This is a genomic window from Nocardioides taihuensis (assembly GCF_042657275.1).
Classification (GTDB): domain Bacteria; phylum Actinomycetota; class Actinomycetes; order Propionibacteriales; family Nocardioidaceae; genus Nocardioides; species Nocardioides taihuensis.
The window spans coordinates 445,890-501,811 of record NZ_JBHSKD010000004.1 but is presented as its reverse complement, the minus strand read 5'-3'; the positions used below and the strand labels follow the sequence as shown (position 1 = coordinate 501,811).

At 73.4% G+C, this 55,922-nt stretch carries 57 protein-coding genes (2 of these 57 cut by a window edge); 34 read left to right on the top strand and 23 right to left on the bottom strand.

Going from position 1 to position 55,922, the window contains the following annotated elements; translation table 11 throughout:
• The 3 genes from ACFPGP_RS05585 to ACFPGP_RS05575 all read right to left on the bottom strand — a co-directional run.
• A protein-coding gene (locus tag ACFPGP_RS05585) for an acyl-CoA dehydrogenase family protein (protein ID WP_378587989.1) crosses the window boundary here: on the bottom strand, positions 1 to 466 show its 5' portion. Its footprint begins 704 nt before the window's first position; 466 of the gene's 1,170 nt are visible here — the first part of the coding sequence; it begins with the start codon at positions 464 to 466; its stop codon lies beyond the left edge, outside the window.
• 60 nt (positions 467 to 526) lie between these two features.
• The gene (locus tag ACFPGP_RS05580; protein WP_378587986.1) at positions 527 to 1,360 is read right to left on the bottom strand and encodes an META domain-containing protein; all 834 of its coding nucleotides are present in this window, start codon (positions 1,358 to 1,360) and stop codon (positions 527 to 529) included.
• Positions 1,361 to 1,458: 98 nt separating this feature from the next.
• The gene (locus tag ACFPGP_RS05575) at positions 1,459 to 2,331 is read right to left on the bottom strand and encodes an Ig-like domain repeat protein (RefSeq protein ID WP_378587983.1); all 873 of its coding nucleotides are present in this window, start codon (positions 2,329 to 2,331) and stop codon (positions 1,459 to 1,461) included.
• A gap of 203 nt (positions 2,332 to 2,534) precedes the next feature.
• Here ACFPGP_RS05575 and arfB point away from each other — a divergent pair, with 203 nt between their 5' ends.
• Positions 2,535 to 2,993 carry an alternative ribosome rescue aminoacyl-tRNA hydrolase ArfB gene (arfB, locus tag ACFPGP_RS05570; protein ID WP_378587980.1) on the top strand — a complete coding sequence of 153 codons (459 nt, stop codon included), beginning with the start codon at positions 2,535 to 2,537 and terminating at the stop codon, positions 2,991 to 2,993.
• Here arfB and ACFPGP_RS05565 read toward each other — a convergent pair.
• From ACFPGP_RS05565 to ACFPGP_RS05535, 7 genes are all read right to left on the bottom strand, one after another.
• Positions 2,983 to 4,191, bottom strand: a complete 1,209-nt coding sequence (locus ACFPGP_RS05565) for a heparan-alpha-glucosaminide N-acetyltransferase domain-containing protein (RefSeq protein WP_378587977.1) — start codon at positions 4,189 to 4,191, stop codon at positions 2,983 to 2,985. The two genes, arfB and ACFPGP_RS05565, sit on opposite strands and share 11 nt — an antisense overlap.
• A gap of 11 nt (positions 4,192 to 4,202) precedes the next feature.
• The gene (gene purE, locus ACFPGP_RS05560) at positions 4,203 to 4,727 is read right to left on the bottom strand and encodes a 5-(carboxyamino)imidazole ribonucleotide mutase (protein ID WP_378587974.1); all 525 of its coding nucleotides are present in this window, start codon (positions 4,725 to 4,727) and stop codon (positions 4,203 to 4,205) included.
• A 5-nt stretch (positions 4,728 to 4,732) separates the two neighbouring features.
• Positions 4,733 to 5,905, bottom strand: a complete 1,173-nt coding sequence (locus ACFPGP_RS05555; RefSeq protein ID WP_378587971.1) for a 5-(carboxyamino)imidazole ribonucleotide synthase — start codon at positions 5,903 to 5,905, stop codon at positions 4,733 to 4,735.
• 10 nt (positions 5,906 to 5,915) lie between these two features.
• Positions 5,916 to 6,239, bottom strand: coding sequence for a winged helix-turn-helix domain-containing protein (locus tag ACFPGP_RS05550; RefSeq protein WP_378587969.1), 324 nt, complete (start codon positions 6,237 to 6,239; stop codon positions 5,916 to 5,918).
• Between the two features lie 117 nt (positions 6,240 to 6,356).
• Positions 6,357 to 7,367: an adenylate/guanylate cyclase domain-containing protein gene (locus ACFPGP_RS05545; protein ID WP_378587966.1), complete on the bottom strand. Its 1,011-nt coding sequence runs from the start codon at positions 7,365 to 7,367 to the stop codon at positions 6,357 to 6,359.
• Positions 7,357 to 7,866, bottom strand: coding sequence for a PH domain-containing protein (locus ACFPGP_RS05540; protein ID WP_378587963.1), 510 nt, complete (start codon positions 7,864 to 7,866; stop codon positions 7,357 to 7,359). The genes ACFPGP_RS05545 and ACFPGP_RS05540 overlap by 11 nt, the downstream gene beginning before the upstream one ends.
• A gap of 7 nt (positions 7,867 to 7,873) precedes the next feature.
• Positions 7,874 to 8,662: a biotin--[acetyl-CoA-carboxylase] ligase gene (locus ACFPGP_RS05535; RefSeq protein ID WP_378587960.1), complete on the bottom strand. Its 789-nt coding sequence runs from the start codon at positions 8,660 to 8,662 to the stop codon at positions 7,874 to 7,876.
• Between the two features lie 72 nt (positions 8,663 to 8,734).
• Here ACFPGP_RS05535 and ACFPGP_RS05530 point away from each other — a divergent pair, with 72 nt between their 5' ends.
• From ACFPGP_RS05530 to ACFPGP_RS05505, 6 genes are all read left to right on the top strand, one after another.
• A complete protein-coding gene (locus ACFPGP_RS05530; RefSeq protein WP_378588109.1) occupies positions 8,735 to 10,306 on the top strand; it encodes an acyl-CoA carboxylase subunit beta in 1,572 nt (523 codons plus the stop codon).
• Positions 10,303 to 10,521 (top strand): acyl-CoA carboxylase subunit epsilon, encoded by a 219-nt coding sequence (locus tag ACFPGP_RS05525; protein WP_378587957.1) that lies wholly within the window; start codon positions 10,303 to 10,305, stop codon positions 10,519 to 10,521. The genes ACFPGP_RS05530 and ACFPGP_RS05525 overlap by 4 nt, the downstream gene beginning before the upstream one ends.
• Entirely contained in the window at positions 10,494 to 11,534 is a 1,041-nt protein-coding gene (locus ACFPGP_RS05520) for a P1 family peptidase (RefSeq protein ID WP_378587954.1), read from the top strand. The genes ACFPGP_RS05525 and ACFPGP_RS05520 overlap by 28 nt, the downstream gene beginning before the upstream one ends.
• Positions 11,535 to 11,595: 61 nt before the next feature.
• Entirely contained in the window at positions 11,596 to 12,675 is a 1,080-nt protein-coding gene (add, locus tag ACFPGP_RS05515) for an adenosine deaminase (protein ID WP_378587951.1), read from the top strand.
• 165 nt (positions 12,676 to 12,840) lie between these two features.
• Positions 12,841 to 14,574 (top strand): alkaline phosphatase D family protein, encoded by a 1,734-nt coding sequence (locus ACFPGP_RS05510; RefSeq protein ID WP_378587948.1) that lies wholly within the window; start codon positions 12,841 to 12,843, stop codon positions 14,572 to 14,574.
• 5 nt (positions 14,575 to 14,579) lie between these two features.
• On the top strand, positions 14,580 to 15,179 hold the full coding sequence (locus ACFPGP_RS05505) for a Maf family protein (RefSeq protein WP_378587945.1): 600 nt from the start codon (positions 14,580 to 14,582) through the stop codon (positions 15,177 to 15,179).
• On the opposite strand, the gene ACFPGP_RS05500 is transcribed toward ACFPGP_RS05505, so the two are convergent.
• Together ACFPGP_RS05500 and ACFPGP_RS05495 are read right to left on the bottom strand one after the other, a co-directional pair.
• A complete protein-coding gene (locus ACFPGP_RS05500) occupies positions 15,121 to 15,648 on the bottom strand; it encodes a GtrA family protein (RefSeq protein ID WP_378587942.1) in 528 nt (175 codons plus the stop codon). The genes ACFPGP_RS05505 and ACFPGP_RS05500 overlap by 59 nt on opposite strands.
• Positions 15,649 to 15,707: 59 nt before the next feature.
• Positions 15,708 to 16,901: an acyl-CoA dehydrogenase family protein gene (locus tag ACFPGP_RS05495; protein ID WP_378587939.1), complete on the bottom strand. Its 1,194-nt coding sequence runs from the start codon at positions 16,899 to 16,901 to the stop codon at positions 15,708 to 15,710.
• Positions 16,902 to 17,074: 173 nt separating this feature from the next.
• Between ACFPGP_RS05495 and ACFPGP_RS05490 the strand changes: the two genes are divergently transcribed.
• The 9 genes from ACFPGP_RS05490 to ACFPGP_RS05450 all read left to right on the top strand — a co-directional run bounded on the left by ACFPGP_RS05490 (position 17,075) and on the right by ACFPGP_RS05450 (position 28,168).
• The gene (locus tag ACFPGP_RS05490; RefSeq protein ID WP_378587936.1) at positions 17,075 to 18,079 is read left to right on the top strand and encodes an iron ABC transporter substrate-binding protein; all 1,005 of its coding nucleotides are present in this window, start codon (positions 17,075 to 17,077) and stop codon (positions 18,077 to 18,079) included.
• A gap of 119 nt (positions 18,080 to 18,198) precedes the next feature.
• Complete coding sequence (locus tag ACFPGP_RS05485; protein ID WP_378587933.1) at positions 18,199 to 19,674, top strand: ABC transporter permease; 1,476 nt, start codon at positions 18,199 to 18,201, stop codon at positions 19,672 to 19,674.
• Positions 19,671 to 20,696 carry an ABC transporter ATP-binding protein gene (locus tag ACFPGP_RS05480; protein ID WP_378587930.1) on the top strand — a complete coding sequence of 342 codons (1,026 nt, stop codon included), beginning with the start codon at positions 19,671 to 19,673 and terminating at the stop codon, positions 20,694 to 20,696. Before ACFPGP_RS05485 ends, ACFPGP_RS05480 begins: the two co-directional genes overlap by 4 nt.
• 78 nt (positions 20,697 to 20,774) lie before the next feature.
• Positions 20,775 to 23,339 (top strand): AMP-binding protein, encoded by a 2,565-nt coding sequence (locus ACFPGP_RS05475; RefSeq protein WP_378587927.1) that lies wholly within the window; start codon positions 20,775 to 20,777, stop codon positions 23,337 to 23,339.
• Positions 23,340 to 23,399: 60 nt separating this feature from the next.
• Positions 23,400 to 23,897, top strand: coding sequence for a cupin domain-containing protein (locus tag ACFPGP_RS05470; protein ID WP_378587924.1), 498 nt, complete (start codon positions 23,400 to 23,402; stop codon positions 23,895 to 23,897).
• Positions 23,898 to 23,936: 39 nt separating this feature from the next.
• Positions 23,937 to 24,317, top strand: coding sequence for a hypothetical protein (locus tag ACFPGP_RS05465; RefSeq protein WP_378587921.1), 381 nt, complete (start codon positions 23,937 to 23,939; stop codon positions 24,315 to 24,317).
• A 43-nt stretch (positions 24,318 to 24,360) separates the two neighbouring features.
• Complete coding sequence (locus ACFPGP_RS05460; protein ID WP_378587918.1) at positions 24,361 to 26,151, top strand: acetyl/propionyl/methylcrotonyl-CoA carboxylase subunit alpha; 1,791 nt, start codon at positions 24,361 to 24,363, stop codon at positions 26,149 to 26,151.
• Between the two features lie 38 nt (positions 26,152 to 26,189).
• Positions 26,190 to 26,681 carry a PH domain-containing protein gene (locus tag ACFPGP_RS05455; protein ID WP_378587916.1) on the top strand — a complete coding sequence of 164 codons (492 nt, stop codon included), beginning with the start codon at positions 26,190 to 26,192 and terminating at the stop codon, positions 26,679 to 26,681.
• Complete coding sequence (locus ACFPGP_RS05450; RefSeq protein ID WP_378587913.1) at positions 26,678 to 28,168, top strand: PH domain-containing protein; 1,491 nt, start codon at positions 26,678 to 26,680, stop codon at positions 28,166 to 28,168. Before ACFPGP_RS05455 ends, ACFPGP_RS05450 begins: the two co-directional genes overlap by 4 nt.
• Positions 28,169 to 28,226: 58 nt before the next feature.
• Here ACFPGP_RS05450 and ACFPGP_RS05445 read toward each other — a convergent pair whose 3' ends face one another.
• Together ACFPGP_RS05445 and ACFPGP_RS05440 are read right to left on the bottom strand one after the other, a co-directional pair.
• Complete coding sequence (locus tag ACFPGP_RS05445; protein WP_378587910.1) at positions 28,227 to 29,849, bottom strand: PAS domain S-box protein; 1,623 nt, start codon at positions 29,847 to 29,849, stop codon at positions 28,227 to 28,229.
• 11 nt (positions 29,850 to 29,860) lie between these two features.
• Positions 29,861 to 30,367 carry a response regulator gene (locus ACFPGP_RS05440; RefSeq protein ID WP_378587908.1) on the bottom strand — a complete coding sequence of 169 codons (507 nt, stop codon included), beginning with the start codon at positions 30,365 to 30,367 and terminating at the stop codon, positions 29,861 to 29,863.
• A gap of 95 nt (positions 30,368 to 30,462) precedes the next feature.
• Here ACFPGP_RS05440 and ACFPGP_RS05435 point away from each other — a divergent pair, with 95 nt between their 5' ends.
• The 4 genes from ACFPGP_RS05435 (at position 30,463) to ACFPGP_RS05420 (ending at position 36,053) form a co-directional block, all read left to right on the top strand.
• The gene (locus ACFPGP_RS05435) at positions 30,463 to 31,140 is read left to right on the top strand and encodes a response regulator (protein WP_378587905.1); all 678 of its coding nucleotides are present in this window, start codon (positions 30,463 to 30,465) and stop codon (positions 31,138 to 31,140) included.
• 98 nt (positions 31,141 to 31,238) lie between these two features.
• A complete protein-coding gene (locus ACFPGP_RS05430; protein WP_378587902.1) occupies positions 31,239 to 34,625 on the top strand; it encodes a pyruvate carboxylase in 3,387 nt (1,128 codons plus the stop codon).
• 49 nt (positions 34,626 to 34,674) lie between these two features.
• Positions 34,675 to 35,433: an MBL fold metallo-hydrolase gene (locus tag ACFPGP_RS05425; RefSeq protein ID WP_378587900.1), complete on the top strand. Its 759-nt coding sequence runs from the start codon at positions 34,675 to 34,677 to the stop codon at positions 35,431 to 35,433.
• A gap of 92 nt (positions 35,434 to 35,525) precedes the next feature.
• On the top strand, positions 35,526 to 36,053 hold the full coding sequence (locus ACFPGP_RS05420; RefSeq protein ID WP_378587898.1) for a hypothetical protein: 528 nt from the start codon (positions 35,526 to 35,528) through the stop codon (positions 36,051 to 36,053).
• Between the two features lie 8 nt (positions 36,054 to 36,061).
• Here the strand turns inward: ACFPGP_RS05420 and ACFPGP_RS05415 are convergent, their stop codons facing one another.
• Both ACFPGP_RS05415 and ACFPGP_RS05410 read right to left on the bottom strand, forming a co-directional pair.
• Positions 36,062 to 37,297: a SpoIID/LytB domain-containing protein gene (locus ACFPGP_RS05415; protein ID WP_378587896.1), complete on the bottom strand. Its 1,236-nt coding sequence runs from the start codon at positions 37,295 to 37,297 to the stop codon at positions 36,062 to 36,064.
• Between the two features lie 122 nt (positions 37,298 to 37,419).
• Entirely contained in the window at positions 37,420 to 38,616 is a 1,197-nt protein-coding gene (locus ACFPGP_RS05410; RefSeq protein WP_378587894.1) for a SpoIID/LytB domain-containing protein, read from the bottom strand.
• A 54-nt stretch (positions 38,617 to 38,670) separates the two neighbouring features.
• Here ACFPGP_RS05410 and ACFPGP_RS05405 point away from each other — a divergent pair, with 54 nt between their 5' ends.
• Positions 38,671 to 39,324, top strand: coding sequence for a hypothetical protein (locus tag ACFPGP_RS05405; protein ID WP_378587892.1), 654 nt, complete (start codon positions 38,671 to 38,673; stop codon positions 39,322 to 39,324).
• Positions 39,325 to 39,328: 4 nt separating this feature from the next.
• On the opposite strand, the gene ACFPGP_RS05400 is transcribed toward ACFPGP_RS05405, so the two are convergent.
• Positions 39,329 to 40,744, bottom strand: a complete 1,416-nt coding sequence (locus ACFPGP_RS05400) for an NAD(P)H-quinone dehydrogenase (protein WP_378587889.1) — start codon at positions 40,742 to 40,744, stop codon at positions 39,329 to 39,331.
• Positions 40,744 to 42,132 carry a dihydrolipoyl dehydrogenase gene (lpdA, locus tag ACFPGP_RS05395; RefSeq protein WP_378587886.1) on the bottom strand — a complete coding sequence of 463 codons (1,389 nt, stop codon included), beginning with the start codon at positions 42,130 to 42,132 and terminating at the stop codon, positions 40,744 to 40,746. The genes ACFPGP_RS05400 and lpdA overlap by 1 nt, the downstream gene beginning before the upstream one ends.
• 60 nt (positions 42,133 to 42,192) lie before the next feature.
• On the opposite strand from lpdA, the gene ACFPGP_RS05390 reads away from it, so the two are divergent.
• From ACFPGP_RS05390 to ACFPGP_RS05375, 4 genes are all read left to right on the top strand, one after another.
• A complete protein-coding gene (locus ACFPGP_RS05390) occupies positions 42,193 to 42,645 on the top strand; it encodes a gamma-glutamylcyclotransferase family protein (RefSeq protein WP_378587883.1) in 453 nt (150 codons plus the stop codon).
• Between the two features lie 137 nt (positions 42,646 to 42,782).
• Positions 42,783 to 43,595 (top strand): purine-nucleoside phosphorylase, encoded by an 813-nt coding sequence (locus tag ACFPGP_RS05385; RefSeq protein WP_378587880.1) that lies wholly within the window; start codon positions 42,783 to 42,785, stop codon positions 43,593 to 43,595.
• Between the two features lie 2 nt (positions 43,596 to 43,597).
• Positions 43,598 to 44,395 carry an NAD-dependent epimerase/dehydratase family protein gene (locus tag ACFPGP_RS05380; RefSeq protein WP_378587877.1) on the top strand — a complete coding sequence of 266 codons (798 nt, stop codon included), beginning with the start codon at positions 43,598 to 43,600 and terminating at the stop codon, positions 44,393 to 44,395.
• Positions 44,396 to 44,426: 31 nt separating this feature from the next.
• Positions 44,427 to 45,434 (top strand): aldo/keto reductase, encoded by a 1,008-nt coding sequence (locus tag ACFPGP_RS05375; protein ID WP_378587874.1) that lies wholly within the window; start codon positions 44,427 to 44,429, stop codon positions 45,432 to 45,434.
• 7 nt (positions 45,435 to 45,441) lie between these two features.
• On the opposite strand, the gene ACFPGP_RS05370 is transcribed toward ACFPGP_RS05375, so the two are convergent.
• On the bottom strand, positions 45,442 to 46,008 hold the full coding sequence (locus ACFPGP_RS05370; RefSeq protein ID WP_378587871.1) for a HEAT repeat domain-containing protein: 567 nt from the start codon (positions 46,006 to 46,008) through the stop codon (positions 45,442 to 45,444).
• 44 nt (positions 46,009 to 46,052) lie between these two features.
• Here ACFPGP_RS05370 and ACFPGP_RS05365 point away from each other — a divergent pair, with 44 nt between their 5' ends.
• A complete protein-coding gene (locus ACFPGP_RS05365; protein WP_378587868.1) occupies positions 46,053 to 47,705 on the top strand; it encodes a phospho-sugar mutase in 1,653 nt (550 codons plus the stop codon).
• 16 nt (positions 47,706 to 47,721) lie between these two features.
• Here ACFPGP_RS05365 and ACFPGP_RS05360 read toward each other — a convergent pair whose 3' ends face one another.
• Both ACFPGP_RS05360 and ACFPGP_RS05355 read right to left on the bottom strand, forming a co-directional pair.
• Entirely contained in the window at positions 47,722 to 48,384 is a 663-nt protein-coding gene (locus ACFPGP_RS05360) for an AMIN-like domain-containing (lipo)protein (protein ID WP_378587865.1), read from the bottom strand.
• 42 nt (positions 48,385 to 48,426) lie between these two features.
• The gene (locus ACFPGP_RS05355) at positions 48,427 to 49,017 is read right to left on the bottom strand and encodes a hypothetical protein (RefSeq protein WP_378587863.1); all 591 of its coding nucleotides are present in this window, start codon (positions 49,015 to 49,017) and stop codon (positions 48,427 to 48,429) included.
• 74 nt (positions 49,018 to 49,091) lie between these two features.
• On the opposite strand from ACFPGP_RS05355, the gene deoC reads away from it, so the two are divergent.
• From deoC to ACFPGP_RS05330, 5 genes are read left to right on the top strand one after another with little or no spacing between them, the layout of a single operon-like run.
• Positions 49,092 to 50,090, top strand: coding sequence for a deoxyribose-phosphate aldolase (gene deoC, locus ACFPGP_RS05350; protein WP_465263248.1), 999 nt, complete (start codon positions 49,092 to 49,094; stop codon positions 50,088 to 50,090).
• Between the two features lie 5 nt (positions 50,091 to 50,095).
• Complete coding sequence (locus ACFPGP_RS05345) at positions 50,096 to 51,538, top strand: aldehyde dehydrogenase family protein (RefSeq protein ID WP_378587860.1); 1,443 nt, start codon at positions 50,096 to 50,098, stop codon at positions 51,536 to 51,538.
• The gene (locus tag ACFPGP_RS05340) at positions 51,535 to 52,404 is read left to right on the top strand and encodes an aldehyde dehydrogenase family protein (protein ID WP_378587857.1); all 870 of its coding nucleotides are present in this window, start codon (positions 51,535 to 51,537) and stop codon (positions 52,402 to 52,404) included. Before ACFPGP_RS05345 ends, ACFPGP_RS05340 begins: the two co-directional genes overlap by 4 nt.
• Positions 52,405 to 52,410: 6 nt before the next feature.
• Positions 52,411 to 53,025, top strand: coding sequence for a uridine kinase family protein (locus ACFPGP_RS05335; RefSeq protein ID WP_378587854.1), 615 nt, complete (start codon positions 52,411 to 52,413; stop codon positions 53,023 to 53,025).
• Positions 53,018 to 53,548 (top strand): hypothetical protein, encoded by a 531-nt coding sequence (locus ACFPGP_RS05330; RefSeq protein WP_378587851.1) that lies wholly within the window; start codon positions 53,018 to 53,020, stop codon positions 53,546 to 53,548. The genes ACFPGP_RS05335 and ACFPGP_RS05330 overlap by 8 nt, the downstream gene beginning before the upstream one ends.
• On the opposite strand, the gene ACFPGP_RS05325 is transcribed toward ACFPGP_RS05330, so the two are convergent.
• On the bottom strand, positions 53,511 to 54,590 hold the full coding sequence (locus ACFPGP_RS05325) for an adenosine deaminase (protein WP_378587849.1): 1,080 nt from the start codon (positions 54,588 to 54,590) through the stop codon (positions 53,511 to 53,513). The two genes, ACFPGP_RS05330 and ACFPGP_RS05325, sit on opposite strands and share 38 nt — an antisense overlap.
• Positions 54,591 to 54,609: 19 nt before the next feature.
• Between ACFPGP_RS05325 and ACFPGP_RS05320 the strand changes: the two genes are divergently transcribed.
• The 3 genes from ACFPGP_RS05320 (at position 54,610) to ACFPGP_RS05310 (ending at position 55,662) form a co-directional block, all read left to right on the top strand.
• Positions 54,610 to 55,062 (top strand): MaoC family dehydratase, encoded by a 453-nt coding sequence (locus ACFPGP_RS05320; protein ID WP_378587846.1) that lies wholly within the window; start codon positions 54,610 to 54,612, stop codon positions 55,060 to 55,062.
• Positions 55,063 to 55,182: 120 nt separating this feature from the next.
• Positions 55,183 to 55,338, top strand: coding sequence for a hypothetical protein (locus tag ACFPGP_RS05315; protein WP_378587843.1), 156 nt, complete (start codon positions 55,183 to 55,185; stop codon positions 55,336 to 55,338).
• Positions 55,339 to 55,380: 42 nt separating this feature from the next.
• Positions 55,381 to 55,662, top strand: a complete 282-nt coding sequence (locus tag ACFPGP_RS05310; RefSeq protein ID WP_378587840.1) for a putative metal-binding motif-containing protein — start codon at positions 55,381 to 55,383, stop codon at positions 55,660 to 55,662.
• 83 nt (positions 55,663 to 55,745) lie between these two features.
• On the opposite strand, the gene ACFPGP_RS05305 is transcribed toward ACFPGP_RS05310, so the two are convergent.
• Positions 55,746 to 55,922 carry the 3' end of a thymidine phosphorylase gene (locus ACFPGP_RS05305; RefSeq protein ID WP_378587837.1) on the bottom strand. It continues 1,113 nt past the right edge of the window, so 177 of the gene's 1,290 nt are visible here — the last part of the coding sequence; its start codon lies beyond the right edge, outside the window; it ends in the stop codon at positions 55,746 to 55,748.

Here is a 55,922-nt window from a genome sequence, read left to right as displayed (position 1 = left end):
CGCCGTCGAGCACCCAGTGGTCGCCGTCCCGGACCGCGCGGGTCTTCATCGACACCGCGTCCGAGCCGGCCTCCGGCTCGGAGAGGCAGTAGGAGAACCCGCCCTCGCCCCGGGCCAGCGCACCGAGGTACTTCTTCTTCAGCTCCTCGCTGCCGGCCAGCAGCAGCGGCATCGAGCCCAGCTTGTTCACCGCCGGGATCAGGCTCGAGGAGGCGCACGCACGGGCGACCTCCTCGATCACGATCACCGTCGCCAGCGCGTCGGCGCCGGCGCCGCCGTACTCCTCCGGCACGTGCGGTGCGTGGAAGTCCACCGACTGCAGCGCCTCCGCGGCCTCACGCGGGTAGCGGGCCTCCTCGTCGACCGCCGCGGCGTACGGCGCGACCTTGGCGTCGCACAGGTCCCGCACCGCCTCCCGCACCGCCTGGTGCTCCTCCGACAGGGCGAAGAGGGGGAAGTCGCTCATGGCCCCGATCGTACTTTCGGGTAACCGCCCAGCAGCGACGTGGTCGGCGTGAGGTCGGCCTCACCGGCGGTAGACCAGCTCGTGCTTCCCGTCTGCGGTGGTCAGCCGCAGCTCGTCGCCGGAGATCGCCCACGAGACGGGCTGGTCGTCCATCAGCACCTGCTGGACGTCCGACTCCACCTCGCCGCGCACGTCCTGGCAGGCCATCATCGTGCTCATCATGTGCGCGAAGCGGATCTGGTCGCCGCTGAGCCGGTAGGTGCCGCCGCCGCTGTTGCAGCCGTACTGCACCTGCACCTCGCCGCCGTCGGTGAGCACGAGGGTCGACGTCACGCTGTCGGGCACGACCATCATCCCGGTCGAGTCCCCGTCGACCTCCCCGATCTGCGTGAGGGCCCAGGTCGGGCCCACGAGGTCCTCGGCGTCGCCGGGCTCCGCCGACGGGTCCTGCACCTCGTCGGCCGGCACGAACCAGATCGCGTCGGCGCCCGACCCGACCCGGAGGTCGGTGCCGTCGAGCCTCAGCTCCGGGCCCGAGGAGAAGAACCGGACGAGCCATTCGTCCTGGGCGGCACGCTCCTCGTCGCAGCCGATCTCGGTGCCGCCGAGCTGGGAGGTGCGCAGCACACCGTCGTCCCAGGTCGCGGTGCCGGAGAAGTGGTTGCACGAGGCGGTGAAGGCGATCGTGCCGTCCCGCAGCGTGAGCCGGACGGGGCCGGAGCCCTCGGGGAACGGCGGGTCGGGCAGGTCGTCGGCGACGTAGTCGCCGCCGATGCCTCCGGAGGACCCGCCCGAGCCGGGGTCGGAGCCGGAGTCGCTGCCGCACGCCGTGGCGGTCAGGGCGGTGCCCACCGCGAGCGCGGCGAGCAGGGCGGAGGTCCGGGAGATGCTCATACCGGTGGGACGGGACGCCTCACCGTCGGGTTCCCCCGGACAGCGCGACGCCCGGCCCGCGGGGAGCGGGCCGGGCGTCGTGGGTGTGGCGTGACGGACTACTTCACGACCTTGAGCGTGACCTTGTCCGTGCTGGAGACGGCGTACCCGTCACCGACGTACTTGACGGTGAGCGTGTACTTGCCGGTCTTCTTGAACTTGTCGGTCTTGATGCTGACCTTGCCCTTGTTGTTCAGCGTGCCCTGACCGATCACGTTGCCCTTCTTGAGGACCTTGACCTTGCCGGCGGCGGTGCCGTAGTCGCGGGTCACCTTGGCGTTGACGACCGCGGGCTTGCCCTTCTGGATCTTGCCCTTCTCGAGCGACGCGGTGGTCTCCGAGCCCTGCTTCACCATCTCCACGGTGGTGAACAGCGCCGGGGTCTCCGTGACGCACGTGATCGGCGGGAGGTCGCCTCCAGCGTTCGAGGGGACCAGCGAGAAGTTCTTCGGGAACTTGACGTCGTAGGTGCCCGCCGCCGGGGTGGTGAAGGCGCCGTTGCTGCCCACGGCGTTGATGGTGGCCTCGCCCGGGGCGGGATCGTCGAAGACGATCCCGTCGACTTCGGCCAGCGCGAGGTCGGGAATCGGGATGGTGGTCTTGCCCATCTTCATGGACAGGTCGGGCGACGACATGCCCGTGACCTGGAAGTCGATGAGGGCCTGGGTCAGGCCCGCCGGAGTGACCGTCGACATCGTGACCGGGAGCAGGCCGGCCGGGGCCTGGAAGCCCGCCGGGGCCGGGCTCGGGATCGGGATGCCGGTGTCCATGGTGATCGGCAGGACGAAGTCGTTGCCGAGGATCGTGCAGGTGTAGTCCGCGGTGACCGGGGCGGCCGACGCGGAGGTCGTCGAGGTGGAGACGAGAGCGGCGGCGGCGAGTGCGGTGGCAACGCCACCCACAGCCCACCGGCGCGCGGTGTTGTGCAGCATGCTGGGTTTCCCTCCCTGGTGTGATGAACGCCGCGAGGTTACCTCACGGTAGGTCCGACCCGAGAACGCTTGGCGCGGTCCTCGGACCGTAACCGGAAAGCCCTCGAAATCGCGTCCCCCAGCGCGGATGACCCGGGCCCGCCGGCGGGGGCGGGCCCGGGATCCCGCCCACCTCGGACTCCTCGGTGGAGCAGACTGTCCACGTGCCTTCCTCCCACCCCGGCGGCGACCTGCCCGTGCCGCCCGGCCCCGGTGTCCCGGGCGGCCTCGTGCTGCCGGCGGCCGAGCTCGTCGAGCGGTTCTCGCGCTCGTCCGGGCCGGGCGGGCAGTCGGTGAACACCACCGACAGCCGGGTGGAGCTGGAGTGGGACGTCGCGTCGTCGGCGGCGCTGGACGAGCCGCAGCGCGCGCGGCTGCTGCGGCGCCTCCGCACCCGCCTCGTGGCCGGCCGGCTCGTCGTCGACGCCTCCGAGCACCGATCGCAGCACCGCAACCGGGTGGCCGCGCGAGAGCGGCTGGCCGCCGTCGTCCGCGAGGGGCTCGCCCCTCCCCCGCCGCCACGCCGACCGACCAGGCCGTCCCGCGGCTCGAAGGAGCGACGGCTCGAGGCCAAGCGTCAGCGCGGTGAGACCAAGGCCCTGCGCCGACGGGTCACGGACTAGCGACGCGCTCCGGCTCGTGCTCGGGCCGACCGCGGACGACGGCGGCGGTGCGGTCGGACGACGCCGCGACCACCCATTCCAGCGGGCCGCGCCGGCGGCCCGCGACGTAGAGCGCGCCGAGACCGAGCAGCGCCACGAGGTGGAACCCCAGCGCGCCGGGCTCCTCCTCGGGCAGCAGCAGCGGCGAGCGCATCACCACGTGGAGGGTGTAGAGCGAGAGCGTCATGGTGCCCGCCCCGAAGGCGATCGCCACCGCCCGCCGGTTGCTCGTGCGCAGGCCGTGCGTCGCCAGGAGGCACACACCGATCACGAGGAGCGAGGTCCCGATGGTGTGCGCGAGGTCGAACGGCGTGCCGCTGTGCGGCACCACCACGAGCAGCCACTCCCACGGCCCGCCGGTGGGCGTGGTGCCGGGCAGCCCGGTCGCGATCGTGTCGCGCAGACCGGTGGGCGTGAGGGCCAGCACCGGCGGCCCGGCGACCAGCGCGGCGACCACCTCGTCGCGGGAGGTCAGCGCCACCGACACGGCGTACGACGCGACGGCGAGCGCGCCGCCGGCCACGGCGAGCCGGGCGGCGACCGTCCGGCTGCCGAGGTCGAGCCGGCCGACGGCCAACCCGGTGAGCAGGTAGGCCAGCCAGGTGGCCACCGGGTAGTAGCCGGTGAGGGCGAGCTCGCTCGCGAGCTGCGCGGGGTGGGCGAGGTCGGAGAAGACCGGGCTGTCGAAGCCGCGCTGCGGCAGGTCGGGGCGCACCCAGTGCGACACCACCGGTGCCACCACCAGCCACACACCGGCGAGGGTGAAGAGGGCGGGCGCCCGCAGCCCGACGAACGGAAGGCCGAGCAGGAAGAGCAGGCCGTAGTAGGTGAGGATCACCGCCAGCCCGGACCCCAGGCCGCCGAGGTAGAGGCCCACCGCCGCCACCAGCAGCGCGCGGACGGCGGTGCCGGCCGAGCGGGCCAGGCGCTCGCGGCCGTGCACCGGCTCGCGGCGGCCCGTCATCAGCGCCAGCGATACCCCGGCGAGCACCGCGAAGAGTGCCGCCGACCGCCCGGCCGCGACCGCGTGGGCCACGGACACACCGCCGTCGCGGGCGCGCTCGTCGAGGACGTGGGTGACCACCATCCCGACCAGCGCCAGGCAGCGGGCGACGTCGAGCCCCACGAGCCGGTCGGGGGCGAGGTCGCGGGCGGCCACGGGCGGCGGCCTCAGAAGCCGAGCTTGCGGCCCGCCGCGGCGCTGCGCACGACGGCACCCTTCTCCTGCGCGGCGACCCGCAGCTGCTGCTGGAACTCGACCATCTGCTGGCGCAGGGCCGGGTCGCCCGCGGCGAGGATCCGGACGGCGAGCAGGCCTGCGTTGCGGGCGCCGCCGACCGCGACGGTGGCGACCGGCACGCCGGCCGGCATCTGCACGATCGAGAGCAGCGAGTCGAGCCCGTCGAGCGTCTTGAGCGGCACGGGCACGCCGATCACGGGCAGCGGCGTCACCGACGCGAGCATCCCGGGCAGGTGGGCGGCCCCGCCGGCGCCGGCGATCACGACCTGGAGCCCGCGGCCCGCGGCGTCGCGGCCGTAGGCCAGCATCTCCTCGGGCATCCGGTGCGCGGAGACGACGTCCGCCTCGTGGGCCACACCGAACTCCTCGAGGGCGCGGGCCGCCTCCTGCATCACGGGCCAGTCGGAGTCTGACCCCATCACGATCCCGACCCGCGGGCTGCGGGGCTCACTCATGGCGGTCACTCACTGTGGTCTCCCAGGTCTCCGCGGAACCAGGCGGCCGCGTGGCGCGCCCGCTCGAGGCAGTCGTCGAGGTCATCACCGTAGGCGTTCACGTGCCCGACCTTGCGTCCCGGCCGCAGGTCCTTGCCGTAGAGGTGCACCCGCAGGTGCGGGTCGCGGGCCAGCGCGTGGGGGTACCCGTCGTACAGCCGGCCGGTCTCGGCGGGGCCACCGAGGATGTTCACCATCACCGTCCACCGCGACCGCGGCGCCGGCGAGCCCAGCGGCAGGTCGAGCACGGCGCGCAGGTGGTTCTCGAACTGCGAGGTGACCGCACCGTCCTGGGTCCAGTGGCCGGTGTTGTGCGGCCGCATCGCCAGCTCGTTGACCAGCACCCGCCCGTCGGTGGTCTCGAACAGCTCGACCGCCAGCACACCGGTGACGTCGAGAGCGCCCGCGACCGTGAGCGCGATCTCCTGGGCCCGGCCGGCGAGGTCGGGGTCGAGGTCGGGCGCGGGCGCGACCACCTCCACGCAGATGCCGTCGACCTGGGTCGAGGCGACGACGGGGTACGCCGCGGCCTGGCCGCTCGGGGAGCGCGCCACCAGCGCCGAGAGCTCGCGGCGAAAGTCCACGACCTCCTCGGCGAGCAGCCGGACGCCGGTCTCCGCGGCCACCCGGAGCGGCTCGGCGCACTCCTCGGGGCCGGACACGAACCAGACGCCCTTGCCGTCGTACCCGCCGCGGGTGGTCTTGAGGACGCACGGGAATCCGAACGACGCGACGTCCTCGACCGACGTCACGAGCGCGTGGCGCGGCGACGGCAGCCCCAGCTCGTCGAGGCGGGCGCGCATCACCGCCTTGTCCTGGGCGTGCACGAGCGCACCCGGCCCGGGGCGCACGGCGATGCCGTCGTCCTCGAGCGCGTGCAGGTGATCGGTCGGCACGTGCTCGTGGTCGAAGGTGACGACCGAGCAGCCGGCGGTGACCGTGCGGAGCGTGTCGAGGTCGCGGTAGTCGCCGACGACGTGGTCGGGGATCACCTGCGCGGCGGAGACCCCCTCGGCCTCGGCGAGCAGGCGCAGCGGGAGGCCGAGCGCGATCGCGGGCTGGGCCATCATCCGGGCCAGCTGGCCGCCGCCGATCACGGCCAGCGTGGGCGCGTGGTGCGGGTCTGCTGCGGGTGCCACGCGCAGAAGGCTAGCCAGCAGCCTCGACGACCTCGCTGCCGGTCTCGAACCGGAGGCCCTTGCCGCGGATCGTGGTGATCAGCGTCGGGCGGCGGCTGTCGTCGCCGAGCTTGCGGCGCACCCAGCCGAGGTGGACGTCGATCGTCTTCGACGACGTCCAGAACGTCGTGTTCCAGACGTTCCGCATCAGCTCCTCGCGGGTGACGATCTGCCCCGCACGGGTGATCAGCGCGTGCACGAGGTCGAACTCCTTGCGGGACAGCACGACCTCCCGGTCACCGCGCCACGCCTGGCGGGTTACCGGGTCCAGCGTGACGTCCTGCACGGTGACCACGTACCCACGGTAGGAAGCCGCGGGGGTCGCCGTGACCGGAATGCGGAAACTGGGGTCTGGACCACCCAACCGGGTGTGGCCCGTCCGGGCTACGCGACCGACGGTCGGGCGCGCGCCCTAGTGACGTCGTACGGCGACCGGCTCGACCAGCCCGAAGCCGCGCACGGGCCGCGCCGGGAGCCGGCGCGACTCGAACTGGTCGGAGGGCAGCAGCTCCGCCGTGGCGGCGTCCACGATGATCCGGTTGCGACGCGCGACGCCGGTCAGGCGGGCGGCCATGTTGACCGGCGGGCCGAACACGTCGCCGAGCCGCATCACGACCGAGCCGCTCGCCAGGCCGACGCGCACGTCGGGCATCCGGGCGTCGCGGCCCACGACCGAGATGATCCCCTCGGCCGTGTCGTAGGCGCGGATCGGGTCGTCGTTCACGAAGAGCACGGAGTCGCCGATGCTCTTGATCACCCGGCCGCGGTGGGCGGCCACGACGTCGGCGCACCGCGACTCGAAGACCTCGACGAGGTCGCCGATCCGCACGTGGTCGATCCGGTTGGAGAGGGCGGTGAAGCTGACGATGTCGGCGAAGCCCACGGTGACCTCGCTGGTGTGGAGGTCCTCCTCGTTGGCGCCCATGGCCTCCAGCCGGCCGACGGCCGCCGCGAGGTGGCGGCGCCAGGCGTAGATGAGCAGCTCCTCGAAGGGCGGGTTGACGCTGTCGACGAGCCGCCGGGCCGAGCCGATCCGGCTGCCGGTGGCCTCGTCGCCCCTCTCGAGCTCCTCGACCCGGTGGACCAGGGTGGCCACCTCCCAGTCGGCGAGCCGGGCCATGGTCTGCCCGACCGCGCGGGTCATGGTCACCGAGAGGTCGATGTCGATCAGGCCGCTGTCGACGATCTCGCGCAGGCGGGCGACGGCCTCGGCGTCCGCCTGGGTGAAGGCGACCTCGAGCCCGTGCTCGGGGAAGCCGAGCGCCCGCCAGAGCCGGCGCAGCTCCTCGATGGTCACCCCGGTCGCCTCGGCGACCTCGAACGCGTTCAGCTCACGGTCGGAGCCGAGGATCGCTCGCTCGAGCTCCTCGCCCGCCGGGTCGCGCTCGGGTTCTGGCTGCCGGTCGGCCGCCTCAGGTGCCATCGTCGTTGCGGTGGTTGGACAGGCGGTGGAGCTCCTCGGCCACCTTGAGCTGCACCCCCTCGACGTCCGGGATGTCGTGCAGCGGCACGATGCCGGTCTCGCTCGCGTCGGAGACGACCAGCGTGCCGCAGCCGAAGATCCGGTCGATCACGCCGATCTCGAAGTCGACGCCGCTGATCCGGTTGAGCGGGATCGTGCGCCCCTCCTTGGACAGCAGGCCGGAGCGCTTGATGAACCGACGGTTGGTGAAGGTGAACGTCGTGGTGGCCCAGTTGATCACCGGGCGTACCACCCACCACACCACCACCAGCGCGACCAGCACCCACACCACGAGGTGCATCAGGTCGGCGGCGCTGCCCTCGCCGAGCCGTTGCACGTACGCGCCCACCGCGAGGAGCACGACGAGCACCAGCAGCGGGGAGAGCAGCGCCTTGGGGTGGGAGCGCGTGTGCACGACGACGTGCTCGCCGGAGTTCAACAGCTTCTCGGGAAAGGCCACGGGTCGATCATGGCACCGATCGGGTGTGGACGACGTCGCCTGCCGCAACTGGGACACCGTCCACGACCAGACGTCCGTGGTCGTCGACCCGCTCCGCCGTGCCGTCGAGCACCCGCCCTCCGGGCAGGTCGACCCGGACCTGCTGGCCGACGGTCGCGCAGCGCTGCTGGTACGCCGCCCGCAGCCTCGCCACGCCGTCGGCGCCCGCCCAGTCGTCGAGCCACCGCGCCAGCGCGTCGAGCAGGTCGAGGAGCAGGTCGGTGCGGTCGACGTCGTACCCCTCGACGGCCAGCGACGTCGCGGTCGGGACCGGCAGGTCCGTGGCGGCGGTTGCGACGTTGAGCCCGATGCCGAGCACGGCGGCCGGGCCGGTGGGGGTCTCCACGAGCTCGGTCAGGATGCCGCCGAGCTTGCGGCCTCCGACCAGCACGTCGTTGGGCCACTTGAGCCCGACGTCCGCGGCGGCGGCCGGCGAGGCCAGCGCCTCGTCGCACGCCACTCCCGCCAGGAGCGGCAGCCACGGCCAGCGGCCCAGCGGCACGTCCGGGCGCAGGAGCACCGAGAAGGTGAGCGCGACCCGGGCCGGCGTCTCCCACGTGCGGTCGAGGCGGCCGCGCCCCGCGGTCTGGTGCTCGGCCACCACGACCAGGCCGGGCCGCTCCCCGGCGCGGGCGCGGTCCCCGACGAGGCGGTTGGTGGAGCCGGCACGGTCGACCACCTCGACCCGCCAGCGCGGGGCGGTGGCGACGAGCCGGGAGCGGTCGAGCGGTGGGCGCGGGGTCGGCACGGCAGTCACGGGCACTAGATTGGCTGACGACCACCGAGGAGGCCAGAAGACGTGAGCACTGCCGCACAGCCCGGCGAGGGGATCCCCTTCGACATCCACACCACGGCCGGCAAGCTGGCCGAGAAGGAATTCAAGCTCGACGAGGCGGTGCGCGTCGCCGACGAGAAGGCCCGGGAGAAGCAGCACAAGAAGGGCCGCAAGTCCGCGCGCGAGCGGATCGAGGCGCTCTTCGACGAGGGCTCGTTCGTCGAGATGGACGAGCTGGCCCGGCACCGGTCGACCAACTTCGGCCTCGAGAAGAAGCGCCCCTACGGCGACGGTGTGATCACCGGCTTCGGGACCATCGACGGGCGCCAGGTCTGCGTGTTCTCGCAGGACTTCTCGATCTTCGGCGGCTCGCTCGGCCAGGTGTACGGCGAGAAGATCTGCAAGGTCATGGACCTCGCGATCAAGACCGGCTGCCCGATCATCGGCATCAACGAGGGCGCCGGCGCCCGCATCCAGGAGGGCGTGGTCTCGCTCGGTCTCTACGGCGAGATCTTCAAGCGCAACGTGCACGCCTCGGGCGTGATCCCGCAGATCTCGATGATCATGGGCAACTGCGCCGGCGGCCACGTCTACTCCCCCGCGGTCACCGACTTCACGGTGATGGTGGACCAGACCTCGGCGATGTTCATCACCGGCCCCGACGTGATCAAGACCGTCACCGGCGAGGACGTCACGATGGAGGACCTCGGCGGCGCGCGCACCCACAACACCAAGTCGGGCAACAGCCACTACATGGCCTCCGACGAGGACGATGCGATCGAGTACGTCAAGGCGCTGCTGTCGTTCCTGCCGCAGAACAACCTCGACGAGCCGGTCGTGTACGACGTCGACGTCGACCTCGAGAACAACGACCTCGACCGGGCGCTCGACACGATCATCCCCGACTCGCCGAACCAGCCCTACGACATGCACGACGTCTTCACCACCGTGCTCGACGACCAGGAGTTCCTCGAGGTGATGGAGCTCTTCGCGCCCAACATCATCGTGGGCTTCGGCCGCGTCGAGGGCCGCCCGGTGGGCGTCGTGGCGAACCAGCCGATGCAGTTCGCCGGCACCCTCGACATCGACGCCTCGGAGAAGGCCGCGCGGTTCGTACGGTTCTGCGACGCGTTCAACCTGCCGGTGCTGACCTTCGTCGACGTGCCCGGCTTCCTGCCCGGCACCGACCAGGAGTGGGACGGCATCATCCGGCGCGGCGCCAAGCTGATCTACGCCTACTCCGAGGCGACCGTCCCGCTGGTCACCGTGATCACCCGCAAGGCCTACGGCGGCGCCTACGACGTGATGGGCTCCAAGCACCTCGGTGCCGACATGAACCTCGCGTGGCCGACCGCGCAGATCGCGGTGATGGGCGCCCAGGGCGCGGTCAACATCCTCTACCGCCACGAGCTCAAGGCCTCCGACGACCCCGACGCGCTGCGCGCGGAGAAGATCGAGGAGTACGAGGCCACGCTGGCCAACCCCTACCAGGCGGCCGAGCGGCTCTACATCGACGGCGTCATCTCGCCGCGCAACACCCGCGCCGAGGTGATCAAGGCGCTGCGGGTGCTGCGGACCAAGCGGGCCACCCTCCCGCCCAAGAAGCACGGGAACATCCCGCTGTGAGCGACGAGACCCCCGACCAGCCGGTCCTGCGCATCATCAACCCGGACGCGACGCCGGAGGAGGTCGCGGCGATCGTGACGGTCTTCGCCGGTCTCGGCGGCGGCCAGCCCCCGAAGCCCGAGCCGCAGTCGGTCTGGGGCCACCACCACTACAAGCACCGTGTCACCCACCGCCGGGGCCCCGGCGCGTGGGTCGCGAGCGGCCGGCCGCACTGACCGTGGACGGTGCCGGGTCGATCACCGACGTGCCCGGGATCCGGGTGGGTCAGGCCCAGCGCACCGGCGACGGCTGGCTGACCGGCACCACCGTGGTGCTGCCGTCCGACGGCGGAGCCGTGGCCGGCGTCGACGTGCGCGGCGGAGGGCCGGGGACGCGCGAGACCGACGCGCTCGACCCGCGCACCGTGGTCGACCGGGTCCACGCGGTGGTGCTCACGGGCGGCTCGGCGCTCGGTCTGGCCGCGGTCGACGGAGTCGTGCAGCGGCTGCTCGACGCCGGTGTGGGCTTCCCGGTCGGCGGGCCGGGCGAGGTCGTGCCGATCGTGCCGGCGGCGGTGGTCTTCGACCTCGGTCGCGGCGGCGTGTGGCGCCACCACCCGGACGCCGCCCTCGGCGCCGAGGCCCTCGACGCCGCGTCGACCGAGGTGCGCGAGGGCGTGGTCGGCGCCGGCACCGGCACCCGCGTCGGCGGGCTCAAGGGCGGCGTCGGGACCGCCTCCGCCCGGCTGGCGGACGGCGCCACGGTCGGCGCGCTGGTCGTCGTCAACGCCGTCGGCTCCGCCGTCGACCCGGCCACCGGAGAGCTCTGGGCCGCCCGCCACTGCCGCGACGGGGACCTGCCCGCGCTGCGGCGGCCCGACCCGGCCGACCTCGCGTCGTACCGCACGATCGCGGAGGCCGCCGTCGCCCCACCGCCCGGCACCGCCACCTGCCTCGCGGTCGTGGCGACCGACGCCACCCTGACCAAGGCCCAGTGCGCCAAGGTCAGCGGCCTCGGCCACGACGGCCTCGCCCGCGCCATCGACCCGGTGCACACCATGCTCGACGGCGACACGGTCTTCACCCTCGCCACCGGCTCCGCCCCCGCCCCCGACCTCCCCGCCTTCCAGGCCCTCCTCGCCGAGGCCGCCCGCTGCGTCACCCGTGCCGTCGCCCGCGCCGTCCTCGCCGCCCACACCGTCGCCGGCCTCCCCTCCTACCGCGACGTCCTCCCCTCCGCCCTCCCCTGACCGCCGAGGTGGGAGAAATGGCGACGCGAGGTGGGACAAATGGCGACGCGAGGTGGGAGAGATGGTCGTTCCGCGGGGCTGGACCGGGATGGACCACCACGCGATCCCCGCGGACCATCAGGGGATGACCTCCTTCCGGGTGCTGCCCAAGGTGGAGCTCCACTGCCACGTGGAGGGGACGATGCGGCCGACCACGGTGGTCGACCTTGCGCGGCGCAACGGGATCGCCCTGCCGACCGCCGACCCCACGGAGCTCTACCGCTACGACTCGCTGGACGGCTTCCTCGAGATCTTCTGGCTGGTGCAGTCGACGCTCGGGACCCGCGACGACTGGGCGCGCCTGGGCCACGAGTCGGTGGTCGACGCCGCGTCGTGGGGGGTCGTGCACCGCGAGTCGTTCTTCACCCCGGCGCGCCACCTCGCGGCCGGGCAGGACCTCGCCGACGTCGTCGCCGGGCTCGACGAGGGCATGGCGGCCGCTGAGCAGGAGACCGGCACGACCTGCTTCCTGATCGCGGACATCGATCGCGCCTACGGGCCCGGGGCCGGCCTCGCCCTGGTCGAGCGACTTGTCGAGCTTCGGCGCGCAGGAGCCCCCGGCACCGAGCGGGTGGTCGGCGTGGGCATGGACTCAACCGAGCTGGGCATCGATCCCGCCACGTTCGCCCCGGCGTACGACGCGGCCCGCGCCGCCGGCCTGCGGCTCACCGCCCACCAGGGCGAGAACTCGCCGGCGAGCGCGATCACCACCTGTCTCGACGTGCTCGGGGTCGAGCGCGTCGACCACGCGCTACCCGTGCTCGACGACCCCGACCTCACCGCCCGCGTGCGTGACGAGAGGATCGGCCTCACGGTCTGCCCGACGTCCAACATCCTGATCGCCAACTCCTTCCCCCGCCTCGCCGACCACCCCCTCCCCCGGATGTACGACGCAGGCCTGCTCGCCTCGGTCAACACCGACGACCCGGCGCTGATCGACCTCGGCCTCGACGAGGAGTACGCCGCGGTGGCCGAGGCGTTCGGGTGGGACTGGGCGCGGATGGTCGAGGTGGCGCTCATCGGCGTCGAGTCGTCCTGGCTCGACGAGGACGCCAAGCGCGTACTGCGGGACCGGATCGCTGCGACGCCCGAGGCGGACTGAGCACCGCCACCACCTCGTCGCCATTCCTCCCACCTCGCATCGCCATTCCTCCCACCTCGCGTCGCCATTCCTCCCACCTCGCGTCGCCATTTCTCCCACCTCGGCGGGGTGGGCGGGGCGCTAGACCGGGGTTTGGGCAGACAGCGGCGTGGAAGGGTGGAACTCGTGGGAGGACTGGTGCTGGGGCCGCTGTTGCGGCACGTGGACGAGACGAGCGGGTGCATCTGGGTCGAGACGGCGGACACGGCCACGGTGACGCTCCGGGCCCGTCGCGACGCGGGGGGTGAGCCGATCGAGCCCGGCGACCGCGAGGAGCACGTGGTGCAGGTGCGGACGTTCGCGGTGCACGGCCACCACTACGCGCTGGTGTGCGTCGAGGGGCTCGTGCCGGGGAGCAAGTACCCCTACACCGTCGAGGTCGACGGGGAGCAGGTCTGGCCGCCCGCCGACTCGCCGTACCCGCCGTCGCTGATCGCCACCCTCGACCCCGACAAGCCGCTGCGCCTCGCCTACGGCTCGTGCCGCACCTCGGTGACCCACGACGAGGCCGGCAACAAGGCGCACGGCGTCGACGCGCTGCACGCCTACGCGCTGCGGATGGCGGGCGTCACCGATCCCGCCCACGACGACGACCCCGACCCCGGGTCCGACGCCCGCTGGCCCGACCTCGTGCTGTTCCTCGGCGACCAGGTGTACGCCGACGAGACCACCGACGAGATGCGCGCCTTCATCGAGAGCCGGCGCGACATCGAGCAGCCGCCGTGGGCCGAGCTCAAGGACTACGAGGAGTACGCCCACCTCTACAAGCTGGCGTGGTCCGACCCCGCCAACCGCTGGCTGCTCTCCACGGTGCCGACCGCGATGATCTTCGACGACCACGACATCCGCGACGACTGGAACACCTCCCTGACGTGGAAGCAGTCGATGGAGACCACGTCGTGGTGGCACGGTCGCGTGGTGGCCGGGCTGGCGTCCTACTGGGTGCACCAGCACCTCGGCAACATGACCCCCGCGCAGCGCGCGCAGGACGAGATCTGGCGCGAGATCGCGGCGTACGACGGGCCCGACGAGTTCGACGCCAGCGACCTCCTCGACCGGTTCGCCGACCGGGCAGACCAGCACCCGGAGAGCTACCGCTGGAGCTTCGCGCGCGACTTCGGCGACCAGGCGCGGCTCGTCGTGATCGACTCGCGCGCGGCCCGGGTGCTCGAGCCCCAGCACCGCTCGATGCTCGACCCCGACGAGATGCGGTGGCTCGACGAGCAGCTCACCGGCGACGTCGACCACCTGCTCATCGGCAGCTCCCTGCCCTTCCTGCTCGCCCCGGGCCTGCACCACATGGAGGCGTGGAGCGAGGCCCTCGCCGACGGCGGCTGGGGCCGGCGCGGCTCCAAGCTCGGTGAGAAGATCCGCCAGGCCGGCGACCTCGAGCACTGGGCCGCCTTCCAGGACGGCTTCCAGAAGGTCGCCGCGATGGTGCTCGAGGTGGCCAGCGGCCGCCGCGGCACGGCGCCGGGCACCGTCACGTTCCTCGGCGGCGACGTCCACCACAGCTACGTCTCCGAGGCGTTCCCCAGCGACGGCTCCCGCACCACGAGCCGGATCATCCAGGCGGTCTGCTCACCGATCCGCAACCCGATGCCGCGGCGCCTGCGGTTCCTCGTCGCGGTGATGGCGTACGGCGTCGCCGGGCCGGTCGGGCACGTCGTGGCGCGCTCGGCGAAGGTCCCCGACAGCCCCCTGAAGTGGAACCTGCTCAAGGGGCCGTGGTTCGACAACAACCTCGCCACCCTCGAGGTCCACGGGCGGGGGCTGAGGCTGTGGTGGGCCACCGGCAAGGTCGACGGCAAGGAACACGAACGCCCCCGGCTCCACCGGGTCGCGGACCTGACAGTCTGATCCCCGTGGTCCTGGTCCTCGCCTCCGCCTCGCCCGCCCGCCTCGCCACGCTGCGCAGCGCCGGCGTGGAACCCGTCGTGATCGTCTCCGGCGTCGACGAGGACCAGGTCGACGGCCTGCCGCCGGCCGAGCTCGCGCTCCAGCTCGCCGAGCTCAAGTGCGACGCCGTCGCCGCCCGCGAGGACGTGCCCGACGCCGCCCTCGTGCTCGGGTGCGACTCCGTGCTCGAGCTCGACGGCGAGGCCTTCGGCAAGCCGCACGACCCCGACGAGGCGGTCCGCCGCTGGCAGGGGATGCGCGGCCGCTCCGGCGTGCTGCACACCGGCCACGCGCTGCGCGACACCACGTCGGGCCGCAGCGCCGCGGCCACGGCCTCGACCACGGTGCACTTCGCCCACCTCGACGACGACGAGATCGCGGCGTACGTCGCGACGGGCGAGCCGCTGCAGGTCGCCGGCGCGTTCACGGTCGACGGGCTCGGGGGCGCGTTCGTCACCGGCATCGAGGGCGACCACCACAACGTGGTCGGGGTGAGCCTGCCGCTGGTCAGGGAGCTGGTGGCTGAGCTCGGTCACTCGTGGACGAGCCTGTGGCAGGCCGGCTGAGCAGCGCCTCCTGCTCCTCGAGGTCCCACCCCGGGGTCTCCGAGAACACCACCTGGCGGAACAGCACGAAGCGCGCGGCGTTGGCCAGCGCCAGGCCGATCACGTTGGCCGAGAGGTTGTCGGAGAGCGGGTCGTCGAGACCGAGGCCGTTGCGGCTGAGCCACAGGCAGGTCATCGGGATCAGCATCGTGACCAGGTTGATCGTCACGAAGGCCAGCACGCCGCCGTCGAAGTGGGTCGACTCTCGGTGCTTGAAGGCCCAGGTCTTCATGCCGCGGAAGCTGATCACCATGCCGACGGTGTTGGCGATCAGGTAGGCGAGCTCCGGCTGGGAGTTGAGCGGGGCGACGCCGGCGCCGAGCCCGTGCACGAGCACGTTGAACAGCACCAGCGCGACAACCGTCGCGAGGAGCCCGACGGCGAGGAACCGTCCGACCTCGGCAGCGAACCGCTGCCAGCGCACACCCACCCGCGAGAGGCTACCTCCCCGACCGAGCGGATCCGCGCACGTGGAGCCGGTATCCACTTCTACTCGACCGGCAGGCCGAGTCCCCGCGCGATCAGCATCCGCTGGACCTCCGAGGTGCCCTCACCGATCTCGAGGACCTTCGCGTCGCGGTAGAACCGCGCGACCGGGTACTCCTCCATGAAGCCGTAGCCGCCGAAGACCTGGGTGGCGATCCGGGTGCCGGTGACCGCGGCCTCGGTGGCGTAGAGCTTGGCGACGACCGCGGCCTGCTTGAACTCCGCGACCGACGGACCGGAGCCACCCTGCGCGGCGGCGTCCATGGCGTCCTTCATGGCCGCGGCGCGGTAGGTCAGCGCCCGGGCGGCGTGCAGCATCACCTCGAGGTCGGCGACCTGGAAGGCCAGGCCCTGCTTGCGCCCGATCGGTACGCCGAACGTCTGCCGCTCGCCGGCGTACTGCACCGACATGTCGACGCAGGCCTGGAGGCAGCCGACGGCGAGCGCGGCGATCGCGACGCGGCCGTCGTCGAGCGTGGCGAGGAACTGGGCGAAGCCGCGGCCGCGGGTGCCGAGCAGGTTGGCCTCGGGCACCCGGCAGTCCTGGAACGACAGCGGGTGGGTGTCGGAGGCGTGCCAGCCGAGCTTGTCGTAGGGCTTCTCGGCGGTGAACCCGGGCGTGCCGCTCGGCACGATGATCGTGGAGATCTCCGGCTTGCCCGACTCGCTCTCGCCCGTGCGGGCGGTGACGGTCACCAGCGAGGTGATCTCGGAGCCGGAGTTGGTGATGAACTGCTTGGAGCCGTTGACGACCCACTCGCCGTTCTCGAGGTCGGCGCGGGTGCGGGTGGCGCCCGCGTCGGAGCCGGCGCCGGGCTCGGTCAGGCCGAAGCCGGCGAGCGTCTCGCCCGCGACCAGGTCGGGCAGCCAGGCCTGCTTCTGCTCCTCCGTGCCGAAGGTGAGGATCGGGTTGATCCCGAGCCCCACGGCCGCCTCGAGCGTGATGCCCATCGACTGGTCGACGCGGCCGATCTCCTCGATCGCGAGGCACAGGCTGGTGAAGTCGCCGTCCGCGCCGCCGTACGCCTCCGGGGCGGTGAGCCCGAAGAGCCCCAGCCGGCCCATCTTCTGCACGACGTCCACCGGGAAGTGGTGCTCGCGGTCCCAGGTGGCGGCGAACGGCGCGATCTCCTTCTCGGCGAAGTCACGCACGCTCCGCCGGAACTGCTCGTGCTCGGGCGACAGCTCGTAGTCCATGTCTCGCATGCTAGCCCGGGAGGTTAGTGATTGTTAACCACGGCCTCGCGACGGGTGCGGGAGGGGTGGGACGGAGGTCACCCCACCTCGGGACGTCCGTCCCTGCCGGCGGGAGATAAGGTTAGGCGACCCTAAGCACGCCCCCCGAGCCAGCTGGAAGGGACCGATCCCCCGTGCCCAAGACCCTGGCGGCCCTCGCCGCCACGATCATGCTCGCGCCGCTGCTGACGGCCTGCGGCGGCGACGACGGACCCTCCATCACGGTCTACAACGCCCAGCACGAGGAGCTGCTCGACGAGGTCGCGCCGCTCTTCGAGGAGAAGACGGGCATCGAGGTCAAGCTGCGCAGCGGGTCGGACCTCGAGCTGGCCAACCAGCTCGTGCAGGAGGGCGACGCCTCCCCCGCCGACGTGTTCCTCACCGAGAACTCGCCCGCGATGACCCTCGTCGACAACGCCGGCCTGCTGACCAAGGTCGACCAGGACACGCTCGACCAGATCCCGGCCGACTACGTGCCGTCCGACGAGAACTGGACCGGCTTCATCGCCCGCTCCACCGTGCTCGTCTACAACAGGGACGCCGTCAGCAAGGACGAGCTCCCCCAGTCGCTGATGGACCTCGCCGACCCGGAGTGGGCGGGCCGGGTCGCGTACTCGCCCACCGGGGCCGACTTCCAGGCGATCGTGAGCGCGGTCGTCGAGACCCAGGGCGAGGACGCCGCCCGCGCGTGGCTCTCGGGCCTCGCCGACAACGGCACCGAGCTCGAGAACAACCTCGTCGTGCTCGACCAGGTCAACTCCGGCGAGGTCGATGCCGGTGTGATCTACCACTACTACTGGTACCGCGACCAGGCCGAGTCGGGCGAGATGAGCGACAGCTCGGCCCTGCACTTCTTCGGCAACCAGGACCCCGGCGCCTTCCTCAGCGTCTCCGGCGCGGGCGTGCTGGCGTCGAGCGACAAGCAGGACGACGCCCAGGAGTTCGTGAACTTCCTGGCCAGCCAGGAGGGGCAGCAGGCGATCGCCGACTCCTACGCGATGGAGTACCCGCTCAACCCGAAGGTGACGCTGGGCCCGCCGGTCAAGCCGTTCGACGAGCTCGACCCGCCGAAGATCGACGTCGGCAAGCTCAACAGCGAGGTCGTCGTCCAGATGATGCAGGACGAGGGACTCCTCTGAGCAACGCCGCCGTCCTCGAGCAGGACCTCGAGCCCACGCCGGGTCGGACCACGGGTCAGGCCCGGCGGACGCCTCCCCTCCTGCTCCTGGCCGGCGTCGCCGTCGCCCTGCTCGCGCTCGTGCCGCTCGGCTTCGTCGCGACGTACACGGTGATCATCGGGCCGAGCGAGGCCTGGGACCTGCTGGTGCGCCCGCGCATCGGCGAGCTGCTGCTCAACACCGCGACGCTCGTCGTCGGCTGCACGGCGCTGTGCCTGGTCATCGGCGTCGGCGCGGCGTGGGTGGTCGAACGGACCGACGTGCCGTGGCGCCCGCTCTGGCACGGGCTGCTGGTCGCGCCGCTGGCCATCCCGGCGTTCGTGAACAGCTACAGCTGGTCGTCGCTGTCGGCGTCGGTGCACGGCTTTCGCGGGGCCCTGCTCGTGGTCACCCTGTCCTACTACCCGCTCGTCTACCTGCCGGTCGTGGCCACGCTGCGCGGGCTCGACCCGGCGCTGGAGGAGACGGCCTTCTCGCTCGAGCACTCGCGCTGGCGGACCTTCCTCCGCGTGGTGGTGCCGCAGCTGCGCCCGGCCCTGCTCGGCGGCGGGCTGCTGGTGTCGCTGCACCTGCTGGCGGAGTTCGGCGCGCTGCAGATGCTGCAGTTCCCGACCTTCACGACCGCGATCTACGACCAGTACCGCTCGTCCTTCAACGGCGCCGCCGCCAACATGATCGCCGGCGTGCTGGTGCTGTGCTGCGTGCTGCTGCTGACGCTCGAGCTGCGGCTGCGGGGCCGGCGGCAGTACGCCCGCGTCTCCCACGGCGCCGCCCGACCGGCCGAGCGGCAGCGCCTCGGCGCGTGGCGGTGGCCGGTGCTCGCCGCAGTCGCCGGGCTGGTCGTGCTCGCCGTCGGCGTCCCCACCTACAGCCTCGTGCACTGGCTGCGGGTGGGCTCGTCGACGGCGTTCCCCGTCTCCGACCTGGTGCAGGCCGCCGGCACCTCGCTCGGCCTCGGCGCCGCCGGCGCCGCCGCGACCGTGCTGATGGCGCTGCCGGTCTCGTGGCTGGCCGTGCGCTACCGCACCGCGACCAGCACCTTCGTCGAGCGGAGCACCTACATCGCGAACGCGCTGCCGGGCATCGTCGTGGCGCTGGCCCTGGTCACGGTGTCGATCCGGGTCGTGCAGCCGCTCTACCAGACCTACCTGCTGCTGGTGGTCGCCTACGCGATCATGTTCCTGCCGCGCGCGGTGGTCAGCGTGCGGTCGGCGCTCGAGCAGGCGCCGCTCGTGCTCGACGACGTCGCGCACAGCCTGGGCGCCGGTCCGCTCGAGGTCGCCCGCCGGGTCACGCTGCCGATCATCGCGCCGGGGATCGGCGCCGGGGCCGCCCTGGTGTTCCTCGCGGTCTCCACCGAGCTCACCGCGACCCTGATGCTCGCGCCGATCGACGCGGCCACGCTGTCCACCCAGTTCTGGTCGGCCTCGTCGTCCGTCGCCTACGGCGCCGCCGCGCCGTACGCCCTGCTGATGGTGGTGATCTCGGTGCCGGCGACCATCCTGCTGGGGCGGGAGGCGACCCGCCGGGACGCAGGCGGGAGAATCGCGGCATGAGCACGTTGCACCTCGAGGGCGTCCGGAAGGCGTTCGGCGCCACCGTCGCCGTCGACGGGGTCGACCTCGTGGTCCCCGAGGGGTCGGTGACCGCCGTGCTCGGCCCGTCGGGGTGCGGCAAGACCACGCTGCTGCGGCTGGTCGCGGGCTTCCTCGAGCCCGACGCCGGCACCATCGCCTTCGACGACAGGGTCGTGGCCGGCAGCGGCCGGCCGGTGCCCCCGCAGCAGCGCCGGGTCGGGTACGTGCCACAGGAGGGTGCGCTGTTCCCTCACCTCGACGTCGCCGCCAACATCGCCTTCGGCCTGCCGCGCGCGCAGCGTCGCTCGGCCCGGGTCGGCGACCTGCTCGACCTCGTCGAGCTCCCCGCGGCGTACGGCGCGCGCCACCCGCACGAGCTCTCCGGCGGCCAGCAGCAACGCGTCGCCCTGGCCCGCGCGCTGGCCCCCAACCCCTCGGTGGTGCTCCTCGACGAGCCGTTCTCCTCCCTCGACGCCTCGCTGCGCGCGAGCACCGGTCGCGCCGTCGTCCGGGCGCTGCACGCCGCGGGTGCGACGGCCGTCCTGGTCACGCACGACCAGGACGAGGCGCTCTCGCTGGCCGACCAGGTCGCGGTGATGCGGGCCGGCCGCCTCGTGCAGGCAGCCTCGCCGCACGTGCTGTACCGCACCCCCGCCGACGCCGACGTCGCCCGGTTCGTCGGCGGCGCGGCCGTGCTCGACGCGACCGTGCGCGACGGCGTGGCCCGCTGCGCGCTGGGCGACCTGCTGCTGCTCGAGCCGGTGCCCGACGGCACCGCCGAGGTGCTGGTGCGCCCCGAGCAGCTGCGGCTCGGAGACGACGGACCCGTGGCCGCCCGGGTGGTCGAGGTCAGCTTCTACGGCCACGACGCCGCCGTCACCCTCGACGTCCACGACGGCCCCACCGTCGTCGCCCGCGTCACCGGTCTCGACGCCCCCGAGGCCGGCCGCGAGGTCGGCGTCTCGGTCACCGGCCGGGTCCTCGCCTTCACCCCACGCTGACCCGCCGTCAACTAACGGCGGTCAGCGTGGCTCGGGTCGTGTACCAAGGTGAGGCTTACCTAAGTTAGACTCGCGGGCGTGAGTCTGCTGGTCCCTGAGCGCCGTCGTGCCGCCACCCCGGCGACGGCACGCCCGGTGCTCGACCTCGGGCACCCCGAGAAGACCGGACGGGTCGCCCTGCACACCGACCACGGCCCGGTGACGTACGGCGACCTGGCCGGCCGCGCGGCCCGGCTCGCGGAGGCGCTGGGGTCGACGCGGCGCCTCGTGCTCGTGGAGACCACCAACACCCTGGACTCGGTGGTCGCCTACCTGGCTGCGCTCGAGCACGGCCACGTCGCACTGCTCGCGGCACCGGAGCACGCGGCCTCCCTGGCGGACGCCTGGGAGCCCGACGTCGTCCTCGACGCCCACGGCGGCCTCACCGAGCGCCACGAGGGCTCGCGCCACGACCTGCACCCCGACCTCGCCCTGCTGCTGAGCACGTCGGGCTCGACCGGCTCCCCCAAGCTGGTGCGGCTCTCGCGCGACAACCTCACGAGCAACGCCGCCAGCATCGCCTCCTACCTCGGGATCACCCCCGACGACCGCGCGGCCACCTCGCTGCCGCTGCACTACTGCTACGGGCTCTCGGTCCTGCACAGCCACCTGCTCACCGGCGCGGGCGTGGTGCTGACCGACCGCTCCGTGGTCGACGAGGAGTTCTGGGAGCGGTTCACCGCGGCCGGGGCGACGTCGTTCGCGGGCGTGCCCTACACCTTCGACCTGCTCGAGCACGCCGGCTTCGCCGGCCGTGAGCTGCCGTCGCTGCGCTACGTCACCCAGGCCGGTGGCCGGATGACGCCCGACCGGGTCCGCCGGTGGGCCGCGCTCGGCCGCGAGCGCGGGTTCGACCTCGTCGTCATGTACGGCCAGACCGAGGCGACCGCGCGGATGGCCTGGCTGCCGCCCGGCCTCGCCGAGCGGTACCCCGGCGCCGTCGGCGTGGCCGTCCCCGGCGGCCGGCTGCGCCTCGACCCGGTGGCCGACGCGCCCCGCGACGTCGGCGAGCTCGTCTACGAGGGCCCCAACGTGATGCTCGGGTACGCCGAGCAGCCCGACGACCTCGCGCTGGGCGCCACGGTCACCGAGCTGCGCACCGGCGACCTCGCCCGCTGCCGCGACGGCCTCTTCGAGATCGTCGGGCGTCGCGGCCGCACCGCCAAGGCGTTCGGCCTGCGGATCGACCTCGAGCGGGTCGAGCGGCGGGTCGGCCACAGGCTGGGCGACGACCTCGCCTGCCTGCTCGCCGACCCCCACGGCCGCGACCTGCTCCACGCCGTGACCACGCGCCCGCGCCGCGAGGCCGCCCTGCGCGCCGCCGTCGCCGAGGCGGCCGGGTTGCCCGCCGCCGCGGTCCGGGTGACCCGCCTGGCCGAGCTGCCCCGCACGCCGTCGGGCAAGCCGTGCCTCGCCGCGATCGGCCGCTACGTCGAGACGAGCTCCGAGGCGGAGGTCGCCGAGCCCGCGTCGCTGGAGCAGCAGCTGGTCGACGACTTCGCGACGGTGCTCGGCCGGGCCGACGTCCGCCGCGACGACAGCTTCACCGGTCTCGGCGGTGACTCCCTGAGCTACGTCGAGCTCGCCACGCGGCTCGCTGGCCGGCTCCCGACCCTCCCCGCCGACTGGCCGTCGCGCACCGTCGCCGACCTCGCCGGGACCACGACCGCGCGCCCGGTCCGACCGGGGCGCCGCTGGTGGGTGCCCGCGGACACCACCGTGGTGCTGCGCGCCGTGGCGATCGTGCTCGTCGTCGGGACCCACGCCAACCTGCTCACCGTGCCGGGCGGCGCCCACGTGCTGCTCGCGCTCGCCGGCTACAACCTCGCCCGCTTCTCGCTCGGTGACGTGCCGCGCCGCCAGCGGGTGCGCAACGGGCTGTCCGCCGTCGCCCAGGTCGCCGTCCCGAGCGCGCTGGTCCTGGGCGCGATCACGCTCGCCACCGGGATGTACGCCGCGACCACGCCGCTCCTGCTCAACCAGCTGCTCGGCAGCGACACCTGGACCGTCGACTGGCAGCTCTGGTTCCTCGAGGCGCTGGTGTGGCTCTCGCTGGGGGCCGTCGCCCTGGCAGCGGTCCCGGCGTTCGACCGCTGGGAGCGACGCGCGCCGTTCGGCGTACCCCTGGCGCTGCTCGGCGCCGCGCTGGTCGTCCGGTTCGCGTGGACCGGCGTGGAGGCCGGCCCGACCGAGCGCTACACCACCGGCGTCGTCGCCTGGTGCTTCGTGCTGGGCTGGCTGGCCGCCCGGGCGACGACCCCCTCCCGGCGGGTCCTCGTCGCAGTGCTCGCCGCCGTCGCCACCGTCGGCTTCTTCGACGACCTGCAGCGCGAGCTGGTCGTCGTCGGCGGGATCGCCCTGCTCGCCGCCCTGCCCACGCTGCGCGTGCCCGCGCTGCTGACCCGCCCCCTCACGCTGCTGGCCGGCGGCTCGCTCTTCGTCTACCTCACCCACTGGCAGGTCTACCCGCACCTCGAGGACGACCACCCGGTGCTGGCGACGCTGTCGTCGTTCGCGGTCGGCACCGCCTGCTGGTGGCTGACGCGTCCGGCGCTGCGGCGCCTCGCGACGGCGTTGCGCCCCCGCGGGACCGAGGACCCCTGACCCCGGCCCCCCTGCCCGGATCCGTTGAGCGGCACCCCGGTCCGGCCGTAACGTCGGGGCGTGTCCTACCCCGAACCGCGCTACCACGGCACGACCGGCGAGAGCACCGCGTGGCTGCGGCCGGCCATCACCCCTGCCGACCTCCCCCGCCCCAACGGCGCGGCGCACTTCCTCGCGACCGGCGCCACCACCGACGGGAAGTTCGGCTTCTACCGGTGGGACATGGGGCCCGAGCCCGGCGGCGCCCGGCCCCACTTCCACCGGACCATGAGCGAGTCGTTCTTCGTGCTCGACGGCACGGTCAGCCTGTACGACGGCCGCACCTGGTCGGAGGGACACCCCGGCGACTTCCTCCACGTGCCCGAAGGCGGCCTGCACGGCTTCCGCAACGACTCCGGGGCCGACGCGTCGCTCCTCATCCTCTTCGTCCCGGGCGCACCCCGCGAGGCGTACTTCCGCGGTCTCGTCGAGATGGCCGAGGGCCGGTGGGCGCCGTCGCACGAGGAGCTCGAGGCCTTCCTCGAGGAGCACGACAACATCTACGTCCCCGACCCGTAGCCGGGACGGACGTCGGCGTCCGGGGTTAGCCTCGTGGGGGTGAGGCGCCCGCACGAGAACGTCGCAACCGTGCTGGTGGATCCGTGCGTCCAGGCCGACCTCGAGCTCGAGCTGATGGCGATCGACCTGCGGCTGTGGCCGATCGCGACCGCCCCCAACTGCCTGGACGGGCCGCGCCAGGCCTTCCAGGTCAAGCACCGGCTCCTCGAGCGCCACCGCGGGGCGTGGGACTGCGCGGCCGCGTGGACGCCGGTGTGGATCGGGTTCGGCGAGACCTGGCGCAGCGGCGACGACCCGCTCCCCTGGGCCGCGCACAGCGCCCTGTGGCGGGCGCTCGAGGCCCGCGCCGAGCACGTGAGGTACCACAAGCGGCTCGGCGGGGTGCCGCCCCTCCGGTTGCCCGTCGACCCCGTTGCCTGAGACCTCGCCCGGGGCCCGGCGAGGGCGGCGCTAGGCTGCGACCGTGCCTCAGACGACTCCTCTGACCAAGGTGCTGGTCGCCAACCGTGGTGAGATCGCAGTCCGGGTGATCCGGGCCTGCCGCGACAGCGGGATCAGCAGCGTGGCGGTCTACGCCGACCCCGACCGCGACGCGCTCTTCGTCCGCCTCGCGGACGAGGCGCACGCGCTGGGTGGCGCGACCCCGGCGGAGACCTACCTCGACATCGAGAAGATCATCGCGATCGCGAAGTCGTCCGGTGCCGACTCCGTGCACCCCGGCTACGGCTTCCTCGCCGAGAACCGCAACTTCGCGCAGGCCGTGATCGACGCCGGGCTGATCTGGATCGGCCCCCCGCCCTCGGCGATCGAGAAGCTCGGCGACAAGGTCCAGGCCCGCCACATCGCCGAGCGCGTGGGTGCCCCGCTCGTCGAGGGCACGGCCGACCCGGTCAAGGACGCCGACGAGGTCGTGAAGTTCGCCGACGAGCACGGGCTCCCCATCGCGATCAAGGCGGCGTTCGGCGGCGGCGGCCGTGGCCTCAAGGTCGCCCGCAACCGCGAGGAGGTCGCCGAGCTGTTCGACTCGGCCGTCCGCGAGGCGGTCACGGCGTTCGGCCGCGGCGAGTGCTTCGTCGAGCGCTACCTCGACCACCCGCGCCACGTCGAGACCCAGTGCCTCGCCGACCAGCACGGCAACGTCGTCGTCGTCTCGACCCGCGACTGCTCGCTGCAGCGGCGCCACCAGAAGCTGGTCGAGGAGGCGCCCGCGCCGTTCCTCTCCGACGACCAGGTCGCCCGCGTCTACCAGGCGTCGAAGGCGATCCTGAAGGAAGCCGGCTACGTCGGCGCCGGCACCTGCGAGTTCCTGGTCGGCAAGGACGGCACGATCTCCTTCCTCGAGGTGAACACCCGCCTCCAGGTCGAGCACCCCGTCTCCGAGGAGGTCACCGGCCTCGACCTGGTGCGCGAGATGTTCCGCATCGCCGCCGGAGAGGAGCTGGGGTACGGCGACCCCACGGTCCGCGGCCACTCGATCGAGTTCCGCATCAACGCAGAGGACGCCGGCCGCAACTTCATGCCCGCCCCCGGCACGCTCGCCCGCTGGCACCAGCCCTCGGGCCCCGGCGTACGCGTCGACGGCGGCTACGACCAGGGCGAGACGATCCCGGGCAACTTCGACTCGCTGGTGGCCAAGCTGATCGTGACCGGCCGCGACCGCACCCAGGCGCTGGAGCGCTCGCGGCGCGCGCTGTCGGAGTTCGTCGTCGACGGCATGCCGACGGTGATCCCGTTCCACGAGGCCGTCGTGGACGACCCCGCCTTCATCGGGGACGGCGAGACGTTCCACATCTACACGAGCTGGATCGAGACCGAGTTCGACAACCAGATCGAGCCCTACTCCGGCGACAGCGCCGAGGCCGACGACCCCGGCGAGCGCCAGACGGTCGTGGTCGAGGTCGGTGGCCGACGGCTCGAGGTCAGCCTGCCCGGCGGGCTCGGCGGCCTGGCTGTCGGCAACGGCAACGGCGGCGGTGGCGGTGGCGGTGCGAAGAAGCCCAAGCGCCGCGTCGGCGCCAAGAAGGGTGCGGCGGTGAGCGGCGACTCCGTCACCAGCCCGATGCAGGGCACGATCGTCAAGGTCCCCGTCGAGGAGGGCCAGCAGGTCGCCGAGGGCGACGTGGTCGTGGTGCTCGAGGCGATGAAGATGGAGCAGCCGCTCAAGGCCCACAAGGCCGGCACCGTGACCGGGCTCGACGCCGAGGTCGGCGCGACCGTCACCCACGGCGCCGTGATCTGCGAGCTCAAGGACTGACGCCACGCCCGCTCGCACGCGCTGACAGGATGGCGGACATGGACACCAGCCCGGCGCTGCGCGACCCCCGCGAGCGGGTGAGTCCGCGCGCGCGGAGCCTGTGGCACGTGACCGCGAGCCTCGAGGGCCTGCTGATCGCCGGCGTCCTCCTGGTCGCGCTGGCGGTCCTGACGCCGGTCGACGTCACCTGGTGGCTGGTGCTGGTCGTGCTCGCGCTCGTCGCGGCGTACGCCGTGCTCGTGCCGCGCTGGCGCTACGCCGTGCACCGCTGGGAGGTGACCGACACCGCGGTCTACACCCAGGTCGGGTGGTGGTCGCGCGAGCGGCGGATCGCCCCGATGTCCCGGATCCAGACCGTCGACCACGCCGAGGGACCGCTGGAGCGCGCCTTCGGCCTGGCCCGGGTCACCATCACCACCGCCTCGGCGGCCGGTGCCGTGGAGATCGCCGGCCTCGACCGCGACCGGGCCCGACACCTCGTCGAGGAGCTGACCGTCAAGGCGGACGCCGAGCCGGGCGACGCCACGTGACCGAGCTCCCCCCGCCGGCGGCCAACGCGGGCTGGCGGCGGCTGGACACCCGGATGCTGCTGGTCCACCCGATCCGCGAGGTGGTGCGCTTCCTGCCCGTGCTGGTGGGCCTCTTCGTGGCCGGCCGTGCCTCGTCCGGGGCGGACCCGCGCTGGCAGCTGTGGGGCATCGCGGTGCCGGTCGGCCTGGGCGTGCTGCGCTACTTCACGACCACCTACCGCCTCGACGACGAGCGCGTGGAGCTGAAGCGCGGGCTGCTCGACCGGCACCTGCTGTCGGTGCGGCTGGAGCGCATCCGCACCGTCGACCTCACGGCGTCGGTCTTCCACCGCATGCTCGGGCTGACCACCGTCCGGATCGGCACCGGCACCGCGTCGTCCAGCGACGAGGACCAGCTCGACCTCGACGGCCTCCCGGTCGACCACGCCCGCGAGATGCGGGCCGCGCTGCTGCGCCGCGCCGACCCCGCCGCCGGTGCCGGCGACGAGCCGGCGGTCCCCGACCGGGTGCTGCTGCGGCTGAGCCCGGCCTGGGCGCGGTACGCCCCGCTGACCGGCAGCGGGTACGTGCTCGCCGCCGCCGCGCTGGGCGTGGCCGCCCAGGTCGCCGACACCAGCGGGCTGTTCGACGCCTTCGACCTCGAGCGCACCGCCGAGGAGGCCGCGGGCACCCCGACCCGGGCCGTCGTGACGCTGCTGGTCGTGCTCGTGCTGGTGACCGCGCTGGCGATCGTCGCCTACCTCGTCGCCAACTGGGGCTTCACGCTCAGTCGCGGAGGTGACGGCACCTGGCACGTCCGGCGCGGCCTGCTCACCACCCGCGAGACCAGCGTGGACGCCGAGCGGCTGACCGGCGTCAGCCTGGGTGAGCCGCTGGGGCTCCGCCTGGTCGGGGCGGCCCGCCTGGCCGCGATCGCGACCGGCCTCGACCACCGCCAGGTCAGCTCGACGCCCCTCGCGCCGCCGGCGCCCCGGCACGTGGTCGAGGCAGTGGGTACCGACGTCGTCGGCAGCCCCGGCCCCGTCACCGGCCGGCTGCACCCGCACGGTCCGGCCGCGGCCCGACGCCGCTGGGTGCGCGTGCTGGTCCCCGCCGCCGTGGTCACCGCCGGTCTGGTCCTGGCCGTCGTGCTCGGCGCCCCGGCTGCGCTGGTCTGGCTCGCGCTGCTGCCCCTGCCGGCCGCCCTGGTGGTAGGAGTCGACCGGGTGCGCTCGCTCGGGCACGGACGGCACGACCGCCACCTCGTCGTGCGCTCGGGAAGCCTCTACCGCCGCCGCGACGCGGTGCGCGAGGACAGCGTGATCGGGTGGGTCTTCCGCGCGACCTGGTTCCAGCGACGGGCCGGACTCACCACGCTCGTCGCCACGGTCGCCGGCGGGCGTCAGCACGTCACCGCGCTCGACGTACCGGACGGCGACGCGGTCTCCGTCGCCGTCGCCGCCGTCCCCGGCCTCGTCGAGCAGTTCCTCGTGCCACCGCCCGACTGATCGCGCCCCGCGCGGCGACCGGGAGCCGCAGGCCGACCTGGATGAGGGGGGCTGGGACCTAGGTTCCTGTCACCGGGGCCGGACCCGACCGGCCGAGGGGAAGGGTCACCCGCACGCGGGTGCCGTGCTCCAGCCCGGCCACCTCCAGCGAGCCGCCGAGCACCTCCGCGCGGTCACGCATGCTGGCGAGGCCGCGGTGGCCGGGCAGGCCGGGGCCGAGCGTGGCGGCGCCGATGCCGCGGCCGTCGTCCTCGATCTCGAGACGGAGCACCCCCGGCGCCTGGTCGAGCCGGATCAGCACGGTGCCCGCGCGCGCGTGCTTGCGCACGTTGATCAGCGCCTCCTTGACGATGCGCAGCGCCTGCAGCCTCACCTGCACGGGCAGGTCGTCCTCGCTTCCCGCCTGCTCGAGGGACCAGCGCGTCGACGAGGCCTCGAAGACGTGCTCGGCGGCGCCGCGCACGAGCGTGACCAGGTCGGCGTCGCTGTTGCCGGGCTCGAGCTCGAAGAGCAGCTCACGCAGGCCACCGGTGACCGCGGCGACCATGCCCTGCACCCGGCGCAGGTCGTCGAGCGTCGCCGACCCCTCGGCCTCGAGCCGGCGCCGCAGCAGCCCCAGCCGCAGGTCGAGCGCGGCCAGCTCCTGCACGGGGTCGTCGTGGACGTCGGCCGCGATCCGCGCCCGCTCGACCTCCTGCGCGTCGAGCAGCCGGGCGAGGAGGGTGCTGCGGTGGGCGGCGACCTCGTCGAGCCGCCGGGCGGAGTCGAGGCTGGTGAGGGCATGGCCGACGTTGTCCGCGAGGTCCTCGAGCAGCACGCGCAACGCCTCGTCGAAGGCGCCACGGTGGTCGGCGTAGATGGTCAGCGCGGCGACGACCTCAGATCGGCAGCGCAGGGGCAGCGCCATCACCGCGTGGATGCCCTGCTCCCGTGCCGCGTCCCTGACCTGGTCGTGCAGCTCGGCCGTCTGCAGGTCGGCGTGGTACACCGGCACCGCCTCGAGGATCGCCACGGCGGAGGGCAGCCGGTCGGGCACCTCGGCGAGCTCGATCCGGCGCCCGGCCCAGGAGTCCATGAGTCCCGCCGTCGCCGCGACCTCGAGGGCCCCCGCCGACACCGGCCGCGCCACCCAGGCGCCTGCGAACCCGCCTTCATCGACGGCCACGCGGCAGACCTCGCGGAAGAGGTCGTCGGCGTCGCGGGCCCGCAGCACGGCCTGGTTGAGCGAGGAGAGCATCAGCGAGGAGCGCGTCAGCTCGTGCAGGCGCTGCTCCTCCGCCCGCCGGGGGGTGAGGTCCTGCAAGGTCGCGACGACCCACACACCGGCCTCGGTCTCCACGGGCGTGAGCATCGCCTGCACCCACGGCTCGGAGCCGTCGCGGCGGCGTGCCCGCAGGCGGTCGTGGCTGCGGAAGGGTCGGGGTGCGGGGTCGGCGACGTACTCCTCGCGCAGCCGGGCGTGGTCCGCGGCGTGCTCGGTGCCGACGAGCTCGTCGACGGGCAGACCCAGCAGCTCCTCGCGTGGATAGCCGAAGAAGGCCACCGCTGAGTCGTTGCCCTCGGCCACCACTCCTGCCGGGTCCACGAGGACGACCGGCGTGGCCGCGGCGTCCATGACCGCGAAGAACATGCCGTCAGTGCCTCGGTCGGGGCGACCCGGACGCCCCTCCTCGGTGCTCACGGGGACCATCCTCAGCCAGCGGCCCGGCCGACACCGTCCGGCGCGCCGTCGGGGTCGTGCTGCGCCCGCCGGCGCAGGTGGGCGAGCGCCTCGGCGGCGCCCGGGACGGCCAGCACCACCTCGCCGCGCGCGCACCGCTCGAGCAGGTCGGCGAGCACGTCGCCGAGGCCGCCCTTGACCAGGTAGCCGGAGACCCCGGCGTCGAGCATCTCGCGGACCGCCTCGGGACCGACGTCGGCCGAGACCGCCACGACGGCAGGCCGCAGCCCGATGTCGTCCGCGGTGTCCAGGACCGTCCGGACCACCAGGGGGCCGCCCCCGGGCAGTCGGACGTCGACCAGCACGCAGTCGGGGCGGGTCGCCCGGACCAGCTCGCCGGCGCCCGTGGCCGTGTCCACCTCGCCCACGAGGTCGAACCGGGGATCGGCGGCCAGCACCGCCGCCACGGCGTCCCGGAACCTCCGGTCGTCGTCGACGACGGCGACCCGCGTCGTCGCTGCTTCCACGACGCAGATCATCCGGTCGACACTGGTGGGCAACAAGACCCCCGATGCAGGGTACGTACTAGTACATTTGGGGCTCGTGTGTCCAACGGGGAGGATGCTCACGAACAATGACCACCACGGGGGGCCCGGGACAACCGGGCGCAGACGGGGGCCCGACGCGGGTGCTCGTCGTCGATGACCACGAGGTGCTGGCCGAGAGCCTGTCGCTCGTGCTCGACGCCGAGCCCGACCTGAGCCCGGTCGGCATCGCGCCGACGCTGGCGCGGGCCCGTGAGCTGCTGCCGGCCCTGCTGCCGGACGTGCTGCTGCTCGACGTCCGGCTGCCCGACGGCGACGGCATCGAGTTCATCGCGGAGGTGCAGGGGCTCTCGCCCGTCACCCGCACCGTGGTGCTGACGGCCTCGACGGCCGACCACGTGCTCGTCGCCGCCATCGAGGCCGGGGCGTCGGGCTACCTCTCCAAGTCGGGCAGCGTGGCGGACGTCGTCGCCGCCGTGCGGGCGGCGGCCGCCGACGAGGCCGTGATCTCGCCGGAGATGCTGATCCGGCTGCTCCCCCACATGCGGCGCCGCCAGGAGTCGCGGTCGACGGTGCTCACCGAGCGCGAGCGCGAGGTGCTCGAGCTGGTCGCCGAGGGCCTGCAGAACAGCGCCATCGCCGGCCGGCTGCACGTCAGCGTGCACACGGTGCGCAACCACATCGCGAACCTGTCGGCCAAGCTGGGCGCGCACTCCAAGCTCGAGGCGCTCTCGATCGCGGTGCGCAGCGGGCTGGTCGACCGCTGACCCGCACCTGCGCGGGTTACCGGCCGGTCAACGTCCACCACCCGGGACGTCGCCGCGCACCGGGCTGGACCGCCGCGGGCCGGCACTAGCGTGACGCCATGTTCTCCAAGGTGCTGGTGGCCAACCGCGGCGAGATCGCGATCCGCGCGTTCCGTGCGGCGTACGAGCTCTGGGCGCGCACGGTGGCGGTCTTCCCCTACGAGGACCGCTGGTCCGAGCACCGGCTGAAGGCCGACGAGGCCTACCAGATCGGTGAGCGCGGGCACCCGGTGCGTGCCTACCTCGACCCCGAGGCGATCGTGGCCGTGGCCGTGCGCGCCGGCGCCGACGCGGTCTACCCGGGCTACGGGTTCCTCTCCGAGAACCCGGCACTGGCCGAGGCGTGCGCGAACGCCGGCATCACGTTCGTCGGCCCGACCGCCGACGTGCTGACGCTGACCGGCAACAAGGCCCGGGCGATCGCCGCGGCGGAGGCGGCCGGCGTTCCGGTGCTGCGTGGCGTGGCGCCGTCCACCGACGTCGACGCGCTGGTGGACGCGGCGTCCGCGCTGCCGCTGCCGCTGTTCGTCAAGGCCGTGGCCGGAGGCGGTGGCCGTGGCATGCGGCGGGTCGACCGCCTCGAGGACCTGCGCGAGGCCGTGGAGACCTGCATGCGCGAGGGCGAGGGCGCCTTCGGCGACCCGACGGTCTTCGTCGAGCAGGCGGTCGTGGACCCGCGGCACATCGAGGTGCAGGTGCTCGCGGACGCCGGGGGCGAGGTGATCCACCTCTTCGAGCGTGACTGCTCGGTGCAGCGGCGCCACCAGAAGGTCGTGGAGATGGCCCCGGCGCCGCACCTGGACCCCGCGCTGCGCGAGCGCATCTGTGCCGACGCGGTGCGGTTCGCCCGCGAGATCGGCTACCGCAACGCGGGGACCGTGGAGTTCCTGGTCGACCCGGCCGGCAACCACGTCTTCATCGAGATGAACCCGCGGATCCAGGTGGAGCACACGGTCACCGAGGAGGTGACCGACGTCGACCTGGTGCAGAGCCAGCTGCGGATCGCGAGCGGCGAGACACTGGCCGACCTCGGGCTGGCGCAGGACACCGTGCGGCTGCGCGGCGCCGCCCTGCAGTGCCGGATCACCACCGAGGACCCCGCCAACAACTTCCGGCCCGACACCGGCCGGATCACGACCTACCGCTCCCCCGGCGGCGCCGGCGTCCGCCTCGACGGCGGTACGACGTACACCGGGGCCGAGGTGTCGGCGCACTTCGACTCGATGCTGGCCAAGCTGACCTGCCGCGGCGCGACGTTCGAGAAGGCGCTCGAGCGGTCGCGGCGGGCGGTGGCGGAGTTCCGGATCCGCGGCGTCTCCACCAACATCCCCTTCCTCCAGGCACTCCTCGACGACCCCGACTTCGCCGCGGGCCGGATCACCACGTCGTTCATCGAGACCCACCCGCACCTGCTGCAGGCGCGCGGCAGCGGCGACCGCGGCACCAAGCTGCTGACCTTCCTCGCCGACGTCACCGTCAACCAGCCGCACGGGCCGGCGCCGGTCAGCGTCGACCCGGTGACCAAGCTGCCCGAGGTCGACCTCTCCGTGCCCGCCCCCGACGGCACGCGGCAGCGGCTGCTGGCCGAGGGGCCGGCGGCCTTCGCGCGGGCCCTGCGCGAGCAGCAGCAGGTCGCGGTCACCGACACGACCTTCCGCGACGCGCACCAGTCGCTGCTCGCGACCCGGGTGCGCACCCGCGACCTGCTCGCGGTCTCGGGGCACGTCGCCCGCACCACCCCCGAGCTCTGGTCGCTTGAGGCCTGGGGCGGTGCGACCTACGACGTGGCGCTGCGCTTCCTCTCCGAGGACCCGTGGGAACGGCTGGCCGCGCTGCGGCAGGCGGTGCCGAACATCTGCCTGCAGATGCTGCTGCGCGGTCGCAACACCGTCGGCTACACGCCGTACCCGACCGAGGTCACGGCTGCGTTCGTGGAGGAGGCGGCCCGCACCGGCATCGACGTCTTCCGGGTCTTCGACGCGCTCAACGACGTCGAGCAGATGCGGCCCGCGGTCGAGGCCGTGCTCGAGACCGGCACCACCGTGGCCGAGGTCTGCCTCTGCTACACCGGCGACCTCTCCGACCCCGGCGAGGAGCTGTACACGCTCGACTACTACCTGCGGCTGGCCGAGCAGATCGTCGGCACCGGCGCCCACGTGCTCGCGATCAAGGACATGGCCGGACTGCTGCGGGCGCCGGCTGCGCGCACGCTGGTGACCGCGCTGCGCCGCGAGTTCGACCTGCCGGTGCACCTGCACACCCACGACACCACCGGCGGCCAGATCGGCACGCTCCTGGCCGCGATCGACGCCGGCGTCGACGCCGTGGACGCCGCCACCTCCTCGATGGCCGGCACCACCTCCCAGCCGCCGCTCTCCGCGCTGGTCGCGGCCACCGACCACGGCGACCGCGAGACCGGTCTGTCGCTGGCCGCGGTCAACGCGCTCGAGCCCTACTGGGAGGCCGCCCGCCGGGTCTACGCGCCGTTCGAGTCCGGCCTGCCTGCGCCGACGGGCCGCGTCTACCGCCACGAGATCCCCGGCGGCCAGCTCTCCAATCTGCGCCAGCAGGCGATCGCGCTCGGCCTCGGTGAGAAGTTCGAGCAGATCGAGGACATGTACGCCGCCGCCGACGACATCCTCGGCCACCTGGTCAAGGTCACGCCGTCCTCCAAGGTCGTCGGCGACCTCGCCCTGCAGCTCGTGGCCGTCGGCGCCGACCCCGCGGCGTTCGCCGAGGACCCCGGCTCCTTCGACGTCCCCGACTCCGTCATCGGCTTCCTGCACGGCGAGCTCGGCGACCCGCCCGGCGGCTGGCCCGAGCCCTTCCGCACCAGGGCCCTCGAGGGACGCTCCTGGGAGCCGCCCACCGGCTCGCTGACCACCGAGCAGGCCGAGGGGCTCCGGGGCAGCGAGGCCACCCGCCGGCTGACCCTCAACCAGCTGCTCTTCCCCGGCCCGACCAGCACCTTCCTCGAGTCGCGCGAGACCTACGGCGACGTCTCGGTGCTGCCCACCCTGGACTACCTCTACGGCCTGCGCCACGGCGAGGAGCACGAGGTCGAGCTCGAGGAGGGGGTCCGCCTGATCCTCGGCCTCCAGGCCATCAGCGAGCCCGACGAGCGCGGCTTCCGCACCGTGATGGCCACCATCAACGGCCAGATGCGACCGATCAGCGTGCGCGACCGCAGCGTGTCCGCCGACGTGGCGGCCGCCGAGAAGGCCGACCCCACCAGGCCCGGCCACGTCGCCGCGCCGTTCCAGGGCGTGGTCACGATCGTGGTCGAGGAGGGCGCGACGGTCGCGGCCGGCGACACCGTCGCCACCATCGAGGCGATGAAGATGGAGGCCGCGATCACCGCCCCGGTCGACGGCACGGTCGAGCGGCTCGCCCTCGACCGCACCCAGGCCGTCGAGGGTGGGGACCTGGTGCTCGTGCTGGGCTGAGCAGACCCGGCTGATTGCGGGGGACGGCCCCGGCTGACAGGGTCGGGCGATGCTGAGCGAGGTGGCCGACGGCGTCTGGGTCCGTCAGAGCGCGTGGGTGTGGAGCAACGCCGTGGTGGTGCGCGGGGACGACGGGTTGGTCCTCGTCGACCCCGGCATCGATGGCGATGACCTGGCCGAGCTCGCGGACGACGTGGACGCGCTCGGCCTGCCGGTGGTCGCCGGGTTCTCCACGCACCTCCACTGGGACCACCTGCTCTGGCACCCGCGCTTCGGCGACGTGCCGCGCTACGCCACGGCCGACTGCGCGCAGGCCGCCGGAGGGGTGCGCGAACGCGCGCAGGAGATGGCGGCGGCGAGCGCGTCGGGGATCCCCCTCGAGCTGGTCGCGCTCGTCACCCCGTTGCCCGCCGGGCGCGGCCCGGTGCCGGGCACCCTCGTCGAGCACGAGGCCCACGCCACCGGCCACGCCGCGGTCCTGCTCGCGGACCGGGGCGTGCTGGTCGCCGGCGACATGCTCTCCGACGTCCTGATCCCCCTGCTCGACCCGCGCCGCCCGGGGCAGGTGGGCGCCTACCTGACGGCGCTCGACCGGCTGGCCGAGGCGGCCCGGCAGGTCGACGTGGTCGTCCCCGGCCACGGCGCCGTCGCCCGGGGCCCGGAGGTGGCGGCCCGGCTGGAGGCCGACCGTGCGTACGTCGAGGCGTTGCGGCGAGGGGAGGAACCGGTGGACGTGCGCCTGGCCCAGGACTGGCTGGCCGGCCCCCACCGGTCCAACGTCGAGCAGGCGCGCGGCGAAGCCGGCTGAGCCCGGTCGCCGCACCGGGCCACATGCGGGTGCCGCGGCCTGGGTACCCGGGCAGTGCCCGGCGGAACCTCCGCCCCGCAGGAGGTGGGACCGTGTCCGAGAACCTGGAGCTGTTGCAGCAGCGTGCCGACCGGCAGCGGGAGAAGGCCGAGGAGGCGAACACCGTCCTGCAGTCGGTCGAGGCCCGGCTGAGCTCGGCGACGACGGCCTCCGAGGAGGCCCGTCGCGAACGGAAGCGGACCAGGTCCGCGCGCCAGGTCGCGGAGCAGCGCCTCGCGCGCCTGGCCAAGGAGGAGAAGAAGGCGCGCACGCTGGCTCGCGAGGCCGACGAGGATCGCGCGGACGCGGAGAACGAGCTCGCCGAGAGCCGACGCACCTGGGAGAAGCGGCAGGCCAAGCTGGCGGCCGCGGAGGCAGACGTCGCAGCGGCTCGAGCAGCCCAGCAGGTGGAGGCGTCAGCAGCCGCCGGGAAGCAGAGCAGGACCGCCAGGCCGAGGGCCGCCGCAGCGCGGAAGGCGACACGGAAGACCGGCGCCAGCACGACCGCGAAGTCCTCCTCGCCCCGGAAGGCAGCCGCGAAGCGGAGCACTGCCAAGCGCACCGCCCGTCGCCAGTCCTGACGCCGGGGTCAGCGCGAGCGGACGCCGAAGGTGATCCAGTCGGAGCGCAGGCCGAGCACGGACCGGAAGGTGTCGCCGCTGACGGTCACCCGGCCCGCGGAGCCGACCAGGCGCAGGCTCTGCACGCGGCCGCCCCAGTCGCCGTTGCCGTCGCGGTCGAGGACCGAGATCCGGGTCAGGTTGCCGATCGAGGGCCAGTGCGACTCGAGCTGGGTGTCGGTGAGGCGCAGCGACCAGCTGTGCACGCTGTTGCCGGACCACCCGTCGTAGGGGTCCTTCTGCGCCGGCAGGTAGGGCACCGAGCCCGAGACCGTCCAGCCGCCGCTGCTCGACGCGAACTGGGTCAGGGCCGGCTCGCCGCGCCAGGTCAGCACCTTCCCGGCGGTCTTCTCCACCGCGGCGTCGGAGGCCGGGTGCTCGGCGGCCACCCCGCCGTACACCTGGCACGACCAGGTGTCGCAGATCTGGTAGTGCCGGGCGCGCGGGTGGGCACGCTCGTAGGTGGCGTAGGTGCGCGCCGCGACGGCCTGGGCGCGGACGGCGGCCGGGTGCCACAGCGCCGGCATCTCCATCGGGACGACGCCGCGCAGGTAGTTCTCGAGGCTGACCACGTTGACGGCGTCGCGGGCGGTGCCGCCGGCGCTGGGGGCGCGCGACCAGAGCCGGCCGCGGTACGCCGTGGCGCCGGAGGGGGTGACCAGGGTGACCGGCTTGCCCTGCTTGCGGGAGAAGCCACCGCGGCCGTCCAGTGCGCCGTAGAGGTGCCAGCGGCCGTTGAACCACGCGACGCGGTCGCGGCCGTCGTCACCCGCGCGGATCCGCCACATCGTCGCGTCGCGGTCGGAGAGGTCGGGCAGGCGGGTGATCGTCTTCTCCGCGGCGTCGTGGACGCGCAGGCCGCGGCGCACCTTGACCACGAGGTCGTCGCTGGTGTCGGCCGTGATCAGGACCGCGATCCGCTTCTTCGCCTGGCTCCACCTGGCGTCGGGGTAGTAGAAGTCGATGATCTGCTTGTAGGTCAGCCCCTCCCGGGCAGCGCCCTCGGCGCCGTACTGCGACATGCCGCGTCCGTGGCCGTAGCCGTGGCCGGAGATCTTGACCCACGCCTGGCGCGGCACCGACCACGTGTCGGCGGTCGTCGCCGGAGCGCGGCCGGGCACCAGCGCGGCCAGCGGCAGCGCGATCGCGACGGCCAGCAGCAGGCGGGCCACGAGGGCCAGGAGTCGGCGGCGGTTCGGGTGCACCGGGGCCTCCGCGGGGCTGTGACGACAGGGACTGGTGGGACTTCTGGGAAATCCCACCACCCTTTCGGGTGGTCCGCCACGGATCCGGGTGAACTACAGCGGAGTAGTTCTCGGAGGGGTCGTCAGGGGGCCGCCGGCTCCACCGCGGTGATCTCGTAGAGCGTCGAGGGCAGCCCCAGGTTGCGCCGGAAGCTCTCGCCGGTGACCGTGCCCGTCCACCCCGTCGAGGACCACAGACGCACGTCGCCCACTCGTCCGCCGCGCGGCCCCTGGCCATTGCGGGTCTCGATGCCGATCGCGCTCAGGTTCTCGACGTCGTACACCGCCTCCACCTGGGCCGAGGTGACCGTGCGGGTCCACCCGTAGTAGTCCGACGAGGTGCCCTCGAACGGATCGGCCTGCGCGGGGAGGTAGTCGAACTGCCCCGCCACGGTGTAGCCACCGTTGCTCGCGGAGTACTGCGCGAAGGCGGTCTGGCCCTCGTAGGTCAGCACGATGCGGGCGGTCTTGAGCACCGCCCTGTCGGAGGTGCTGTACTCCGCGGACGCGCCGCCGTAGGCCTGGCAGGCGGCGGTGTCGCACAGGTCGTAGTCGGGGTTGGCGGTGTGCTCACGCTCGTACGCCGCGTAGGTGCGGGCCGCCACCGCCTGCGCGCGGAGCGCCTGCTGCGGCCAGCTCGACGCGGCCATCTCGCTGGGCACGACGCCGCGCAGGTACTGCTCCATCGGCAGCACGTTCACGCTCACGCGGGTGCCGTCGTGCCGGGTCGAGCGCAGGGCCCCGCGGTAGTCGACCGGCCCGTCGGGGGTGCGCAGGGTCACCGGCGCCCCGCCCCGGGTCAGTTCGGCGTCGCCACGGACCAGCTTCCAGCGGTGCCAGCTGCCGGTGCGGTAGGAGATCTCCGTGCGGCCCTCAGGCGCCGGGGTCAGCCGCCAGCGCGACGCCTTCACGCCGGCGACCCGCCAGCTGCGGCCGTCGACCTTGCGGACCGTCAGCCCCGGCGCCCGGTCGACCACGAGGTCGCGGTCGTCGTCGCCGCTGATCCACACCGACACCTGGCCGCCCCGGAGCCCGGTGTGCGTGCCCGGGTAGTAGAAGTCGAGGATCTGGCGCCAGGTCTTCCCCGCGTTCGCGGCCCCGTACGCGCCGTACTGCGACATCCCGATGCCGTGCCCCGCGCCGTCGCCCTCGAGGTGGATCACCGCGTCGTCGGGCACGTCGTACGGGTCGTCGGCGCTCGCCGGAGCGGCCACCAGCCCGGCGGCCAGCAGCGCGAGCGTCGTCGCGCCGACCAGGCGGCGCAGGATCGGTGAGGTCATCAGCTCCCCCGTGGAATTGGACTGGACCGGTGCAAGTACCCCTACGGTGAGCCTATGGGGTGGCTGCGCGCACGCAAGGAACGACGTCTGGCCGAGCGGGACGAGTACCGGCAGCTGCGCCGGCTGGTCGACGAGGACGTCACCGTCTTCGGCGAGCAGCTCGCCGGGCTGCACGTCGAGACCCTCGGTGACCCGCTCGGGGCCGAGGCACAGGCCGACTACCGCCGCGCGCTCGAGCTGTACGACGACGCGAAGCGCGCGTTCGCCGGCGCCCAGACCGCTGCGGCCGTCCGCGAGGTCGTGCCGGTGCTGGTCGACGGTCGCTACCACCTCGCCTGCGTGCTGGCCCGCCGCGACGGCCACGACCTGCCGGCGCGGCGCGAGCCCTGCTTCTTCAACCCCCAGCACGGCCCGGCCGCCGACGACGTCCCGTGGACGCCCCGGGGCGGGGTCGAGCGCGAGGTCCCGGTCTGCCGGGCCGACCTGCTGCGGCTGACCGCGGGCCGTGAGCCCGAGGTGCGCCAGGTGCGCATCGGGGACCGCTGGGTCCCCTGGTACCAGCAGCAGGAGGCGCGCGGCCTCCTCGCCACCGCCCTCGGCCCCCGGGCGCTCGAGGGGGTCCCGAAGTACGTCATGTTCCAGGCCGACCTCGACCGGATGGGTGACGCGCTCGGCGGCTCGGGCGCCGGCGGGATGGGTGGGATCTGACCCGTTACACCCGGTGCAGCCGCCGGGCCGCCTCGGCCACGGAGCCCGACAGGGACGGGTAGACCGTGAACGCCTGCGCGAGCTGGTCGGCGGTGAGCGACTCGGCGACCGCGATCGACACCGGGTGGATCAGCTCGCTGGCGCGGGGGCCGACGACGACCCCGCCGACCACGATGCCGGTGCCGGGGCGGCAGAAGAGCTTCACGAAGCCGTCGTGGATGCCCTGCATCTTGGCCCGCGGGTTGCCGGCCAGTGGCAGGGCGATCGTCTCGGCGTCGATCTCGCCCGCGTCGATCGCGCGCTGCGACCAGCCGACCGTGGCGATCTCGGGGGCCGTGAACACGTTGGAGGAGACCTTCTTCTGGTCCAGCGGCTTCACCGCGTCGCCGAGGAAGTGCCACATCGCGATCCGGCCCTGCATGGCGGCCACGCTGGCCAGCATCAGGATCCCGGTGCAGTCGCCAGCGGCGTACACCCCGCGCGCGGAGGTCCGGGAGACGCGGTCGACCTTGACGAAGCCGGCCTCGTCGGTGATCACGCCGGCGTCCTCGAGCCCGAGGTCGGCGGTGTTGGGCACCGAGCCCAGCGCGAGGATGCAGTGGGACGCCGTGACGGTGCGCCCGTCGGTGAGGGTCACCGTGACCTCGTCGCCCGCGCGGGTCACCGACTCCATGCGTGACTGCGAGAGCACCTCCATGCCGCGGCGGGTGAGCACCTCCTCGAGCACGAGGGCGGCGTCGGCGTCCTCGCCGGGCAGCACGCGGTCGCGGCTCGAGACCAGGGTGACGGGCACCCCGAGCGAGAGGTACGCGCTGGCGAACTCCGCCCCGGTGACGCCGGAGCCGACGACGACCAGCTTCTCGGGCAGCTCGGTGAGGTCGTAGACCTGCTCCCAGGTCAGGATCCGCTCGCCGTCGGGCCGGGCGGTCGGCAGCGTGCGGGGTGCGGCGCCGGTGGCCAGGAGGACCGCGCCGGCCTCGATCACCTGCTCGCCGCCGTCGGCGAGGTCGACGGCGACCTTGCCGGGCCCCGCGAGACGTCCGCGACCGCGGACGACGGTGACGCCCTCGCGGTCGAGCCGGCGGCCGATGTCGGCCGACTGGTCGGCGGCGAGCTGCAGCACCCGCTCGTTGACGCGGGCCAGGTCGACGCTCAGCGTCGAGGCGTGGTCGCCCTCGCGGTCGGTGAAGGTCAGCCCGAGCTCGGAGGCGCCGCCCAGCTCGGCCATCAGCTCGGCGGTCGCGATCAGGGTCTTGCTGGGCACGCAGTCGGTGAGCACCGCCGAGCCGCCGAGACCGTCGGTGTCGACGACGGTGACGTCCGCGCCGAGCTGGGCGGCCACCAGTGCGGCCTCGTAGCCGCCCGGCCCGCCACCGATGATGACGACGTGGTCCCCGGTGTGCTCGGTCAGCGCGGCCATCACAGGTTGATCATGTGGCCGGCGATGCCCTCGACGGCCTCCTTGACCGCCTCCGAGAGGGTCGGGTGGGCGAACACGTTGCGGGCGACCTCGTCGGCGGTGAGGTCCCACTGCCGGGCCAGGGTCAGCGCCGGGAGCAGCTCGGTGACCTCGGGGCCGATCAGGTGCGCGCCGATGATCTCGTTGTACTGCGCGTCGGCGACGATCTTCACGAACCCGACGCCCTCGGCCATGCCGCGCGCCTTGCCGTTGGCCGAGAACGGGAACTGCGCGACCTTGACGTCGTACCCCTTCTCCTTCGCCTGCGCCTCGGAGTAGCCGAACGACGCGATCTGCGGCTGGCAGAACGTCGCGCGCGGGATCATGTCGAAGTCGATCTCGACCGTCTCGGCGCCGGCGATCGTCTCGGCGGCCACGACCCCCATCGCCTCGGCGGTGTGGGCGAGCATCAGCTTGCCGGTGACGTCACCGATCGCGAAGACGTTCTCGAGGTTCGTGCGACCGCGGGCGTCGACGACGATGGCGCCGCGCTCGGTGGCGACGCCGAGGTTCTCGAGGCCGTAGCCCTCGAGCCGCGGGGCGAAGCCGATCGCCTGCAGGACCTTGTCGGCCTCGAGGACCTCCTCGTTGCCGTCCTTGCTGACGGTCACCTTGACCTTGTCGCCCGAGTCGTCGATGGCCTCGACCTTGGTGGAGAGCAGCACCTTCACGCCGAGCTTCTTGTACTGCTTGAGGAGCTCCTTGGAGACGTCGGCGTCCTCCGTCGGCACCATCCGGTCGAGGAACTCCACGATGGTCACGTCGACCCCGAAGTTCTTCATCACGTACGCGAACTCGACGCCGATCGCACCGGAGCCAGCGATGATGATCGAGCCGGGGAGCTGGTCGTCGAGGATCTGCTCCTCGTAGGTGACCACGCGGTCGCTCAGCGTGGTGCCGGGGATCAGCCGGGTGGTGGCGCCGGTCGCGATGACCAGGTGGTCGAAGGTGTGCTGCTCGACGCTGCCGTCGTCCGCCGTGACGTCGATCGACGTCGGCGAGGTGATCGTGCCCCAGCCGTGCACCTCGGTGATCTTGTTCTTCTTCATCAGGAAGTGCACGCCCTTGGCGCTGGCCTCGGCGACACCGCGGCTGCGCTTGTGGGTCACGCCGAAGTCCATCGTGGCGTCACCGGAGATGCCGAAGACGTCCTTCTCCTGGGTGATGATGTGCGCCAGCTCCGCGTTGCGCAGCAGGGCCTTGGACGGGATGCAGCCGACGTTGAGGCAGACACCGCCCCAGTACTTCGACTCGACGACGGCCACCGACTGGCCGAGCTGGGCGGCGCGGATGGCGGCGACGTAGCCGCCCGGGCCCGCGCCGAGGACGAGGACGTTGAAGTGGCTCACGGGCGCCAGCCTACGGCTCGCCTCGCCGGGCGCAGGCCCTGGCTCCACTACGCTGCGCCCGTGACGCTGTACGCCGCCTACGGGACCAACCTGGACCCCGCCCGGATGGTCGAGCGCTGCCCCCACTCCCCCCTGCAGACGACCGGCTGGCTGATCGGCTGGCGGCTGACCTTCGGCGGCGAGGAGCACGGCTGGGACGGCGCACTCGCCACCATCGTCGAGGACCCCCTCGAGCAGGTCTTCGTCGCCGTCTACGACGTCACCGACGAGGACGCCCGCGAGATGGACAAGTGGGAGGCCGCCGACACCGGCCTCTACCGCAAGACCAAGGTCCGGGTCTCCACGCTCACCGGCGAGCTGCTGGTGTGGGCCTACGTCCTCGACGCCTACGAGGGCGGCCTGCCCTCCGCGTCGTACCTCGGCGTCCTCGCCGACGCCGCCGACGCGGCCGACGCACCCGCCGACTACGTCGCCGCCCTCCGCAACCGCCCCTGCCGGTCCCTCGGCAACTGACCCGGGCCGCCGAGGTGGGAGAAATGGCGGTGCGAGGTGGGAGAAATGGCGATGGCCGCTCCGGCCCGATCGCCATCTGCCCCACCTCGGGTGACCATTTCTCCCGCCTCGGCCGGGCGGGCATAGAGTCTCCGGCTGTGACCGAGACGACCTCACCCGCAGACCCGTACGCGCTCGCCCAGGAAGCCGCCGCCAGGCTGCGGGAGCTGACCGGCGTGGAGAGCCACGACGTGGCACTGGTGCTGGGCTCGGGGTGGCTGCCGGCGGTCGACGCGCTCGGCGAGGTGACGGCGGAGATCTCGACGACCGACCTGCCGGGCTTCTCGGCGGCCGCGGTGGCGGGCCACTCCGGCAAGATCCGGTCGGTGCGTGCCGGCGACCGGCAGCTGCTGGTCTTCCTCAGCCGCACCCACTACTACGAGGGCAAGGGCGTCGACGCGGTGGTGCACGGCGTGCGGACGGCGGCCGCGGCCGGGTGCCGGGCCATGGTGCTGACCAACGGCTGCGGCGGCCTGAAGAAGTCCTGGACGCCCGGCACGCCGGTCCTGATCAGCGACCACATCAACCTCACCGGCCGCTCGCCGCTCGTCGGCGCCCGGTTCGTCGACCTCACCGACCTCTACAGCAGCCGCCTGCGCGCGATGTGCCGCGAGGTCGACCCCTCGCTCGACGAGGGCGTCTACGTGCAGTTCACCGGCCCCCACTACGAGACCCCGGCCGAGGTGCGGATGGCCGGCGTGCTCGGCGGCCACCTCGTCGGCATGAGCACCACGCTCGAGGCGATCGCGGCCCGCGAGGCCGGGATGGAGGTGCTCGGCATCAGCCTGGTCACCAACCTCGCCGCCGGCATCTCCGGCAAGCCGCTCAACCACGAGGAGGTCCTCGAGGCCGGCCGCGCCGCCGCGTCCCGGATGGGCGACCTCCTCTCCCGCATCGTCCCGCGGATCTGACCGTGCGGGTCCTCGTCACCGGCGCCGCCGGCGCCATCGGGCAGGTGGTCACGGTCGGGCTCACCGATCGCGGCCACGACGTCGTCGGCCTCGACCGGCTCCCCCCGCCGGAGGGCTCCACCGTGCCGTGGCACACCGTCGACAGCGCCGACGCCGACGCCGTCGCCTCGGTGTTCGCCGAGGCGTCGCCCCACGCGGTCGTCCACCTGGCCGGCCACCCCGGCGAGGCGAACCTCCCCGACTCGCTCACCTCCCACGTGGTGACCACGGCCGCGCTGCTCGACGCGATGGTCGAGCACGGCGTGCGGCGGATGGTCTACGCGAGCTCCAACCACGCCGTCGGCCACACCCCGCGCACCGGGCTGCTCACCGAGGACACCCGGCCCCGGCCCGACACCTTCTACGGCGTCGGCAAGGTCGCTGCCGAGGCGCTGCTCAGCCTGTACGCCGACCGCCGCGGCCTCGACACCGTGGCGTGCCGGATCGGCTCGTTCCTGCCCCAGCCCGAGACCCGGCGCCACCTCTCGACCTGGCTCTCGCACGACGACGGCGTGCGCATGGTCGAGGCCGCCCTGACCGCTCCGGCCCCCGGCTACGCGGTGCTGTACGGCGTCTCCGCGAACAGCCGGGGCTGGTGGGACCTCGAGCCCGGCCGCCGGCTCGGCTACCAGCCGCAGGACGACGCCGAGGAGTTCGCCGACCGGATCGTCGCGCGGGTCGAGGACGACACGGAGGCGGCGTACGTCGGCGGCTCGTTCGTGACGGCCGCCTACGAGCGCCCGGCCCTCGACCGCGCCTGAGCCTCACCACGCCCGTGCCAGTGTCGGGAGCATGACTCTCGGAATCCGCACCCTCGGGACGCCCCCGTCGGGCTCCCCGCTCACCGTCTCCGCCCTCGGCCTCGGCTGCATGGGGATGTCGGAGTTCTACGGCACCGCCGACGAGCAGACCGCGGTCGACACCATCCACCGGGCGCTCGACCTCGGGGTCACCTTCCTCGACACCGCCGACATGTACGGCCCCTTCACCAACGAGGAGCTGCTCGGCAAGGCGCTGACCGGTCGCCGCGACGAGGTGCAGCTGGCCACGAAGTTCGGCAACGAGCGCCGCCCCGACGGCAGCTGGGTCGGCATCAACGGCCGGCCCGAGTACGTCCACGCCGCCTGCGACGCCTCCCTGTCGCGGCTCGGCGTCGACCACGTCGACCTCTACTACCAGCACCGGGTCGACCCCGACGTGCCGATCGAGGAGACCGTCGGCGCCATGGCGGAGCTCGTCGAGGCCGGCAAGGTGCGCCACCTCGGTCTCTCCGAGGCGGCCGCCGACACCGTCCGTCGCGCCCACGACGTCCACCCGATCACCGCGCTGCAGAGCGAGTACTCGCTGTTCACCCGCGACCTCGAGGACGACGTGCTGCCGACCCTCCGCGAGCTCGGCATCGGCCTGGTCGCCTACTCGCCGCTCGGCCGCGGCCTGCTGACCGGCGCGATCGGTGCCGGCGGCTCCGGTCTCGACGAGGGCGACGCGCGCCGCGCCGGACGCTTCCCGCGCTTCGAGGGCGACGCGCTCGAGGCCAACCTCGCGCTGGTCGCGCAGGTCCGCGAGCTCGCCGTGGCCAAGGGCATCACGCCCGGCCAGCTCGCGCTCGCCTGGGTGCTCGCGCAGGGTGACGACGTCGTCCCGATCCCGGGCACCAAGCGGGTCCGCTACCTCGAGGAGAACGTCGCCGCCGCCGACGTCGAGCTCACCGCCGACGACCTCGCGGCGATCGACGCCGCGGTCCCGCGCGATGCCGTCGCGGGCGACCGCTACGCCGACATGTCGTCGGTCAACCGCTGAGCCCGCCTCACGCGAGGTCGAGCCGTGCGGCCAGCGCCTCGCGAGCCTGCGCCGCGTGGCGTCGTACGACGGGGTCGGGGTCGGTGAGCGCGGCCTCGAGGACGGGCACGTGCTCGGTGTCGCCGACGACGGCGAGCGCGCGCAGCGCCTGGGCGCGCACCCGGGGCAGCGCGTGCCCGGCCAGCGCGGCGGCGCCGTCGCCCGCACCCGTGACGTCGTGCCGGGCCGTCACCTTCAGACACATCTCGGCCGGTCGCCAGTGCTCGTCGCCGAGCCCCGCCACGACGGCCGGCCCCGCCGGCTCGTGCCACACGTGCAGCAGCCCGCGGGCGCCCCACGTGCGGACCCAGTGATCGCCCCACGACGCGGGGTCGAGCGCCCGGTCACCGGGTCCGAACGACCGGGCGGCCAGGTAGCGCAGCTCCGGGAGGTGGTCGGCGCGGTCGGCGCCGCCGAGCAGCAGCACGCAGACCGACGCCGTCCCCGGCACGCCGAGGTGGCCGGCGAGCTCGGCCACCAACCGCGCCACCGGGGCGTCGGGGTCACGGGGCGCTGGGAGCTCGGCCGGGTCCACCGACCGATCGTGTCACCCCTCGTGCCAGCCACTAGCCTGCGGCCATGACGACCGACACCTCTGCCCTGCTCGAGCAGGCCCGCGCCTGGGCCGCCGACGACCCCGACGAGGTCACCCGGGCAGAGCTGGACGCGATCATCGCGGACGTCGCCGACGGCGGCGACCCGACCGACCTGGCCGACCGGTTCGCCGGCACGCTCGAGTTCGGGACCGCCGGTCTCCGCGGCGCGCTGGGCGCCGGGCCCAACCGGATGAACCGCGTCGTCGTCACCCGTGCCGCCGCCGGGCTGGCGCGCTACCTGCTCGACCAGGGCGCCGGCCGCGAGGCCTCCGTGGTGATCGGGTACGACGCCCGGCACAACTCCGACGTCTTCGCCCGCGACACCGCCGAGGTGATGACCGGTGCGGGGCTGAAGGCGCTGCTGCTCCCCCGCCCGCTGCCCACCCCGCTGCTCGCCTTCGCCATCCGCGAGCTCGGCTGCGTCGCCGGCGTGATGGTCACCGCCAGCCACAACCCCCCGCAGGACAACGGCTACAAGGTCTACCTCGGTGACGGCAGCCAGATCGTGCCGCCGGCCGATGCCGACATCGCCGCGCGGATCGCGGCCGTCGGTCCGGTCGCCGACGTGCGCCGCGGCCCGGGCGGGAAGGTGCTCACCGAGGACGTCATCGACCGCTACCTCGACACCGTCGCGGACCTCGCCGGCGACGGCCCGCGCGACCTCACGCTCGTCTACACGCCGCTGCACGGCGTGGGCGGCACCTCGGTGCTGCAGGTGCTCGAGACGGCCGGCTTCGACGCGCCGTACGTCGTGCCCCAGCAGGAGGAGCCCGACGCCGACTTTCCGACGGTCGCCTTCCCCAACCCCGAGGAGCCCGGGGCGATGGACCTCGCGATGGCGCTGGCCGCCGACCGCGGGGCCGACCTGGTCGTCGCCAACGACCCCGACGCCGACCGCTGCGCCGCGGCCGTCCCCGGCCCGCACGGCTGGCGGATGCTGCGCGGTGACGAGGTCGGGGCCCTGCTGGCGCACCACCTGCTGCGCACCGGGCGCACCGGCACCTACGCCTGCTCGATCGTCTCCTCGTCCCTGCTCGCCAAGCAGGCGGCGGCGGCCGGCCAGCCGCACGCCGAGACCCTGACCGGCTTCAAGTGGATCGGCCGGGTCGAGGGGCTCGCCTTCGGCTACGAGGAGGCGCTCGGCTACTGCGTCGACCCCGAGCACGTGCGCGACAAGGACGGCGTCTCGGCCCTGCTGCTGCTCTGCGAGCTCGCCGCGCAGGTCAAGGCCGAGGGCCGCACCCTCACCGACGTCCTCGACGACATCGCGACCGAGCACGGCCTCCACGCGACCGACCAGGTCTCCGTGCGGGTCTCCGACCTGTCCGAGATCGGCGCCGCGATGGAGCGGCTGCGTACCTCCCCGCCGTCCAGCCTCGGCGGCCTCGCCGTCGAGCGGGTCGACGACCTCGCCGAGGGCTCCGCTGAGCTGCCGCCGACCGACGGCCTGCGCTACCGCCTCGCGGACGGAGCCCGGGTGATCGTGCGTCCGAGCGGCACCGAGCCCAAGCTCAAGTGCTACCTCGAGGTCGTCGTGCCGGTGCACCCCGACGACGGCGTGGAGGCGGCCCGGATCGCCGCTGCCGGCCGGCTCGACGCGCTCGGTGCCGACATCCGGCTGGCGGCCGGCATCTGAGGGGCTGCCGGACCCCTCAGTCGGCGACGTCGACCACCAGCCGCGGCGGGGCGGTCAGCGTGAACACCCGGAACGGCGTCGGGACGCCGTCGAGCCCGGCCAGCACCTGCGTGTAGCCCTCGAACGTGCCGCCGACGTAGACGTCGTCGACGTCGACGTCGCCGCCGTCCGCGGGCGCGAAGTGCTGCGGACCCTCGTACCCCGCCTCGCCCTCGGCCGGGTAGGTGGTGCCGGAGGCGTAGATGTCCAGCACGGAGTCGCCGCCGAGCCGGACGGTCCTGCCGCTCCCGTCGAGCACGGCCTCGTCGACGTACTTCACCGACCAGCCCGGCACGCCCGTGCCCGCGAACTCCAGCACGATCCGGTCGTAGCCCTCGTGCGAGCCGACGCGGACGTCGGTCAGCACGAGGTCCCAGTCGCCGGAGTTGTCCTGCTCCTGCGCCGCCGTGCCGGCCGGGAACGCCGGACCGTCGGCCGCCTCGCTCGTGGCGGCGCCCGCGGGGCTGTCGGTGCTCGCCCCGTCGGTGGCGGTGGTGGCGGTGGTCTCGTGGGTGCGGTTCGCGTGCCGGGTGCGGTCGCTGCTCGCGGAGCTGTCGGAGGTGTCGTCGCCGCCGCAGCCGGCCAGCACCACGACGGCGACGGCAGCGCCGAGCAGGCGGGCTGTGGCTCGTCGCGTCATCGTCGTCCTCCTCGGCGTGGGGGGACAGCGTACGGCGGGAGGTCAGAGAGTCAGCAGCGCCACGACGACGGCGACGGTCCCGAGTGCCAGGGCCGCGATCTCGGGCCAGGCCCAGCTGCGCTCGACCTGGGCCGCCAGCGCCAGCTGCTCGTCGGAGTAGGGCTTCACGCCCGTGCGGACGCGCGCCTCGTCGACGAGGTGGTGCAGCCGCTCCTCCACGAAGACGGGGTAGGACGTCAGGGCGGTCTGGTTCTTCGCCTTCTGGGTCGGCAGCGACTGGCGCAGCGAGCGGCCGACCGCGGGCGAGACGTAGCGACGGTCGCCGGCGTGGATCGCGACCACCTGCCGCACCGCCACCTTCTCGACCGCGGCGAGCGGGATCCGCGTGGTCGTCACCATGTTGCGCAGCACGACGTGCTGGTCGGTCACCCACAGCCGCGGCCGCAGCATGGACGCCCAGATCAGGGCGGCGGCCAGGGCCGCGATCGCGACGAGCAGGATCGGGAACTGGTCACGGTCGAGCAGCCCGACCACGATCACCGCTCCGGCGAGCACCAGCCCGAGCACGCCGGTGATCCGGCCGCTGGTGGGCCGGAACTGCTCGACCACCTGCTCCGAGGTCTGCTCGCCCACGCCTGCTCCTATGGTCACCGGTTCCCCTCTCCGGGGTTTGGGTCAGCCCCCGCGAGCCACCCTATGCTGGGTCGGTGAGTTCCCCCACCGCTGCACCCGCGGCAGCCGAGGCGACCGCACCCGCGACGGACTTCTCCGACATCACGCGGACCGACGCCTCGCTCCGACGCTTCCTCCACGGCCTCCCCGGCGTCGACCAGGTCGGCGCCGACAAGCGCGCCGCCGGCCTCGGCACCCGCTCGATCAAGACCACCGCCAAGGAGTTCGCCCTCGACCTGGCGATCCGGATGGTCGACCTGACGACCCTCGAGGGCCAGGACACCCCGGGCAAGGTCCGGGCCCTGGCGTCCAAGGCGATGCGCCCCGACCCCGCCGACCCGACCTGCCCGGCCACCGCGGCGGTCTGCGTCTACCCCGACATGGTGCCGGTGGCGAAGGAGACGCTCGGCGACAGCGGCGTGCACGTCGCCGCGGTCGCGACGGCCTTCCCGAGCGGACGCGCCGCCCTCGACATCAAGCTCGCCGACACCCGCGACGCGGTCGAGGCAGGCGCCGACGAGATCGACATGGTGATCGACCGGGGTGCCTTCCTCTCCGGGCGCTACCTCCAGGTCTTCGACGAGATCGTCGCGGTCCGCGAGGCGTGCGTACGCGCCGACGGCAGCTCGGCCCACCTCAAGGTCATCTTCGAGACCGGTGAGCTGCAGACCTACGACAACGTCCGTCGCGCCAGCTGGCTCGCGATGATGGCCGGTGGCCACTTCATCAAGACCTCCACCGGCAAGGTGCAGCCGGCGGCGACCCTGCCGGTCACGCTGGTGATGCTCGAGGCGGTCCGCGACTTCCGCGAGCAGACCGGCCACATGGTCGGCGTCAAGCCCGCCGGCGGCATCCGCACCGCCAAGGACGCGATCAAGTACCTCGTGATGGTCAACGAGGTCGCCGGCCCCGACTGGCTCGATCCCGACTGGTTCCGCTTCGGGGCCTCCACGCTGCTCAACGACCTGCTGATGCAGCGCACCAAGATGCGCACCGGCCGCTACTCCGGCCCCGACTACTTCACCCTGGACTGATCGCGATGGCTGACAACCCCTTCGAGTATGCCCCCGCCCCCGAGTCGCGCAGCATCGTCGACCTCAAGCCGTCCTACGGCCTGTTCATCGACGGTGACTTCGTCGACGGCCACGGCCGGGCCTTCAAGACCATCAGCCCGGCCACCGAGGAGGTCCTCGCCGAGGTCGCCGAGGCCGACCAGGCCGACATCGACGCCGCGGTGAAGGCCGCACGCCGGGCCTACACCCGCGTCTGGTCGAAGATGCCCGGGAGCGAGCGCGCCAAGTACCTCTACCGCATCGCGCGGATCATCCAGGAGCGCGGCCGCGAGCTCGCCGTCCTCGAGTCGCTCGACAACGGCAAGCCGATCAAGGAGTCGCGCGACGTCGACATCCCGACCGTCGCGGCGCACTTCTTCTACTACGCCGGCTGGGCCGACAAGCTCGGGTACGCCGGGTACGGCACCACGCCCGTGGGCGTCGCCGGCCAGGTCATCCCGTGGAACTTCCCGCTGCTCATGCTGGCGTGGAAGATCGCCCCGGCGCTCGCGTGCGGCAACACCGTCGTGCTCAAGCCCGCGGAGACCACGCCGCTGACCGCGCTGCTCTTCGCCGAGATCTGCCAGCAGGCCGACCTGCCGCCGGGCGTGGTCAACATCGTGACCGGCGCCGGCGAGACCGGCCGCGCCCTGGTCGCGCACCCGGACGTCGACAAGGTCGCCTTCACCGGCTCCACCGACGTCGGCCGCGCCATCGCCCGGGCGGTGGCCGGGACTGACAAGTTGGTCACGCTCGAGCTCGGCGGCAAGGCCGCGAACATCGTCTTCGACGACGCGCCGATCGACCAGGCGGTCGAGGGCATCGTCGACGGGATCTTCTTCAACCAGGGCCACGTCTGCTGCGCCGGGTCGCGCCTGCTGGTCCAGGAGAGCATCGCCGAGGAGGTGCTCGAGCGGCTCAAGCGCCGGATGTCGACGCTGCGCATGGGCGACCCGCTCGACAAGAACACCGACGTGGGCGCGATCAACTCCGGCGAGCAGCTCCAGCGGATCCGCGAGCTGGCCGGGGTCGGCGACGCCGAGGGCGCCGAGCGCTGGGAGGTCGCCTGCGACCTGCCGACCAAGGGCTTCTGGTTCCCGCCGACGATCTTCACCGGCGTCTCGCAGGCCCACCGGATCGCCCGCGAGGAGATCTTCGGCCCGGTGCTCTCGGTGCTGACCTTCCGCACCCCCGCCGAGGCGCTCGAGAAGGCCAACAACACGCCGTACGGCCTGTCCGCGGGCGTGTGGACCGACAAGGGCTCGCTGATCCTGCACATGGCCGACCGGCTGCGGGCCGGCGTGGTGTGGGCCAACACGTTCAACAAGTTCGACCCGACCAGCCCCTTCGGCGGCTACAAGGAGTCGGGCTACGGGCGCGAGGGCGGCCGCCACGGCCTCGCGTCCTACCTCAAGGAGGTCGGGGCATGAGCCGCGTGGACGTCCGCAAGACCTACAAGCTCTACATCGGCGGGGCCTTCCCCCGCTCGGAGTCGGGCCACTCCTACGTCGTGAACGACGCGAAGGGAGCCTTCGTGGCCAACGCCTCCCTGGCCTCGCGCAAGGACGCCCGCGACGCCGTGGTCGCCGCGCGCAAGGCCTTCGGCGGCTGGGCCGGCCGTACGGCGTACAACCGGGCGCAGATCCTCTACCGCGTCGCCGAGGTGATGGAGGACCGCCGCCCGCAGTTCGTCGAGGCGGTCCGGCAGTCCGAGGGCCTCGCCGCCGGCAGGGCCGACAAGGTCGTGGACGCCGCGATCGACCGGCTCGTCTGGTACGCCGGGTGGGCGGACAAGATCACCCAGGTCGTCGGCAACGCCAACCCCGTGGCCGGGCCCTACTTCAACCTCTCCACGCCCGAGCCGACCGGCGTCGTCGCGGTGCTCGCCCCGCAGGAGTCGTCGCTGCTCGGGCTCGTGTCGGTGGTCGCACCGGTGATCGTCACCGGCAACACGGCCGTCGTGGTCTCCTCCTACGCGCGGCCGCTGCCCGCGGTCACCTTCAGCGAGGTGCTCGCGACCTCCGACGTGCCCGGCGGCGTGGTCAACCTGCTCACCGGCTCCGCCGCGACGATCGGCCCGTGGCTGGCTGCGCACATGGACGTCAACGCGATCGACCTCACCGGCATCGCCGGCGATGCGGCGCTGGCCACCGACCTCGAGGTCGCGGCGGCGGAGAACCTCAAGCGCGTGCGCCGCGCCCCGGCCGCCGAGCCCGACTGGGCCGTCGAGCCGGGCATCGACCGGATGACCGACGTCCTCGAGACCAAGACGGTCTGGCACCCGATCGGGGTCTGAGCGCCGGTGCGTGCCCGGGTGATCGTCCTCGCCGGCCCCTCCGGGGCCGGCAAGTCCCACCTCGCCGAGCGGCTCGGCGTGCCCGTGCTGCGGCTCGACGACTACTACAAGGACGGCGACGACCCGACCCTGCCGGTGATCACCGACGGCGCGAACGCCGGGCTGGTCGACTGGGACCACCCCGACTCGTGGCTGCACGACGACGCCGTCGCCGCACTCGAGACGCTGTGCCGCGAGGGACGGGCGGAGGTTCCGATCTACGAGATCGCCCGCGACGGGCGCTGCGGCAGCCGGCCGCTCGAGCTCGGGGCGCACGCCGTCTTCGTGGCCGAGGGGATCTTCGCCCAGGAGGTGGTGCCGGCCTGCGCGCGCCTCGGCCTGCTGTCGGCGGCCTACTGCGTGCGGCAGCACCCGGTCGTCACCGCCTGGCGCCGGCTCACCCGTGACCTGCGCGAGCGCCGCAAGCCGCCGCTGGTGCTGGTGCGCCGCGGGTGGGCGCTGTTGCGCGACCAGGCGCGGGTCGTCGAGCACGCGGTCGCCCTCGGCTGCCGCGCAGTCACGCCCGAGGAGGCCTGGCGCGAGCTCCGGCACCTCCGCCAGCCGGCGACCGCCGATGGCTGACCTGCCGGTCTTCGCGCAGCCCGACCGGCGGACGTGCGGGCCGTCGTCGCTCGTCGTCGCGCGGGCGCTGCACGAGCCGTCGTACGCCGTGCGGGTGGGGGCGGCCGCCGGCTTCCGGGCCGAGGTGCTCGCGCTGCACCGGCGCGTGACCGGCTGGACCGACCGCACCGGCCGCCTGCAGCTGCCCTGGCCGCGGGCGCTCGGCACCGCACCGTGGGCCGCGGCCCGCGATCTCGCCGCGACCGTGGGCACGCCGTACCGGACCGGGCGCGTGACGGCCGACACCCTCACCGCGGCGACACCCGAGGCCCCGGTGGCGCTCTACGTCGGCAACCGCTGGTCACCGCGCCACGTCGTGCTGGTGACGGAGTGCCGCGAGGGCACCCTGCGCGTCTACGAGCCGTCGTCGGGCCGCTGGGTCGACCTCCCGCTCGCCGCCCTCCTCGGCCGCCGCTTCCGGCTCGCTGGGTGGGACCGCCCGTGGTTCAGCGTGGCGCCGCGAGCGCGGCGTACGCCGGCTTGATCACGCCGTTGATGATGTCGAGCCGCTCGTCGAAGGGCAGGAAGGCCGACTTCATCGCGTTGATCGTGAACCAGCGCAGGTCGGCGAGGTCGTAGCCGAACGCGTCGACCAGCGACGACATCTCGTGGGTCATCGAGGTGCCACTCATCAGGCGGTTGTCGGTGTTGACCGTGACCCGGAACTGCAGCCGGGTGAGCAGGCCGATCGGGTGCTCGGCGATCGAGGTCGCCGCACCGGTCTGGATGTTGGACGACGGGCACATCTCCAGCGGGATCCGCGCGTCGCGCACGTAGGCGGCCAGGCGGCCGAGCCGGGCGTGGCCGTCGGCGCCGACCTCGATGTCGTCGACGATGCGGACGCCGTGGCCGAGCCGGTCGGCGCCGCACCACTGGATCGCCTGCCAGATCGACGGCAGGCCGAACCCCTCGCCGGCGTGGATGGTGAAGTGGGCGTTCTCGCGCTGCAGGTACTCGAAGGCGTCGAGGTGGCGGGTGGGCGGGTAGCCGGCCTCCGCGCCGGCGATGTCGAAGCCCGCGACGCCGCGGTCGCGCCAGGCGATCGCGAGCTCGGCGATCTCGCGCGAGCGCGCGCCCTGCCGCATCGCGGTCAGCAGCTGCCGGACGACGATCCGGCCGCCGGCCGCTTCCTGGCCCTGGTCGAAGCCGGCCTGCACGGCCGCCACCGTCTGGTCGAGGCTGAGCCCCTCGGCCAGGTGCTGCTCGGGGGCCCAGCGCACCTCGGCGTACACGACCCCGTCGGCGGCGAGGTCCTCGACGCACTCGCGCGCCACGCGCGCGAGCGCCTCGGAGGTCTGCATCACCGCGACGGTGTGGTCGAAGGTCTCGAGGTAGCGCTCGAGCGACCCCGAGTCCGCCGCGTCGCGGAACCACCGGCCCAGCCCCTCGGCGTCCTGCGCCGGCAGGTCGTGGCCGATCTCGTGAGCGAGCTCGAGCACGGTGGCAGGACGCAGCCCCCCGTCGAGGTGGTCGTGGAGCAGGACCTTGGGTGCGCGCAGCACCTCGTCGCGGGTGGGGGTGGTCACCCCCCTATCCTTCCATCCCATGCGCACCTTCACGACGCTCGACGAGGTCGCCTCCGCGGTCGGCGAGGAGCTCGGCACCTCCGACTGGGTCACGATCGACCAGGCGCGGGTCGACCGGTTCGCCGACGCGACCGGCGACCACCAGTGGATCCACGTCGACGTCGAGCGGGCGAAGCACGGCCCCTTCGGCGGCACCATCGCCCACGGCTACCTGACCCTCTCGCTCGTCCCGTGGCTCGGCAGCCAGGTGTTCAGCCTCGAGACCCCCGGCGCCAAGCTCAACTACGGCGTGAACAAGGTCCGCTTCCCCCACCCGGTCCCCGTCGGCTCCCGCATCCGGGCCACCGTCGCGGTCGCCGACGTCACCGACCTCCCCGCCGGCAAGCAGCTCACCCTGACGTACGTGATCGAGATCGAGGGCGTCGACAAGCCCGCCTGCGTCGCCGAGACCGTCGTACTCCTGCTGTCGTAGCCGACCTCTCCCGCCGAGGTGGGAGAAATGGCGACCCGAGGTGGCAGAAATGGCGGTCAAGGTCTGGGCCGGCACCCACTTTCCGCTGCTGCGCCCGCACCTAGTGCCTACCGTGGCCCGATGTTGACCCGACTGCTCGCAGGCACCGGGCGACGACTGCCCACGTTCGCCCTCGCCGGACTCGTGCTCGCGCCCGCGCTCGCGTCATCGGCCGGGGCGGCGCGCTTGATCACGGGCAAGGACATCAAGGACGACACGTCACGACCGCTGACGTGAAGGACCACTCGCTCAAGCTGAGGGACTTCTCCGACACCGCGCGTGCCGGCCGGCAGGGCGCGCCGGGGGCATCGTTCGTCGGGTCTGACTGCGTGGTACCCGGAAGCGGCTCCGGGACCGGGCCGGGCACCGTCGAGATGCACGTGGCCGACAACGGCGACATCACTCTCACCTGCTTCGTCGAAGTCCTGGGCGCCGACACCGACGGCGACGGCTTTCACACCCAACGGCGGGGACTGCAACGACGCCGACCCAGCGACGTACCCAGGTGCGCCCGAGCTGCCCGACGGCATCGATCAGGACTGTGACGGTATCGACGGCTGACGGCTGTCACCCGATCGCCATTTCTCCCACCTCGCGTCGCCATTTCTCCCACCTCGCGTCGCCATTTCTCCCACCTCGGCGGGTCAGGCGATCCGGTCGATCACCAGGGGGTCCGGGGTGTACGACGTGCCGGGCGGGGCGATGTCGTAGCCGCCGTCGAGCGAGGCGAGGGCGCGGTCGAAGCGGTCGGCGTCGTCGGTGAGGAGCGTGAACAACGGCGCTCTCGCGGTGACGGCGTCGCCGGGGCGGGCGTGCCAGAC

What these genes read in the sequence shown, in the direction of transcription:
- ACFPGP_RS05400 (WP_378587889.1), bottom strand. Translation starts at nt 40,744, where the DNA reads ATGGCCGCGCTGACCGAGCACACCGGGGACCACGTCGTCATCATCGGT.
- ACFPGP_RS05430 (WP_378587902.1), top strand. Translation starts at nt 31,239, where the DNA reads ATGTTCTCCAAGGTGCTGGTGGCCAACCGCGGCGAGATCGCGATCCGC.
- purE (WP_378587974.1), bottom strand. Translation starts at nt 4,727, where the DNA reads ATGAGTGAGCCCCGCAGCCCGCGGGTCGGGATCGTGATGGGGTCAGAC.
- ACFPGP_RS05365 (WP_378587868.1), top strand. Translation starts at nt 46,053, where the DNA reads ATGACGACCGACACCTCTGCCCTGCTCGAGCAGGCCCGCGCCTGGGCC.
- ACFPGP_RS05405 (WP_378587892.1), top strand. Translation starts at nt 38,671, where the DNA reads ATGGGGTGGCTGCGCGCACGCAAGGAACGACGTCTGGCCGAGCGGGAC.
- ACFPGP_RS05580 (WP_378587986.1), bottom strand. Translation starts at nt 1,360, where the DNA reads ATGAGCATCTCCCGGACCTCCGCCCTGCTCGCCGCGCTCGCGGTGGGC.
- ACFPGP_RS05375 (WP_378587874.1), top strand. Translation starts at nt 44,427, where the DNA reads ATGACTCTCGGAATCCGCACCCTCGGGACGCCCCCGTCGGGCTCCCCG.
- ACFPGP_RS05330 (WP_378587851.1), top strand. Translation starts at nt 53,018, where the DNA reads ATGGCTGACCTGCCGGTCTTCGCGCAGCCCGACCGGCGGACGTGCGGG.
- ACFPGP_RS05480 (WP_378587930.1), top strand. Translation starts at nt 19,671, where the DNA reads ATGAGCACGTTGCACCTCGAGGGCGTCCGGAAGGCGTTCGGCGCCACC.
- ACFPGP_RS05575 (WP_378587983.1), bottom strand. Translation starts at nt 2,331, where the DNA reads ATGCTGCACAACACCGCGCGCCGGTGGGCTGTGGGTGGCGTTGCCACC.
- ACFPGP_RS05495 (WP_378587939.1), bottom strand. Translation starts at nt 16,901, where the DNA reads ATGGACTACGAGCTGTCGCCCGAGCACGAGCAGTTCCGGCGGAGCGTG.
- ACFPGP_RS05425 (WP_378587900.1), top strand. Translation starts at nt 34,675, where the DNA reads ATGCTGAGCGAGGTGGCCGACGGCGTCTGGGTCCGTCAGAGCGCGTGG.
- add (WP_378587951.1), top strand. Translation starts at nt 11,596, where the DNA reads ATGGTCGTTCCGCGGGGCTGGACCGGGATGGACCACCACGCGATCCCC.
- ACFPGP_RS05435 (WP_378587905.1), top strand. Translation starts at nt 30,463, where the DNA reads ATGACCACCACGGGGGGCCCGGGACAACCGGGCGCAGACGGGGGCCCG.
- ACFPGP_RS05315 (WP_378587843.1), top strand. Translation starts at nt 55,183, where the DNA reads ATGTTGACCCGACTGCTCGCAGGCACCGGGCGACGACTGCCCACGTTC.
- ACFPGP_RS05345 (WP_378587860.1), top strand. Translation starts at nt 50,096, where the DNA reads ATGGCTGACAACCCCTTCGAGTATGCCCCCGCCCCCGAGTCGCGCAGC.
- ACFPGP_RS05340 (WP_378587857.1), top strand. Translation starts at nt 51,535, where the DNA reads ATGAGCCGCGTGGACGTCCGCAAGACCTACAAGCTCTACATCGGCGGG.
- ACFPGP_RS05545 (WP_378587966.1), bottom strand. Translation starts at nt 7,367, where the DNA reads ATGGCACCTGAGGCGGCCGACCGGCAGCCAGAACCCGAGCGCGACCCG.
- ACFPGP_RS05440 (WP_378587908.1), bottom strand. Translation starts at nt 30,367, where the DNA reads ATGATCTGCGTCGTGGAAGCAGCGACGACGCGGGTCGCCGTCGTCGAC.
- ACFPGP_RS05410 (WP_378587894.1), bottom strand. Translation starts at nt 38,616, where the DNA reads ATGACCTCACCGATCCTGCGCCGCCTGGTCGGCGCGACGACGCTCGCG.
- ACFPGP_RS05360 (WP_378587865.1), bottom strand. Translation starts at nt 48,384, where the DNA reads ATGACGCGACGAGCCACAGCCCGCCTGCTCGGCGCTGCCGTCGCCGTC.
- ACFPGP_RS05455 (WP_378587916.1), top strand. Translation starts at nt 26,190, where the DNA reads ATGGACACCAGCCCGGCGCTGCGCGACCCCCGCGAGCGGGTGAGTCCG.
- ACFPGP_RS05320 (WP_378587846.1), top strand. Translation starts at nt 54,610, where the DNA reads ATGCGCACCTTCACGACGCTCGACGAGGTCGCCTCCGCGGTCGGCGAG.